Source organism: Chromobacterium sinusclupearum, assembly GCF_002902845.1.
Classification (GTDB): Bacteria; Pseudomonadota; Gammaproteobacteria; order Burkholderiales; family Chromobacteriaceae; genus Chromobacterium; species Chromobacterium sinusclupearum.
Genome location: NZ_PPTF01000002.1, coordinates 1 through 57,671 on the forward strand (window position 1 = coordinate 1; position 57,671 = coordinate 57,671).

General features: G+C 59.7%; 50 protein-coding genes and 2 pseudogenes (1 of these 52 running past the window's edge). 16 read left to right on the top strand and 36 right to left on the bottom strand.

Annotated features, from left to right (window positions below):
- Positions 1-2,319, bottom strand: a 2,319-nt coding sequence (locus tag C2134_RS00400; RefSeq protein WP_103316596.1) for an ABC transporter permease, incomplete at its 3' end; no start/stop codon positions are given.
- Positions 2,316-3,014 carry an ABC transporter ATP-binding protein gene (locus tag C2134_RS00405; protein WP_071109130.1) on the bottom strand — a complete coding sequence of 233 codons (699 nt, stop codon included), beginning with the start codon at positions 3,012-3,014 and terminating at the stop codon, positions 2,316-2,318. The genes C2134_RS00405 and C2134_RS00400, both read right to left, overlap by 4 nt.
- Between C2134_RS00405 and C2134_RS00410 the strand changes: the two genes are divergently transcribed.
- Together C2134_RS00410 and C2134_RS00415 are read left to right on the top strand one after the other, a co-directional pair.
- Complete coding sequence (locus C2134_RS00410) at positions 3,013-3,609, top strand: arylesterase (RefSeq protein ID WP_103316598.1); 597 nt, start codon at positions 3,013-3,015, stop codon at positions 3,607-3,609. The genes C2134_RS00405 and C2134_RS00410 overlap by 2 nt on opposite strands.
- Before the next feature lie 107 nt (positions 3,610-3,716).
- Positions 3,717-4,964, top strand: coding sequence for an MFS transporter (locus C2134_RS00415; RefSeq protein WP_103316600.1), 1,248 nt, complete (start codon positions 3,717-3,719; stop codon positions 4,962-4,964).
- Between the two features lie 83 nt (positions 4,965-5,047).
- On the opposite strand, the gene C2134_RS00420 is transcribed toward C2134_RS00415, so the two are convergent.
- The 5 genes from C2134_RS00420 to C2134_RS00440 form a co-directional block, all read right to left on the bottom strand.
- Positions 5,048-5,662 carry a peroxiredoxin gene (locus C2134_RS00420; protein ID WP_103316601.1) on the bottom strand — a complete coding sequence of 205 codons (615 nt, stop codon included), beginning with the start codon at positions 5,660-5,662 and terminating at the stop codon, positions 5,048-5,050.
- 211 nt (positions 5,663-5,873) lie between these two features.
- On the bottom strand, positions 5,874-6,143 hold the full coding sequence (locus C2134_RS00425; protein WP_103316603.1) for a hypothetical protein: 270 nt from the start codon (positions 6,141-6,143) through the stop codon (positions 5,874-5,876).
- A 191-nt stretch (positions 6,144-6,334) separates the two neighbouring features.
- On the bottom strand, positions 6,335-8,128 hold the full coding sequence (gene aspS / locus C2134_RS00430; RefSeq protein WP_103316605.1) for an aspartate--tRNA ligase: 1,794 nt from the start codon (positions 8,126-8,128) through the stop codon (positions 6,335-6,337).
- A 77-nt stretch (positions 8,129-8,205) separates the two neighbouring features.
- Positions 8,206-8,883 carry a DUF502 domain-containing protein gene (locus C2134_RS00435; protein ID WP_103316607.1) on the bottom strand — a complete coding sequence of 226 codons (678 nt, stop codon included), beginning with the start codon at positions 8,881-8,883 and terminating at the stop codon, positions 8,206-8,208.
- Positions 8,883-9,137 (bottom strand): FmdB family zinc ribbon protein, encoded by a 255-nt coding sequence (locus C2134_RS00440; protein WP_103316608.1) that lies wholly within the window; start codon positions 9,135-9,137, stop codon positions 8,883-8,885. Before C2134_RS00440 ends, C2134_RS00435 begins: the two co-directional genes overlap by 1 nt.
- A 225-nt stretch (positions 9,138-9,362) precedes the next feature.
- On the opposite strand from C2134_RS00440, the gene fabI reads away from it, so the two are divergent.
- The 3 genes from fabI to C2134_RS00455 are packed head-to-tail and all read left to right on the top strand — an operon-like array spanning position 9,363 to position 12,251.
- Positions 9,363-10,160, top strand: coding sequence for an enoyl-ACP reductase FabI (gene fabI / locus C2134_RS00445; protein WP_223253553.1), 798 nt, complete (start codon positions 9,363-9,365; stop codon positions 10,158-10,160).
- 10 nt (positions 10,161-10,170) lie between these two features.
- Entirely contained in the window at positions 10,171-11,103 is a 933-nt protein-coding gene (locus tag C2134_RS00450; RefSeq protein WP_103316610.1) for a phosphate acetyltransferase, read from the top strand.
- The gene (locus tag C2134_RS00455) at positions 11,100-12,251 is read left to right on the top strand and encodes an acetate/propionate family kinase (RefSeq protein WP_103316611.1); all 1,152 of its coding nucleotides are present in this window, start codon (positions 11,100-11,102) and stop codon (positions 12,249-12,251) included. Before C2134_RS00450 ends, C2134_RS00455 begins: the two co-directional genes overlap by 4 nt.
- Before the next feature lie 128 nt (positions 12,252-12,379).
- Here the strand turns inward: C2134_RS00455 and C2134_RS00460 are convergent, their stop codons facing one another.
- Both C2134_RS00460 and rpsT read right to left on the bottom strand, forming a co-directional pair.
- Positions 12,380-12,793 (bottom strand): tetratricopeptide repeat protein, encoded by a 414-nt coding sequence (locus C2134_RS00460; protein WP_103316613.1) that lies wholly within the window; start codon positions 12,791-12,793, stop codon positions 12,380-12,382.
- Between the two features lie 168 nt (positions 12,794-12,961).
- A complete protein-coding gene (gene rpsT / locus C2134_RS00465; RefSeq protein WP_043627589.1) occupies positions 12,962-13,225 on the bottom strand; it encodes a 30S ribosomal protein S20 in 264 nt (87 codons plus the stop codon).
- A 131-nt stretch (positions 13,226-13,356) separates the two neighbouring features.
- On the opposite strand from rpsT, the gene murJ reads away from it, so the two are divergent.
- The 3 genes from murJ to C2134_RS00480 all read left to right on the top strand — a co-directional run bounded on the left by murJ (position 13,357) and on the right by C2134_RS00480 (position 16,588).
- Positions 13,357-14,892 (top strand): murein biosynthesis integral membrane protein MurJ, encoded by a 1,536-nt coding sequence (gene murJ, locus C2134_RS00470; RefSeq protein WP_103316614.1) that lies wholly within the window; start codon positions 13,357-13,359, stop codon positions 14,890-14,892.
- A 130-nt stretch (positions 14,893-15,022) separates the two neighbouring features.
- On the top strand, positions 15,023-15,856 hold the full coding sequence (queF, locus tag C2134_RS00475; RefSeq protein WP_103316616.1) for an NADPH-dependent 7-cyano-7-deazaguanine reductase QueF: 834 nt from the start codon (positions 15,023-15,025) through the stop codon (positions 15,854-15,856).
- A 204-nt stretch (positions 15,857-16,060) separates the two neighbouring features.
- Positions 16,061-16,588 (top strand): DUF2165 family protein, encoded by a 528-nt coding sequence (locus C2134_RS00480; RefSeq protein WP_103316618.1) that lies wholly within the window; start codon positions 16,061-16,063, stop codon positions 16,586-16,588.
- A 48-nt stretch (positions 16,589-16,636) separates the two neighbouring features.
- Here the strand turns inward: C2134_RS00480 and C2134_RS00485 are convergent, their stop codons facing one another.
- Positions 16,637-17,314, bottom strand: a complete 678-nt coding sequence (locus C2134_RS00485) for a pseudouridine synthase (protein WP_103316620.1) — start codon at positions 17,312-17,314, stop codon at positions 16,637-16,639.
- Positions 17,315-17,466: 152 nt separating this feature from the next.
- Between C2134_RS00485 and C2134_RS00490 the strand changes: the two genes are divergently transcribed.
- Entirely contained in the window at positions 17,467-18,174 is a 708-nt protein-coding gene (locus tag C2134_RS00490) for an alanyl-tRNA editing protein (RefSeq protein WP_103316621.1), read from the top strand.
- Between the two features lie 48 nt (positions 18,175-18,222).
- On the opposite strand, the gene dtpA is transcribed toward C2134_RS00490, so the two are convergent.
- Together dtpA and C2134_RS00500 are read right to left on the bottom strand one after the other, a co-directional pair.
- The gene (gene dtpA / locus C2134_RS00495) at positions 18,223-19,710 is read right to left on the bottom strand and encodes a dipeptide/tripeptide permease DtpA (protein ID WP_103316623.1); all 1,488 of its coding nucleotides are present in this window, start codon (positions 19,708-19,710) and stop codon (positions 18,223-18,225) included.
- A 447-nt stretch (positions 19,711-20,157) separates the two neighbouring features.
- Positions 20,158-21,078, bottom strand: a complete 921-nt coding sequence (locus tag C2134_RS00500) for a LysR family transcriptional regulator (protein ID WP_103316723.1) — start codon at positions 21,076-21,078, stop codon at positions 20,158-20,160.
- Between the two features lie 118 nt (positions 21,079-21,196).
- Here C2134_RS00500 and lysA point away from each other — a divergent pair, with 118 nt between their 5' ends.
- Entirely contained in the window at positions 21,197-22,429 is a 1,233-nt protein-coding gene (gene lysA / locus C2134_RS00505) for a diaminopimelate decarboxylase (protein WP_103316625.1), read from the top strand.
- Positions 22,430-22,495: 66 nt separating this feature from the next.
- Here lysA and C2134_RS00510 read toward each other — a convergent pair whose 3' ends face one another.
- Complete coding sequence (locus tag C2134_RS00510) at positions 22,496-22,813, bottom strand: BON domain-containing protein (protein ID WP_103316626.1); 318 nt, start codon at positions 22,811-22,813, stop codon at positions 22,496-22,498.
- A gap of 212 nt (positions 22,814-23,025) precedes the next feature.
- Here C2134_RS00510 and mltA point away from each other — a divergent pair, with 212 nt between their 5' ends.
- Positions 23,026-24,276: a murein transglycosylase A gene (gene mltA / locus C2134_RS00515; RefSeq protein ID WP_199179835.1), complete on the top strand. Its 1,251-nt coding sequence runs from the start codon at positions 23,026-23,028 to the stop codon at positions 24,274-24,276.
- Between the two features lie 29 nt (positions 24,277-24,305).
- On the opposite strand, the gene C2134_RS00520 is transcribed toward mltA, so the two are convergent.
- Positions 24,306-25,220 carry a DUF3667 domain-containing protein gene (locus C2134_RS00520; RefSeq protein ID WP_103316628.1) on the bottom strand — a complete coding sequence of 305 codons (915 nt, stop codon included), beginning with the start codon at positions 25,218-25,220 and terminating at the stop codon, positions 24,306-24,308.
- A 213-nt stretch (positions 25,221-25,433) separates the two neighbouring features.
- Positions 25,434-26,093: a DUF1223 domain-containing protein gene (locus C2134_RS00525; protein WP_103316630.1), complete on the bottom strand. Its 660-nt coding sequence runs from the start codon at positions 26,091-26,093 to the stop codon at positions 25,434-25,436.
- Between the two features lie 331 nt (positions 26,094-26,424).
- Between C2134_RS00525 and C2134_RS00535 the strand changes: the two are divergent.
- From C2134_RS00535 to C2134_RS00555, 5 genes and pseudogenes are all read left to right on the top strand, one after another.
- Positions 26,425-26,868 (top strand): annotated as a pseudogene (locus C2134_RS00535) (contractile injection system protein, VgrG/Pvc8 family); the annotation flags it as partial.
- Between the two features lie 33 nt (positions 26,869-26,901).
- Positions 26,902-27,739, top strand: a pseudogene (locus C2134_RS21790) (IS5 family transposase); the annotation flags it as partial.
- A gap of 240 nt (positions 27,740-27,979) precedes the next feature.
- Positions 27,980-34,132 (top strand): hypothetical protein, encoded by a 6,153-nt coding sequence (locus C2134_RS00550; protein WP_103316637.1) that lies wholly within the window; start codon positions 27,980-27,982, stop codon positions 34,130-34,132.
- A 203-nt stretch (positions 34,133-34,335) separates the two neighbouring features.
- Positions 34,336-34,845 (top strand): hypothetical protein, encoded by a 510-nt coding sequence (locus C2134_RS21025; RefSeq protein WP_146042037.1) that lies wholly within the window; start codon positions 34,336-34,338, stop codon positions 34,843-34,845.
- 94 nt (positions 34,846-34,939) lie between these two features.
- Positions 34,940-36,100 carry an SGNH/GDSL hydrolase family protein gene (locus tag C2134_RS00555; protein WP_103316640.1) on the top strand — a complete coding sequence of 387 codons (1,161 nt, stop codon included), beginning with the start codon at positions 34,940-34,942 and terminating at the stop codon, positions 36,098-36,100.
- Positions 36,101-36,737: 637 nt separating this feature from the next.
- Here the strand turns inward: C2134_RS00555 and C2134_RS00560 are convergent.
- From C2134_RS00560 to C2134_RS00660, 21 genes are all read right to left on the bottom strand, one after another.
- Positions 36,738-37,136, bottom strand: coding sequence for a hypothetical protein (locus tag C2134_RS00560; RefSeq protein ID WP_103316642.1), 399 nt, complete (start codon positions 37,134-37,136; stop codon positions 36,738-36,740).
- Positions 37,137-37,480: 344 nt separating this feature from the next.
- Positions 37,481-39,886: a hypothetical protein gene (locus C2134_RS00570; protein ID WP_103316645.1), complete on the bottom strand. Its 2,406-nt coding sequence runs from the start codon at positions 39,884-39,886 to the stop codon at positions 37,481-37,483.
- Between the two features lie 13 nt (positions 39,887-39,899).
- Positions 39,900-40,658: a hypothetical protein gene (locus C2134_RS00575; protein WP_103316647.1), complete on the bottom strand. Its 759-nt coding sequence runs from the start codon at positions 40,656-40,658 to the stop codon at positions 39,900-39,902.
- Positions 40,659-40,796: 138 nt separating this feature from the next.
- Entirely contained in the window at positions 40,797-41,804 is a 1,008-nt protein-coding gene (locus C2134_RS00580) for a Rho GTPase-activating protein (RefSeq protein WP_103316649.1), read from the bottom strand.
- Between the two features lie 104 nt (positions 41,805-41,908).
- Positions 41,909-42,172 carry a hypothetical protein gene (locus tag C2134_RS00585; protein WP_146042038.1) on the bottom strand — a complete coding sequence of 88 codons (264 nt, stop codon included), beginning with the start codon at positions 42,170-42,172 and terminating at the stop codon, positions 41,909-41,911.
- 103 nt (positions 42,173-42,275) lie between these two features.
- Positions 42,276-43,208 carry a hypothetical protein gene (locus C2134_RS21030; RefSeq protein ID WP_146042039.1) on the bottom strand — a complete coding sequence of 311 codons (933 nt, stop codon included), beginning with the start codon at positions 43,206-43,208 and terminating at the stop codon, positions 42,276-42,278.
- A 60-nt stretch (positions 43,209-43,268) separates the two neighbouring features.
- Positions 43,269-44,600 carry a type III secretion system effector BopA family protein gene (locus tag C2134_RS00590; protein ID WP_158248651.1) on the bottom strand — a complete coding sequence of 444 codons (1,332 nt, stop codon included), beginning with the start codon at positions 44,598-44,600 and terminating at the stop codon, positions 43,269-43,271.
- Positions 44,600-45,001: a chaperone SicP gene (gene sicP, locus C2134_RS00595; protein WP_158248652.1), complete on the bottom strand. Its 402-nt coding sequence runs from the start codon at positions 44,999-45,001 to the stop codon at positions 44,600-44,602. The genes C2134_RS00590 and sicP overlap by 1 nt, the downstream gene beginning before the upstream one ends.
- Positions 45,002-45,110: 109 nt before the next feature.
- Positions 45,111-45,488 (bottom strand): hypothetical protein, encoded by a 378-nt coding sequence (locus tag C2134_RS00600; protein ID WP_146042040.1) that lies wholly within the window; start codon positions 45,486-45,488, stop codon positions 45,111-45,113.
- Positions 45,489-45,623: 135 nt separating this feature from the next.
- Positions 45,624-45,893: an acyl carrier protein gene (locus C2134_RS00605; RefSeq protein ID WP_158248653.1), complete on the bottom strand. Its 270-nt coding sequence runs from the start codon at positions 45,891-45,893 to the stop codon at positions 45,624-45,626.
- Positions 45,877-48,798, bottom strand: coding sequence for a hypothetical protein (locus C2134_RS00610; protein ID WP_103316662.1), 2,922 nt, complete (start codon positions 48,796-48,798; stop codon positions 45,877-45,879). The genes C2134_RS00605 and C2134_RS00610 overlap by 17 nt, the downstream gene beginning before the upstream one ends.
- A gap of 15 nt (positions 48,799-48,813) precedes the next feature.
- Positions 48,814-49,818, bottom strand: coding sequence for a type III secretion system needle tip protein SctA (sctA, locus tag C2134_RS00615; protein ID WP_158248654.1), 1,005 nt, complete (start codon positions 49,816-49,818; stop codon positions 48,814-48,816).
- A gap of 145 nt (positions 49,819-49,963) precedes the next feature.
- Positions 49,964-51,403 (bottom strand): IpaC/SipC family type III secretion system effector, encoded by a 1,440-nt coding sequence (locus tag C2134_RS00620; protein ID WP_103316665.1) that lies wholly within the window; start codon positions 51,401-51,403, stop codon positions 49,964-49,966.
- 17 nt (positions 51,404-51,420) lie between these two features.
- Positions 51,421-53,193 carry a type III secretion system needle tip complex protein gene (locus C2134_RS00625; RefSeq protein ID WP_103316667.1) on the bottom strand — a complete coding sequence of 591 codons (1,773 nt, stop codon included), beginning with the start codon at positions 53,191-53,193 and terminating at the stop codon, positions 51,421-51,423.
- Positions 53,190-53,693, bottom strand: a complete 504-nt coding sequence (gene sicA / locus C2134_RS00630) for a type III secretion system translocator chaperone SicA (RefSeq protein ID WP_103316668.1) — start codon at positions 53,691-53,693, stop codon at positions 53,190-53,192. Before sicA ends, C2134_RS00625 begins: the two co-directional genes overlap by 4 nt.
- A 110-nt stretch (positions 53,694-53,803) precedes the next feature.
- Positions 53,804-54,901 (bottom strand): EscU/YscU/HrcU family type III secretion system export apparatus switch protein, encoded by a 1,098-nt coding sequence (locus tag C2134_RS00635; RefSeq protein WP_103316670.1) that lies wholly within the window; start codon positions 54,899-54,901, stop codon positions 53,804-53,806.
- Position 54,902: 1 nt separating this feature from the next.
- A complete protein-coding gene (sctT, locus tag C2134_RS00640) occupies positions 54,903-55,679 on the bottom strand; it encodes a type III secretion system export apparatus subunit SctT (RefSeq protein WP_103316672.1) in 777 nt (258 codons plus the stop codon).
- A gap of 6 nt (positions 55,680-55,685) precedes the next feature.
- Complete coding sequence (locus tag C2134_RS00645; protein WP_103316674.1) at positions 55,686-55,946, bottom strand: EscS/YscS/HrcS family type III secretion system export apparatus protein; 261 nt, start codon at positions 55,944-55,946, stop codon at positions 55,686-55,688.
- 19 nt (positions 55,947-55,965) lie between these two features.
- Positions 55,966-56,613: an EscR/YscR/HrcR family type III secretion system export apparatus protein gene (locus C2134_RS00650; protein ID WP_304491794.1), complete on the bottom strand. Its 648-nt coding sequence runs from the start codon at positions 56,611-56,613 to the stop codon at positions 55,966-55,968.
- A 7-nt stretch (positions 56,614-56,620) separates the two neighbouring features.
- The gene (locus C2134_RS00655; RefSeq protein ID WP_103316678.1) at positions 56,621-57,511 is read right to left on the bottom strand and encodes a YscQ/HrcQ family type III secretion apparatus protein; all 891 of its coding nucleotides are present in this window, start codon (positions 57,509-57,511) and stop codon (positions 56,621-56,623) included.
- On the bottom strand, positions 57,505-57,671 hold the 3' portion of the coding sequence (locus C2134_RS00660; RefSeq protein ID WP_103316680.1) for a SpaN/EivJ family type III secretion system needle length determinant. 907 nt of this gene lie beyond the right edge of the window; the window shows 167 of its 1,074 coding nt (coding positions 908-1,074); its start codon lies off the right edge, out of view; its stop codon occupies positions 57,505-57,507. Before C2134_RS00660 ends, C2134_RS00655 begins: the two co-directional genes overlap by 7 nt.

A 57,671-nucleotide genomic window follows, 5' to 3' on the forward strand; every position in this document is an offset into this window, starting at 1 on the left:
CGCGCCCAGCGCCGCCAGCAGGCCGGACACCGCGCCCAGCCAGATCAATTCGGCCAGCACCACGCGTCGCACCTGCGCGCGCGACGCGCCAAGAGCCCGCATCAGGCCGATGTCGGCCAGCCGCTCGTCGCGGGTCGCGGTCAAGGAGGCCCACAGCACCAGCACGCCGGCCGCCAGCGCCAACAGGAACATCGCCTCGATGGCCCGCGTCAGCTTGTCCACCATCGCCCGGACTTCGGCCAGGATGCTGCCGACGTCGATCACCGTCAAATTGGGGAAACGCTGCACCAGCCGGTCGGCAAAGGCCTCGTCGGCGGGGGCCAGCCGGAAGCTGGTGATCCAGCTGGCCGGCTGCTGGCGGAACTGCCCCGGCGTGCCGATCACGAAGAAATTGACGCGGAAGCTGTCCCAAGGCACTTCGCGCAGGCTGGTCACCTTGGCGCGGTAGGTAGTGCCGGCCAGATCGAAGGCCAGCGTGTCGCCCAGCCGGATGCCCAGGGTATTGGCCAAGCCGCGCTCCACTGAGAACTGCGGCTTCACCCGCTTGCCGTCTTCCCACCATTTGCCGGACACCACCTGGTTGCCCGGCGGCAGCTCGGCGCGCCAGGACAGATTGAACTCGCGCTCGGCCAGACGGCGCGCCTGCTCGCTATCATACGCGGCCGGCCGCACCGGCTGCTCATTGATGGCGATCAGCCGCGCGCGCACCATGGGCGACAGCTCCGGCTGCGGCCGGCCTTCCACGGCAAAGGCGTCGCGCACGGCATCCAGCTGATTGCCCTGAATATTGATGACAAACTTGTTGGGCGCGTCCGCCGGCACGCTGCGCTGCCAGGCGCCGATCAGGTCATCGCGCACCACGGTCAGCGTCAACAAGGCCATCAGCCCCACCGATAGCGAGGCGATTTGCAGCACCGCCAGCCAGCGCCGCCGCGCCATATTGGCGATGCCGAAGCGCCAGCCTATCTGCCCGCCGCGCGGCAGCCGGCGCATCAGCAGCACCAGCCCCATCGCCAGCCCGCCGGACACGGCGAGGAAACCCAGCATCGCCAACAGCAGCCAGGCGGCCAGCGTCCATTCGCCCACCTGCCACGACGCCAGCCCCAGCAGCGTGGCCAGCGCCAACACCGGCGCCACCACGCCTTGCCGCGTCGGCGGCAACTCATTGCGCAGCACGGCGGCCGGGGAAACATCGCGTATGCCCATCAGAGGCGGCAGCGCCAGGCCTGCCAGCAACAGCAGCGAGGCCAGCGGACCGATCAGCCATGGCAGCCAGCCCGGGTCCGGCAACACCTCGCCGACATAGCCGCTGAACAGCCGCATCAGGCCCAGCTGCACGGCAAAGCCCGCCAGCGTGCCCAGCAGGCCGGCCAGCGCGCCCAGCAGCAAGAACAGGCTGACGAACAGCCCCCACACCTCTCCAGAGCCCAGGCCCAGACAGCGCAGCACCGCCACCTGCTGCCAGTGCCGCTGCAGATAGCGGCGCACCACCAGGGCGACCGCCGCCGCGGCCAGCGCCACCGTCAGCATGGCGGTCAGGCCCAGGAAACGGCGCGCGCGCTCCAGGCCAGTGCGGATTTCCGGCCGCATTTCTTCCACATTCTCCAGCCGCGTGCCCTTGGGCTTGTGCTGGCGCAGCCAGCCGCGGAAATCGGCGATCTGGCGATCCTCGCCGGCAAACAGCAGGCGCCAGCGGATGCGGCTGCCTTCCTGCACCAGCCCAGTGGCAGGCAGATCCGCGCTGTTGAACATCAGCCGGGGAATGAAGTTGTAGATATCCATGCTGCCGTCCGGCTCGCGCACGATGACGCCAGACAGCTTGAGCCGGGCATTGCCGACGCCGATCTCATCGCCGAGCTTCAGCTTGAGCCGCCCGATCAGCCGCGCGTCGGCCCAGGCGCTGCCGGGCGCCGGCTGCAGCTGGCCGCTCTGTTCGCTGCCGTCCGCCAGCCTCACGGTGGTCTCGCCGCGCAAGGGGTAGCCGGCGCTGACTGCCTTGTACTGCGCCAGCGTGGCCTGGCCGCCGGCGAAGGCCATGGACGGGAAGGTGATGTTGTCGGCCGTCTGCAGGCCGCGCCGCCGCGCTTCGGCGCGTATCGCGTCCGACGCCGGCTGATTGCCGCTGAGCACCAGGTCGGCCGCCAACAGCTGGGTAGCCTGTGTGGTCAGCGCTTTCTCCACCCGGTCGGAGAAAAAGGCGACGCTGCTCATCGCCGCCACCGCCACCAGCAGGGCCAGGCCGAGTATCGTCAGCTCGCCGGCCGCCAGCTCGCGGCGGATGAAGCGGGTCACCAGGCGGAAACGTCCGAGCAGGGTCATGCCGCGCGCGCTCCGTTCAGCTTGCCGTCCACCAGCCGGTAGATGGCGTCGCAGCGGCTGGCCAGCTCGTTGTCATGGGTGACCAGCACCAGCGCGGTGCCCTGCTCGGCATTCAACTGGAACAGCAGGTCTATGATCTGGCGGCCGGTTTGAGGATCGAGGTTGCCGGTGGGTTCGTCGGCGAACAGCAGTCCGGGATGGATGACGAAGGCGCGCGCGAGCGCCACGCGCTGCTGCTCGCCGCCGGACAGATGGCGCGGATAGTGGCCCAGCCGCGCCGCCAGCCCCACCCGCTCCAGCATCTGCCGCGCAGCCTCGCGCGCGTCGTTGCGCCCGGCCAGCTCCAGTGGCAGCATGACGTTTTCCAGCGCCGTCAGTTGCGGCATCAGCTGGAAGTTCTGGAACACGAAGCCGACTTTGTCGCGCCGCAGCAGCGCGCGAGCATCCTCGCTGAGCCGCGACAACGGCTTGCCGAACAGCGCCACCTCGCCATCGCTGGGATGATCCAGCCCGGCCAGCAAGGACAGCAGCGTGGACTTGCCGGAACCGGAAGTGCCGACGATGGCCACGCTCTCGCCGGGATACAATGTCAGCGTCGCGCTGCGCAGGATGTGCAGCACATCGCCGCGAAAGTGGACTTGCTTGGCCAAACCATTGGCGGCCAGCACCGCCGTCTTTTTCACTGGATCGTTCATGCGTTCAATCGTCTGCAAGATGCTTTTCCCCTTGTTGCTGCTATGGCAGCTGCCCGCCCTCGCCGCCACCGTACTGGTATTCGGCGACAGCCTGTCGGCCGGCTACGGCCTGGCGCCGAATCAAGGCTGGGTCACGCTGCTGTCGCGCGAGCTGGCGCCGCGCCATCAGGTGGTCAACGCCAGCATCTCCGGTGAAACCAGCGCCGGCGGCCTGTCCCGGCTGCCTGATGCGCTGTCCCGCCACAAACCCGACGTGCTGGTGCTGGAGCTGGGCGCCAACGACGGCCTGCGCGGCCTGCCGATGGCCGAGATGCGACGCAACCTGCAGCGGATGATAGACCTGGCGCGCGCGCGCAAGATCCAGGTGCTATTGGTGGGCATGGCGCTGCCACCCAACTATGGCCCCCGTTACGGCGCCGAGTTCCGCGCGGTATATGACGATCTGGCCAAAAGCAACCGCCTGGCCTACGTACCGCTGCTGGTCGCCGGTTTCGCCGGCGATTTGTCCGCCTTCCAACCCGACGGCTTGCATCCGCGCGCCGAGATGCAGGCCACCATGATGCGCACGGTGAAGGCAAAACTGCCAGTGAAATAATTCAGCAAACCGGTTGACTGGATATTGTTTTAAATGAAATATAATTCTTTAGCATAATTAAATCGCCCTCCACGTCCCGCCCCGCCGGACGCGCGGCCCCATTCGCCATGCCCACCACCTTAAGCCGCATGTTGCGCCCCTACCGCGGCCTGCCCGCCAGCGTCTACGTCCAAATCGTCTGCAGCTTCGTCAACAACGTCGGCGGCATGTCCAAGCTGTTTCTGCCGCTGTACCTGCGCGAAAACTACCAGTTGCCGTACAGCCAGATCGGCCTCTTGATGGCCTTCTACGGCATGGGCATGCTGGCCGGCTCGTTCAAGGGCGGCAGCCTGACCGACCGCTTCGACAGCCGCAAGCTGGCCGTCATGGCGCTGACCCTATCCGGCCTGTGCATGCTGCTGCTGGCGCTGCAGCTGCCTGTATGGCTGTTCATGCCCTTGCTGGTCCTATCCGGCATGGCAGACGGGGGTTTCAAGCCGATCAACCAACGCCTGGCCCTGGAGCCTTGCACGCCGCAGCAGCGCCCGGTGGCGCAAGGCATGCTGCGCGTGGCCTACAACCTGGGCGTGGCCATCGCCGGCATCGTCGCCGGCTTCATCGCGGCCTGGGGTTACCAATGGGTCTACGTCGCCAATGCGGCCTGCACGCTGCTGGGTGCGCTCTGGATGGCGTGGTCTTACCGGCGGCTCGGCGAGCAGACGCGTCCGCGCGCGGCGCAGCGAGCCGAAGAGGATGCCGATCTTCCCGGCCCCTGGAACGACAGGATGTTTCTGCGCGTCATCGCCTCGCTGATTCTGGTTACGCTGGTCTTCGATCAGATGTATGTGACGTTGGGCCTGTTCCTGCGTGAGCACTACCAGCTTGGCCCGCAATGGATAGGCTATCTGTTCACCATCAACGGCCTGATGGTGGTGGGGCTGCAAATTCCGATCAGCCGCCGCATCCTGCGCTGGGGCGTGGCGCGTTGCATCCAGCTGGGCGCGCTGCTGACCGGCTTCGCCTTCCTGTGGCTGAACGCGGGGCAAGGCCCCATCTGGGCCATCCTGATGACGATCACCCTGACCCTGGGCGAATTGCTGCTCTCGCCCACCTATTCCCAGCTGGTGATGCACCGTTCGGAAGGCCGGCTGCGCGGCAGCTATCTGGGCCTTTACAACGCGGCCTGGAGCGGGCGCTCGCTGATCGCGCCGGCGCTGGGCACCTTTCTATACGGCCACGTCGGCGGCCCTGCGCTGTGGTGGCTGTGCGCGCTGGCCGTTTGTTGCAGCGCGGCCCTCCAGCACGCGCCGCTGCGGCGCATGCTGCGGCCGTCGGAATGCGGAGCAAGCGGACAGCAGGCCTTGAAAAGCGGCTGAGCCGAGCAGAAGCAGGCTTAGAATGACAAACCCCGCCGGCTTGCGCGGGCGGGGTTCTGGACAGATCCGGCGTTACACGCGGATTACAGGTCCTTGGCGTTCTCGGCCAGGTAGGAAGCCACGCCTTCGGCGGACGGCTTCATGCCCTTCTTGCCCTTGTTCCAGCCAGCCGGGCACACTTCGCCGTGCTCTTCGGTGAATTGCAGCGCGTCAACCATGCGCAGCATTTCATCGACGTTGCGGCCCAGCGGCAGGTTGTTGACAACCTGGTGCTGCACCACGCCGGAGCGGTCGATCAGGAAGGAGCCGCGGAAAGCCACGCCGCCATCGGCTTCAACATCGTAAGCCTTGCACAGGTCGTGCTGGATATCGGCCACCAGGGTGTAGCCAACTTGGCCGATGCCGCCCTTGTCGACCGGGGTGTTGCGCCATGCGGCGTGGGTGAATTGGCTGTCGATGGACACGCCGATCACTTCCACATTGCGCTTTTTGAACTCTTCCAGACGGTGGTCGAAAGCGATCAGCTCGGACGGGCACACGAAGGTGAAGTCCAGCGGGTAGAAGAACACCACGGCGTACTTGCCGGCGGTAGCTTGCTTGAAGGAGTAGTTGTCAACGATCTCGCCATTGCCCAGCACGGCGGAAAAAGTCTTTTCACCTGCGAAGAACGGGGCTTGCTTGCCAACGAGTACGGCCATGTGGATCTCCTTAAAGGTCTTGGTATGACAGCGCATCCCGGAATCGGGCATCCGGAACGCGCGGCGGATTGCGAAGCTTTATAAAGCACCGCGCCCAGGCCCGGCAAATTGTAAATCGATATCGTGACGATAAAGTTTTGCAATGGGCGCAGGGCCAGCCAACTCTTGTCAGATGGGGCCTTTGCGCCGAAGTTTCAAGCTCGGCCCGTTTTTAGTTCTTCTCGCGCAGATGATGGCTGTGGCTGGCGTCCAGGTTTAGGCCATACACCTCTTTCAACTGGCGGATCTTGGCCAGCGACTCCTCGCCGAACGGCGTTTTTCCATCGAAGGCATGCAGCACGATGCCTTCCAGCAGGTCGCCCAGCGAAATGTCATGGTACTCCGCCATGCCCTTCAGCACCTTCAGGATGCGCTTCTCGATCTTGACCCCGGTTTGGGTCCGTTCCACCAGGATGTCTTTCACTTCGCTCTGTTGCGCCATTGCCCTCTCCAATCTTATCCATGTACATAAACACAAATTTATTTTACACATGTACATGGATAATTTAAAGGACAAAAAAACGGACAGCATGCTGTCCGTTCTCGATAAGGCATTTACCACCGGCCTGGCGTAGGACGGAAGCCGGCTCAGCCGGCGTTCCGCCATCTCGCCGCAGGCTCCCACCCGGTCAATCAGGCAGTCGGCTCGGCCTTCTGGCGCAGGCGCAGGTTCAGCTCGCGCAGCTGCTTGTCGTCCACCGCGTTCGGCGCGTTGGTCAGCAGGCACTGGGCGCGCTGGGTCTTGGGGAAGGCGATCACGTCGCGGATCGATTCCGCGCCGCACATCAGCGTCACCAGACGGTCCAGGCCGAAAGCCAGGCCGCCGTGCGGCGGCGCGCCGAACTTCAGGTTGTCCAAGAGGAAGCCGAACTTGTTCTGCTGCTCTTCCGGGCTGATCTTCAGCGCGCCGAAGACCTTTTCCTGGATGTCGGCGCGGTGGATACGGATGGAGCCGCCGCCGATTTCCCAGCCGTTCAGCACCATGTCGTAGGCGCGGGCCAAGCACTTGCCCGGATCGGTGGCCATCAAGTCCTCGTGGCCCGGCTTCGGGCTGGTGAACGGATGGTGGCAGGCGGTCCAGCGGTCTTCTTCCTCATCGTGCTCGAACATCGGGAAGTCCACCACCCACAGCGGGCGCCATTCCTTGACGAAGTAGCCGTTTTCCAAGCCGTGCTCGTGGCCGATCTTGATGCGCAGCGCGCCGATCGCCTCGTTCACCACCTTGGCCTTGTCCGCACCGAAGAAGATGATGTCGCCGTTTTGCGCGCCGGTGCGCTCGATGATTTCCTTCAGGCCATTGGCCGACAGGAATTTCACGATCGGGGACTGCAGGCCTTCTTCGTTCAGCTTGGTGACGTCGTTGACCTTGATGTAGGCCAGGCCCTTGGCGCCGTAGATGGCGACGAACTGGGTGTAGTCGTCGATTTCCTTGCGGCTGAAGGACGCGCCGTTCGGCACGCGCAGGGCCACCACGCGGCCGTTCGCCATGTCGGCGGCGCCGCGGAACACCTTGAACTCTTCCGACTTCATCACGTCGGTCAGTTCGGTGAATTTCAAGCTGACGCGCATGTCCGGCTTGTCGGAGCCGTAGTAGAACATCGCGTCGGCGTAGGTCATGCGCGGGAATTGCGGCAGCGTCACGCCCAGCACGTCCTGGAAGATTTCCTTGGTCATGCCTTCGGTGATGTCCATGATCTCGTCCTCGTTCAGGAACGAGGTTTCGATATCGATCTGGGTGAATTCAGGCTGACGGTCGGCGCGCAGGTCTTCGTCGCGGAAACACTTGGTGATCTGGTAGTAGCGGTCGAAGCCGGCCACCATCAACAGCTGCTTGAACAGCTGCGGCGATTGCGGCAGCGCGAAGAATTCGCCCGGATGCACGCGGGACGGCACCAGGTAGTCGCGCGCGCCTTCCGGCGTGGAGCGGGTCAGCATCGGGGTTTCGATGTCGATGAAGCCCTGCTTGTCCAGGTGGTTGCGCACGCCCATCGCCACCTTGTAGCGCAGGCGCAGGTTCTTCTGCATCGCCGGGCGGCGCAGGTCGATCACGCGGTTGGTCAGGCGGACGTTTTCCGACAGGTTCTCGTCATCGATCTGGAACGGCGGCGTGGCCGCGGCGTTCAGGATTTCTATTTCCTTGGCCAGGATTTCGATCTCGCCGGAGATCATCTTGCTGTTGGCGGTGCCGGCCGGACGCTCGCGCACGATGCCGGTGATGGACAGCACATACTCGCCGCGGCTGCTGTCAGCCAGCTTGAACGCTTCCGGGGTGTCCGGATCGATCACCACCTGCACCAGGCCCTCGCGATCGCGCAGGTCGATGAAGATCACGCCGCCGTGGTCGCGGCGACGATGCGCCCAGCCTTTGACGGTCACGGTTTGACCGAGGTATTTCTTGTCGATAAGTCCGCAGTAATCGGTACGCATTGGGTAAACCTTTTTATTGAATCCTTGAAGCTCCCCTGGGGGAGACGGCGTGATTAGGGGCTAGACAGGGTGACGGCCTAGCCCTGCCGATTATGTTCGTCGTTGAGGCGCGGACGCTGAGCCTGCGGCGGCGGGTTCGGCACCACCACGCCCATCGAGATGACGTACTTGAGCGCCTCGTCGACGCTCATGTTCAGGTCGCGGGTGTCGCTGCGCGGCACCACGATGAAGTAGCCGGAAGTCGGGTTAGGCGTGGTCGGCACATAGACGCTGACCAGCTCCTCGCCGTCTTCGGCGCACTGCAGGATTTCCTGGGCCGGCGTGCCGGTCTGGAAGGCCACGCTCCAGGCGTTCTGGTGCGGCCAGCGCACCAGCAGCGCGTTCTTGAAAGCGTTGCCGGAATCCGACAACAGCGTGTCGCTGACCTGCTTGACGCTGTTGTAGATCGAGCTGACCACCGGCGTGCGCGACAGCAAGCCATGCCAGAAACCCACCAGGCGGCGGCCCAGCACATTGGCGGCCAGCATGCCGGTGCCCATCACCACCAGCACGGCGAACACCACGCCCAGGCCGGGTATGTGCATGCCGAACACCGCCTCCGGCCGCCACTCTTGCGGCAGCAGGGTCAGCGTCTGGTCCAGCGATCCGATGATCAGGTTCAGCACCCAAAGGGTGATCGCCAGCGGCAGCCAGATCAGCAGGCCGGCGATCAGGTAACCCTTCAGGGTCATCTTGATTTGAGGAGAGACCGACATCAGTCGCAACCGCAGCCGGCGCCGCAGCTATGGCCGCCGGCGCTGGGCGCGCTGTCGGAAGCGCTGGACGAGCCGCCCTTGAAGTCGGTGGCATACCAGCCGGAACCCTTCAGCTGGAAGCCGGCTGCGGACAGCTGCTTGTGATAGTCCGCGCTGCCGCACTCCGGACAGGCCGCTACCGGCGCATCGCTGAGTTTCTGCAGATGTTCCTTGGCGACGCCGCAGGCGCCGCAACGATATTCATAGATCGGCATAGCTTTACTTTCCCGCCAATTGACCACAATGGCATAATACGCATTATTGCTGCACCGCACCACATCCGGAACTAAACTCCAGACAGGGGTGACACAGGTACAGATGCGGTCCGCCGCCCGAAACTTCAAGCGCGCCGCAAACCCATGATTATATCCAACTGAAACGGCAATACAAAAAACACTTTCACATCATCCTGCTGCTGCAACGCTCTCCCGGAGGTCTACATGGTTTACCAAGAAGGTCAGATGGACAGCATCCGCAACATTCTCGCCGGCAAGAAAGGCCTGATCGTCGGCATCGCCAACGAAAACAGCATCGCCTACGGCTGCGCCAATGTGCTACACCAGCTCGGCGCCCAATGCGCCGTCACCTACCTGAACGACAAGGCCGAGAAGTACGTGCGGCCGCTGGCTGAAGGCTTGCAATCGCCGCTGATCCTGCCGCTGGATGTCGAGCAGCCGGGCCAGTTGCAGAAAGTGTTTGCCGAAATCGAGCGCACATGGGGCTCGCTGGATTTCATCATCCATTCCATCGCTTACTGCCCGGCCGAAGACCTGCACGGCCGCGTCACCGACTGCTCGCTGGAGGGCTTCCAGCAGGCGATGCGCGTGTCCTGCTATTCGTTCATCGAAATGGCCCGGCTGGCCGAACCCCTGATGAAGAACGGCGGCAGCCTGATCACCATGAGTTACTACGGCGCCGACAAGGTGGTGGAGCACTACAACATCATGGGACCGGTCAAATCCGCGCTGGAGAGCGTCAGCCGCTACCTGGCCAACGAGCTCGGCCCCAAGCGCATCCGCGTGCACGCGGTGTCGCCCGGCCCGCTGAAAACGCGCGCCGCCTCCGGCATCGCCCATTTCGACCAACTGATCGAGGACGCCATTTCCCGCGCGCCGCAAAACCGGCTGGTGGAAATCGAAGAAGTCGGCATGACTTGCGCCTTCCTGATCTCCAACGCCGCCAGCGGCCTCACCGGCCAGACCATCTACGTCGACGGCGGACAACACATCAAGGCTTGAGGAGAGCGGCATGATTCACGATACCCACGCATTTGACGACATCGTACAACAGGCGCGCGCCTTCGGCCCGCTGCCGATGGCCGTGGCCCATCCCTGCAGCCGCGAGGCGCTGCTGGGCGCGGTGGAAGCCGCCGACAACCAGATCGCCACCCCCATCCTGGTGGCGCCGCTGGCCAAGCTGAAGAAGCTGGCAGACGAGTTGGAAGTGGACCTCCGGCGCTTTGAATGCATAGACGTCGAACACAGCCACGCCGCCGCCGAGCGCGCGGTGCAGCTGACACGCGAAGGCTACGCCGACATTCTGATGAAGGGCAGCCTGCACACCGATGAATTCATGAGCGCCGCGCTGGCGCGCAACACCGGCATCCGCACCGACCGCCGCATCAGCCATGTCTGGGTCATGAAGGTGGAAAGCTATCCGCGCTACCTGTTCATCACCGATGCGGCCGTCAACATCGAGCCGGACCTGATGACCAAGCGCGACATCTGCCAGAACGCCATCGACCTGACCCACGCCCTGGGCATCGCCCTCCCCAAGGTGGCCATCCTGGCCGCGGTGGAAACCATCAACCCGGACATGCAAGCCACGCTGGACGCCGCCGCGCTGTGCAAGATGGCCGACCGCGGCCAGATCACCGGCGCCATCCTCGACGGCCCACTAGCCTTCGACAACGCCATCTCCAAGGAAGCGGCGGACAGCAAGGGCATCGTGTCTCCCGTGGCCGGCGACCCGGACATCCTGCTGGTGCCCAATCTGGAAGCCGGCAATATGCTGGGCAAACAGCTGACCTATCTGGCGCAGGCCGCCTCCGCCGGCATCGTGATGGGCGCGCGCGTCCCCATGGTGCTAACCAGCCGCGCCGACGACGCCAGCGGCCGACTGGCCTCCAGCGCCATCGCCAGCCTGCTGGCCCACAACCGCCGACAGGGAGGACGCTCATGAACCGATGCCTGCTGGCCATCAACGCCGGTTCGGCCACGCTGAAGTTCCGCGCCTTTTCTTCCGATGGGCAGACCCTGCTGGCGCGCGGCATGGTGGATCGTTTCGGCAGCAAGGAAGCCCGGCTCGCGCTGGCCGACGCCAATGGCCAGCCGCTGGCCGAACGCGGCTTGGCCGACGACGGGCACGTCTCCGCGCTGGCCGCGGTGCTGAACAGCCTGGCCGACCAAGGCCTGGAAGCGCGCGCGGTGGCCCATCGCGTGGTGCACGGCGGCAGCCGTTTCCGCCAGCCGGTTCGCGTCGATGCAGAAGTACGAGCGGCGCTGGACGACTACATCGCGCTGGCGCCGCTGCACCAGCCGGTGAGCCTGGAAGTGATAGACGCATTCAGCCAGCTGGATGCGCGCTTGCCGCAAATCGCCTGCTTTGACACCGCCTTCCACGTCACCCAGCCGGTGGTGGCCACCCGCTTCGGCATCGCCCGCCACTGGCACGACGAGGGCATCCGCCGTTACGGTTTCCACGGCCTGTCCTATGCCGCCATCGCGCGGCGGCTGCCGGATGTGGGCCTGGCCCATGGCAAGGTGGTGGTCTGCCATCTGGGCAGCGGCGCCAGCGCCTGCGCCATCGAGTCCGGCAAGAGCGTGGCCGCCAGCACCGGATTCTCCGCCGTGGACGGCTTGATGATGGGCACCCGCCCCGGCTACATCGATCCGGAAGTGATCCTGTACTGGCAGGAGCATGAAGGCATGGGGGTGAAGGATGTGCGCCGCGAGCTGTACAAGAACTCCGGCCTGCTAGGGGTCTCCGGCCTCTCCGCCGACATGCGCGAGCTGGTGGCCAGCGAGCTGCCGGCCGCGCGCGAGGCGGTGGAGCTGTTCTGCTACCGCACCGCGCGCGAAGTCGCCAGTCTGGCCGGCGCGCTGCGCGGCCTGGATGGGCTGATCTTCACCGCCGGCATAGGCGAACACTCGGCCGAAGTGCGCGCCCGCGTCCTGCAGCAGCTGTCCTGGCTGGGCTTCGAGCTGGACCACGCCGCCAACCTGGCGCACGCGCGCCGACTCACCACCGCCGGCAGCCCCCTGCCAGCCTATGTGCTGCCCACCGACGAAGAAGGCGAAATGGCCCGCCAGGCCGCTCCGCTGCTATAAATCCCGCGCGTCCCCTCTCGGCATGCCGCTAGCCGGCATGCCGCCTTTGCCCAATGACTCTTTGCGCCGGCCCGAAGCAAGCATCCCAGGCCGGGCCAAGCGGCCGCCCATGACTGGCGGCGATGCCGTCAGCGGCTCAGTTCGGCGCGGTACTTGTCTTCCTCATCCTCGAATACCTCGTCGCCGCCCAGCAAGAACGCTTGCTTGAGCAGCTCGCGCGCGGCGTCGGGGCGGCCCAGTTCCAGCTCGCACTGGCCCAGGCGCAACAGGATGAAGGGATTTTCCGCGCCCTGCGGGCACTGCCGGGCCTGCTCCAGCGCCTGCCGGCCATTTTGCCATTCGCCCATCTGGAAATAGGTGTCGCCGATGGCGGTCAGCAGCCAGGTCGCCGCCTCCCACCGCTCCACTTGCGGCGGCAGCAGCTCAAAAGCCTGCAGGTAACGGTCTAGCGCAGCATCGAATGTGCCCTGGTCGAACAACGCGTCGCCTTCGTCAAGCAGGGCCTGGATGGGTTCGTGCAGTATGGAAGGCAAGGCGGTCATCTCGAGTATCCCGAATCAACAATGAAAAGAGGCCGGTCCATGGCGGCGGCCTTGGCTGCCACCATCATATCGCAGCCCGGCCAGGCGCGCGATTTTAGCCGCGCCAGAAACACAAAAGGCCCCGCGTTGCGGAGCCTTTGCGTATTCTTTATCAGCCTGGGCTGAAGATCAGGCCATAGCCTTGATCTGAGCGGACAGACGGCTCTTGTGACGAGCAGCCTTGTTCTTGTGGAACACGCCCTTGTCAGCAATGCGGTCGATCACTTTTTCGGAAGCGTGGAATACTACCTTAGCGGCAGCCTTGTCACCGGCTTCGATTGCCTTGAGCACTTTCTTAACTGCGGTACGGAACGCAGTACGCAGGCTGGCGTTGTGCGCGCGCTGCTTAAGGGCTGTGCGTGCACGCTTGCGAGCTTGTGCGCTGTTAGCCATGAATCTTTCTCCTGATAGCGGAATCTGAAACCCGCGATTCTAAGCCCTAAACACAGGTTTTGCAACAAGAATCCGGCCGGCGTAAACTAGCGGGCTTGCTCAATCCGCCTCTCGTTGTACGACAGAACAAAATGAACCTGCTCAAGGCCCTGGCTGCAGTCAGCAGCATGACCATGGTGTCGCGTGTGCTCGGCCTGGTGCGCGACACGCTCGTCGCGCGCATCTTCGGCGCCGGCATGTCCGCCGACGCCTTCAACGCCGCTTTCAAGATTCCCAATATGCTGCGGCGCCTATTCGCGGAGGGCGCTTTTTCGCAGGCTTTCGTGCCTATTCTGGGCGAATACAAGCAAAACAAGACGCATGAGGAAACGCGCGAGTTCGTCGCCAAAGTCACCGGCGTGCTGGGCTCGGTGCTGTTGCTGGTCACCGCCATCGGCATGCTGGCGGCGCCAGCCATCATGTGGATCTCGGCGCCGGGCTTCTACCGCGAGCCGGCCAAGGCCGCCTTGTTCGCCGACATCCTGCGCGTCTCTTTCCCGTATATTTTCTTCATCTCGCTGTCGTCTATGACCGGCAGCGTGCTCAATAGCTGGGGAAAATTTTCCATCCCGGCCTTCACACCCACCTTCCTGAACCTCAGCTTCATCGTGTTCGCGCTGGCCTTCACCCACTACTTCCACCCGCCCATCATGGCGCTGGCCTGGGCGGTGTTCGTCGGCGGCCTGATCCAACTGGTGTGGCAGCTGCCCTTTCTGAAGCAGATCGGCATGCTGGCCAGGCCGATCTTCGATTTCCGCGACCCGGCGGTATGGCGGGTGATCCGGCAGATGGGCCCGGCCATCTTCGGCGTGTCGGTGGCGCAGATTTCCTTGCTGATCAACTCCACCTTCGCCTCCTTCCTGCCCACCGGCAGCGTATCGTGGATGTATTACGCCGACCGGCTGATGGAGTTTCCGTCCGGCGTGCTGGGCGTGGCGCTGGGCACCATCCTGCTGCCCTCGCTGTCCAAACACGCCGCCAGCAAATCCGACGCCGAATTCAGCGTGCTGCTGGACTGGGGCATCCGCCTGTCGCTGCTGCTGGCGGTGCCGGCCACGGTGGGCCTGGGCCTGCTGTCCGGCCCGCTGCTCTACACCATGTTCATGTACGGCAAATTCACCGCGCACGATGCCTGGATGTCGCAGCAGGCGGTGATCGCCTACTCCTTCGGCCTGCTGGGCCTGATTCTGGTCAAGGTGCTGGCGCCGGGCTTCTACGCGCGCCAGGACATCAAGACGCCGGTGCGCATCGCGGTGAAGACGCTGATCGCCACCCAGATCATGAACCTGGCCTTCGTCTTCCCGCTGAAGCACGCCGGCCTCGCGCTGTCCATCGGCCTGGCCTCCTGCATCAACGCCGGCCTGTTGATGTACACCTTGCGCCAGCGCGGCATCTACCGGCCGGAACCGGGCTGGCGCAGCTTCCTGCTCAAGCTGGCCACCGCCATCCTGGCGATGGCGGCGGCGCTGCTGGCCTGCCAGTGGTGGCTGCCGATAGATTGGCACGGCCACGCCTGGCTGCGGGCGCTGTGGCTGCTGCTGCTGGTCGGCGTCGGCGCGATGGTTTATTTCGCCACGCTGTTCGCGCTGGGCTTCCGCCCGCGCCATTTCATGCGGCGCGAGATGTAACATGCTTTTGCCACGAGCAGCGTCCCTCATATTGGAAGCGGCCACGTTGCGGACAAGGCGTCAGCGTCATGTCCTTTTCGTGCCCGTTCGTGGGTTTCGTGGCGAAAACCGTTTTTAGAAGGCGTATACGATGCAAAACCTCACCCCCGAACACTCGCCGCTGGGCAAGACCGTCAGCTACCAGGACCAGTACGATCCTTCCCTGCTGTTTCCGATCGCGCGCCAGACCAAGCGCGAGGAGATAGGCGTGGAGGAAGCCGCGCTGCCGTTTGCCGGCATCGATATCTGGACCGGCTTCGAATTGTCCTGGCTGAATCCGCGCGGCAAGCCGCAGGTCGGCATCGCCACTTTCCGCATCCCGGCCGCCAGCCCGCGGCTGATCGAGTCCAAATCGTTCAAGCTGTATCTGAACAGCTACAACCAGACGCGGATGGACAGCGTGAACGCGCTCGCCGCCCAACTGGCGCGCGACCTGTCCGAAGCCGCCGGCGCCGAGGTGGACGTCAGCATCGCGCTGCCGCCGGCCTTTGCCGCAGAGCAAGTGTGCGAACTGGCCGGCGAGTGCCTCGACGATCTGGACATCGCGGTGGACAACTACGCGCCCTGCCCCGAAGTCTTGAAGGCCGACGCGACGGAGATCGTCAGCGAAACCCTGTGCAGCAATCTGTTGAAGTCCAACTGCCTGGTCACCGGCCAGCCGGACTGGGGCAGCGTGTCCATCCGCTACACCGGGCCCAAGATAGACCGCGAGGCGCTGCTGCGGTATTTGATCGGCTTCCGCCAGCACAACGAGTTCCATGAGCAATGCGTGGAGCGCATCTTCGTCGACGTGCTGCGCGCCTGCGCGCCGACGCAGCTGACCGTCTATGCCCGCTATACCCGCCGCGGCGGCCTGGACATCAATCCCTGGCGCAGCAATTTCGAAGCCGCGCCGCAGGACAACGTCCGCACCGCGCGCCAATAAGAACCGCTCACAAAACCTCGTTAGATAACCTGAGCTAAGGCACGCCGACGCAGACCGTACTTGAGTACGGCATGGAGGCGCAACGCAGGATCAGGGGTTTGGTTAGCGGGTCTAAACGCAAGCGGGGCCCTGCTATCCCGCTTGCTTTATTTCCTCATCATTGATATCCATGCCAATCCAAACCTTGGACATAAAAGGATAGCAATGAAAACCACCCCGCACCTGTTCGCCCAACGCCTGAGCAAGGCGCTGCTCGCGCTGTCCATCGGCCTGTTCGGGCTGATGGTGGCCAGCGGCAACCTGCTCGACTACGACTCCAATTGGCAGTTTGTCCGCCATGTGCTGAGCATGGACACCATGCAGCCGTGGTTCCACGGCGACGCGCTGCGCGGCCGCGCCATCCACAGCGAAGCCATTCAACGCCTGGCCTACGCCGCCATCATCGCCGGCGAACTGGCCGTCGGCCTGCTGTGCGCCGCCGGCGGCGCCATGCTGCTGCTTGCGCTGCGTCCCACGGGCCGCATCTGGCTGCCGCGCGGCAAAGCCTGCTTCACGCTGGGCGCTACGCTGGCCATCCTGGTCTGGCACACCGGCTTCGCGGTCATAGGCGGCGAATACTTCGCGATGTGGGCCAACCAGTTCAACGGCCAATTCAGCGCCTACGCCTTCACCGGCATTGCGCTGCTGGCGCTGATCTATGTGAATCAGCCTGAATCGTCGGCCGATGAATAGAAAAAGCCGCATCCTTCACAGATGCGGCTTTGCCGATTGATCTTTTCGTCAGAACGGCGGCGGCGCCTCGAACTCCATCTCTTCAAATGTCACCGGGTGGCGCAATACCAGCCTGGATGCGTGCAGCAGCAGCCGGTCGGCCTTGGCCAGCGCCTCCGGCGGGGCGTAGATGTCGTCGCCGAGAATCGGATGGCCGGATTCCAGATGCAGCATGTGCATGCGCAGCTGGTGAGCGCGGCCGGTCAGCGGATCCAGCTCCATGCGGCTGACGTTGCGCGAGGTGTCACGCAAGATCACCCGGTAACGGGTGATGGCTTCCTTGCCCTCGTTGAAGTCCACCTTCTGCCGCGGCCGGTTCGGCCAATCTATGATCAAGGGCAGGTCTATGGTGCCGCTATTGCTCTCGACAATGCCGTCCACCACCGCGATGTAGCGTTTCTTGACCTTGCGATCCATGAAGGCGATGGACAGCGCGCGCTGCATTTCCGGACCGCGGCCCATCACTACCAGGCCGGAAGTGTCCATATCCAGCCGGTGCACCGTCAGCGCGTCGGGGTATGCTTTCTGCGCGCGGCTGATCAGGCAGTCAGCCTTGTCTTCGCCGCGCCCGGGCACCGACAGCAGCCCGCTGGGCTTGTCCAGCACCAGCATGCAGTCGTCGACGTAGACAACGTTGAGGCCGGTATCCGGCGGCGGATTGTAGTGTTCCAGATTATGTCTTTGCATCGTAAAGCGGCTTTAAAAATCGATTGGCGGCGATTATCGGCGTTAAATCCTTGCCCGACAAGCTGTTACCGTCGATTGCGCGCGACGCTGTCACTTGAAATCGCCCGGGTTCGCCATCAATCTGTCATGACAACAACAGACAAGGACGTATCATGCCGGAACAGTTCTACCAAGACCCGTACCAAACCCGCCTCGCCACCCGCGTGCTGCGCCACGACGACGCCGGCCTGGTGCTGGAGGATACCCTGTGCTACCCGCTGGGCGGCGGCCAGCCGGGCGACAGCGCCACGCTGACGCTAGCGGACGGCGCGACGCTGCGCATCGCCGACACCCGGCGCGACCGCGAAACCCGCGCCATCCTGCATCAGACCGAAGGCGACGTCCGCCTCGTCCCCGGAACCGAAGTCACGCTGGACCTGGATTGGGACCGCCGCTACCGCCATATGCGCATCCACACTTGCATGCACCTGCTGGGCGTGGTGATCAAGGCCGGCGTCACCGGCGGCAACATGACGGCCGAGTCTGGCCGGCTGGACTTCTCGCTGCCCGAGGGCATGGAGCTGGACAAGGACCATATCGAGGCCGAAGTGAACCGGCTGGTGGCGGCCGATCTGCCGGTGACGGTGAAGATGACCAGCGGCGAAGCGCTGCAGGCGCAGCCGGAGCTGATCCGCACCATGTCGGTAACGCCGCCCTTGCATCTGCCGGAAATCCGCCTGATCGAGATCGAGGGCGTGGACTTGCAGCCCTGTGGCGGCACTCACCTGGCGCGCACCGGCGAAGTGGGCCGTGTCAGGGTGAAGAAGATCGAGAACAAGGGCGCGCGCAACAAACGCGTGGTGCTGGAGCTGGTGGATTAAACAAAAACGGGGACCGCATGGTCCCCGTTGATTTACTGGTACGTTGGCTTAGCGCGCGTCCAGCGCCATTTCGTGCTCCGGATGCGCCGGTTTCTCGTCCAGCGTCATGCGATGCAGCCACGGCGCGATGAAGATGGTCAGCACGGCGATCACGCCGGTCACCACCCCGATTTGGGTGAACACGCGGCTATAGATTTCCAGGGTAACCAGCGGGTCGGTCACATTGTCCGGCGCGGCGGTCAGGCTGGCTACCTTGCCGGCGATCACCGACGACGCGGCCGAAGTCAGGAACCAGGCGCCCATGATGAAGCCCATCAGGCGCTGCGGCACCAGTTGCGCCACCATGGCCAAGCCCAGGCCGGAAATCAGCAATTCGCCGATACTTTGCAACAGATAGCTCAGCACCATCCAGTTGGACGACACCATGCCCTGGGCGTTGGCGTACTTGGCACCCAGCGGCAGCACCAAGAAGGCGCAAGCGCACAGCACCATGCCGATGGCGAACTTGTGCGGCATGGGCAGGCGGTTGCCCAGCTTGTTGTAGCAGATGGCGAGCAGCGGACTGGCCAGCATGATCCAGAACGGGTTCAGCGACTGGAACTGCTCCGGCTGCACCGGAATGCCAAACAGCGTGTGCTCGGTATTGTGGATGGCGAAGAAGTTCAGCGACAGCGGCATCTGGTTGTACAGCACGAAGAACACCGTCGCCTGCAGCATCAGGATGGCGGCCACGATCATCTTCTTGCGGTCCGCGCCCTTCAGCAGCAGGGTCTCCTTGACGAACAGCCCCACCACGCCGATGGACAGCACCGCCAGCACCACATTGGCGATGATCTCGTGCTTCAACAACAGCGCGGCCAACAGGCAGGCCACCACCACGCCGGCCAGCACCGCCAGCCAGGTGCTCAGTTTCGGCGTGCGGAAATCGGCCTCGGAACCGTATTCCTTGACCCAGCCGCGCAGCAGCAGGAAGTTGGCCACGGTGATCAGCATGCCGACCACCGACAAGGCGAAGGCGTGAGCGTAGCCAAACTGGTCGGCCAGCCACGGCGTGGCCAGCATGGACAACAGCGAGCCGACGTTGATCGCCATGTAATACATGGTGAAGGCGCCGTCCAGCCGCGGATCGTTCTCCTCATAGCATTTGGACAGCAGCGACGAAGGATTGGCCTTGAACAAGCCATTGCCGACGGCAATGGTGCCCATGCCCAGATACAGCAGGCTGATCTGGTCGGCCGACGCGGTCACCATGGCGTAGCCGGCGGTCAGCACCAGCGCGCCCAGCAGGATGGTGCGGCGGGTGCCCAGCACCTTGTCGCCCAGCCAGCCGCCAACCGACACCAGGCCGTACACCATGGCGATGAAGGCGGAGAACAGCGTGAAGGACTCGACCTCGCGCAGGCCAAGCTCCTTAACCAGATAAACAGCCAGAATGCCTTGCAGGCCGTAAAAGCCGAAACGTTCCCAAAACTCGATCGAAAAGATCAGATAAAACGGCTTGGGTTGCCGCAAGGGGTTGAGCGCGCTTTGCGTCATGACGGGTTCCTTGTGAAATCAGAACTGCTGCGGACCCAGGAAATTCCTGATGGCGAGACGGCGGATGGACAGCGCGGCACGCGCCAGCCAAAGCCAGTCGCGCGGGGTGAGACAGACAGTGGTCACTACTGGAAATGAGGCTAATTTGCAGTTATCACGCCGCAAGTCCATGCAAATTCATGACCTTGCCGCAACATTGATAGCATTCAGAAACTATTGATGAAGCAAGTTCGGCTTGCTGTCAAATCACTTGACGCAATACAGCCCCATTCATGACAAGGGCAAAGCACAGAATATGAAGAAAATCTTACATACAGACAACAATCACGAAGATATCTGCATATGAAATATTTAAATGCTAACAATTAAAATATTTTGCAATTTAATTGCAAATACAACCCCAAAAGGAATGTGCTTCGATTGCGCCGGCCATCAGCCGGCGCAAGCTCACCGCGCCAGCACGGCCTCCAAGCGTCGCCCCACTTCCGCCACCTCCCGGCGCAGGCAATCGATGAACAGCCCCGGCAACGCCGAAGCGGGGCGGAACTGCGGCAACACCAGCCGCAGCGCAAACGGAATCGACGCCTCCAGCGGCCTGGCCACCAGCCCCGTCCCGGCTTCGGCCAGCGCAGTCAGCGGATTGACGATGGCCACGCCCAGCCCCTGCCGCACCAGGGCGCACACCGCCGCCGCGCTATGGGTGGACAGCTGCAGCCGGCGGCGCACCCCGGCCTCGGCGAACCAGGCGTCGACCTGCTGGCGGTAAGGATCGCTGGGCGCCAGGCTGACGAAGGGCAAATCGGCGAAGTCCTGCGCCGTCAGCCGCCGCTTGGCCGCCAGCGGATGCCCGGCCGGCATCACGCACAGCTCGTCTCCCTGCCACAGCGGCAAAATCTGGCAACCGGCCGGCGCCTGGTCCTGCTCGATCAGACCCAGATCGAAACGCTGCGCCGCCAGCCACTCCTCCAGCCACGGCGACTCCTGCGGACTGATGTCCACCCCCACCTCCGGCAGGCGCTGCAGAAAGCGCCCGCAAGCCGCCGGCAACAAAGTCTGGGCGAACACCGGCAGACAGGCGATGGCCAGCTGCCCCCCGGAAAACTGGCGGATGGCCGCGGCGCTGCTGACGATGCGCTCCAGTCCGACAAAACTCCGCTCTACCTCGGCGAACAGCTGCAAAGCCTGCTGGGTGGGCCGCAGGCGGCCGTGGCCACGCTCGAACAGGGTCAGCTCCAATAGCTGCTCGCAGCGCGCCAGCTCCCGGCTGACCGTGGGCTGCGAGGTATGCAGCAGCCGCGCGGCGCCGCTGACGCTGCCGGACGTCATCACGGCTCGAAACACCTCGATGTGGCGCAGATTGATCGCCATCTCTTCCTCCATGCGAAGTCATGGCCATATCAAAAATGAAAGCCATATCGACATAATTCTATTTTATTTTTGTACGAATTAGCCGGATCATGGTCTGACATCCACAGGAAAGCCCTGCATGCGCCCCTTCGACAACCGCCAACTCGCCGCCATCGCCCAACAGTACGGCTCGCCGCTATGGGTCTACCACGCCGACACCATCCGCAGCCGCATCGCCGAGCTGAAGGCCTTCGACACCATACGCTATGCGCAGAAGGCCAACTCCAACACCCACATCCTGCAGCTGATGCGCGCGGAAGGCGTGAAGGTGGATGCGGTATCGCTGGGGGAGATCGAGCGCGCGCTGGCCGCCGGCTACCGCGCCGGCGGCGATGAGCCGTCCGACATCGTCTTCACCGCCGACGTACTGGACCGCGCCACCCTGGACAAGGTGGTCGAGACCGGCATTCCGGTGAACGCCGGCTCCATCGACATGCTGCGCCAGCTGGGCGAGCGCTCGCCGGGCCATCCGGTCTGGCTGCGCATCAACCCCGGCTTCGGCCATGGCCACAGCCAGAAGACCAATACCGGCGGCGAAAACAGCAAACACGGCATCTGGCATGAAGACTTGCAGCAGGCGCTGCAAGCGGTGCAGGCGCATGGCCTGAAATTGATCGGCGTCCACATGCACATCGGCTCCGGCGTCGATTACGGCCATCTGCGACAGGTGTGCGGCGCGATGGTGGACCTGGTGGCGCGACTCGGCTGCGATATCGAGGCCATCTCCGCCGGCGGCGGCCTGTCCATCCCCTACCGCGACGGCGACGCCCGCATCGATACCGCCCATTACTTCCAGTTGTGGGATGCCGCCCGGCAACGCATCGCCGAACAGCTGGGCCATCCCGTGCGGCTGGAAATCGAGCCGGGCCGCTTCCTGGTGGCGGAATCCGGCGCGCTGCTGGCCGAGGTGCGCGCCGTGAAAAACATGGGCAGCCGCCATTTCGTGCTGGTGGACGCCGGCTTCAACGACCTGATGCGGCCGTCGCTATACGGCAGCTACCACCATATCAGCGTGCTGGACGCGCGCGGGATGGAGAAAAGCGGCCGCATCGACACCGTGGTGGCCGGCCCGCTGTGCGAATCCGGCGACGTCTTCACCCAACAGGAAGGCGGCACCGTGGAAACCCGGCCGCTGCCGCCGGCGCAAGTCGGCGACCTGATGGTGTTCCACGACGCCGGCGCCTACGGCGCGACCATGTCGTCCAACTACAACAGCCGCCCGCTGTTGGCCGAGGTGCTGGTCGATGGCGGCGCAGCGCGGTTGATCCGCCGCCGCCAGACCATGGCGGAACTGCTGGCGCTGGAAGCCTGAACGCTCAATGCAAAGAAGCCGGGCATCGCCCGGCTTCTTCGCACATTCCCTCGCCCAACAGCAGGATCAGCTCTTCTGTTCCATCTTGTTGATGACGAACTTCACTCCCGGCACCTTTTCAGCGATCTGGCCAGCCTTGAACATCTGCTGGTCATCGGTCATCGGGCCCTCGATGGTCACCTCTGCCTTGCTGCTGCTCACCTTCAGATCCAAGGCTTTCAGTTCCTGATCCGCATCCAGAGCCTGCTTCACGGAGACCGCCAATTCCGCATCGGTCGGCGCAGCCACGGCGGCGGCGGCATCTGCATAGGCAGCCTGCACGGCGAAAGTGCCAGACACGGCCAGGGCAGCCAGCAGCAGGGTACGGCTTGCAAGGTGTTTCATCATTTTCTCCAATTTCTCGCGACAAATGTCCAAGGCCACGACCCGCCATGCCAGCGGATCACACGGAATACCGCCATGTTAACGGGGAAACTTTTCAGTTTTGTTGCGACTCAATGACATCACACTAAACACGATGCCGGCGCGACACGCTCCCCGACGCGCGGGTTACAATCAACCGAACCACCCAATGACAGGGCCCAGAGCCTCGAAGCATGAAGCAGAAACCGTTCTTGAAAAGCTGGCCATTGTGGCTGATGCTGCTGACACTGGCCGGCTGCGGCACCACCCCGCCGCGCACCGGCACCACGACATCCCCGTCCACCGCCTCCAGCGCCAGTCCGGCCGCGCTGCCCAACTGGAACAGCCAAGCCCTGGGCGATACCCTGCAGGGCCTGCAGCAAAGCTGCCGCACCCTGCAGAAAAAACCGTCCTGGAGCGGCGTTTGCCGCGAAGCCGGCACGCTGCCGGCCAGCGATGCCGACGCGGTGCGCCGTTTCTTCGAAAACCGTTTCACCGCCTGGAAATTGCAGGACGGCGGCCGCGACAGCGGCCTGATCACCGGCTATTACGAACCGCTGCTCAACGGCAGCCGCACCCGCTCCGAGCGCACGCCCTGGCCGGTTTACGGCGTGCCGCGCGACCTGGTCAGCGTGGACGTGCCGATGAGCCAGCGCAATCGCGGCACGCTGCGCGCCAAGCAGGCCGGTCCCAACCGGCTGACGCTGGCCGCCAATGGCAATATCGAGATCAATCCGGCCGACTTCGCCGCCGATCCGCGCGGCATCCGCCTGAAGGGGCGCTTGTCCGGCTCGCGGCTGGTGCCGTACTTCACCCGCGGCCAGATCAACCAGGGCAGCATCGCCGGCAGCGCGCCGGTGATCGCCTGGGTGGAAGACCCGGTGGAGCTGTTCTTCCTGCAGGTGCAAGGTTCCGGCCGCATCCAGCTGGACGACGGCAGCTTCCTGCACGTGGGCTTTGCCGACCAGAACGGCTACCCCTATCAGTCGATAGGAAAATGGCTGGTGGACAAGGGCGAGATGACGCTGTCCGACGCCTCGATGCAGGGCATCAAGGATTGGCTCGCGCGCAATCCGCAGCGCCGCGACGAGCTGCTATCGGTCAACCAGAGCTACATCTTCTTCAAGCCGCTGTCCGGCGACGACGGCGGCCCGGTCGGCGCATTGGGCGTGCCGCTGACCGGCGGTTACAGCATCGCCGTCGATCCGCGCTACATCCCGCTGGGCGCGCCGATCTACCTCGCCACCACCTGGCCGCACTCCACCGAACCGCTGGTGCGGCTGGTGCACGCCCAGGACACCGGCAGCGCTATCAAGGGCGCGCTGCGCGCCGACCTGTTCTGGGGCTATGGCACCGAGGCCGGCATGTACGCCGGCCGCATGAAGCAGCAAGGCAGCATGTGGCTGCTGCTGCCCAAGGGGCTGACCCCCACGTCCGCGCTATGATCAAACGGGGCCTCGGCCCCGTTTTCTGCCTAAAGCGACACCAGCACCAGCACCGCCATCCCCAGACACACCAGCACGGTGTAGATCAACAGCAAACCCAGCGTCCGCAAAGCCACCGCGAACTTGCCGCCGCCGTAGACCCGCCGCTGCGCCAGCCACAGATATACCGGCGTCCCGGCAAAAAACAGCCCGGCGGAAACCGTGGGCAAGACCAAGCCCAGACACAGCACCAGGAACAGCCAGGCGTGGAAATGCAGGGTAAACACCAGATGCATGCCATACACCCGGTGCCGGCCGAAATACGCCAACAGCAGCAATAAAGCGAACAGCGGCATCAGGCCGAACAACACGTATGGCGCGTGGCCACGCAGCGAATGCATCAACTCGGCGTTGGCCTCTTCCGGCTGCTCGCGGAATCTCTTGAAATCCTTGCCCAGATGATCGCCCCAGCGCTTCAGCCAGAGGTCGGACAGCTTGTTGCCGGTGTGCACGGTTACCGAGCCGTTGCCCGCATCGGCCAACAGCAGATCGCCTAATACTGCCCGCGCCTCTGGATCGCTTGCCGCGGCTTTGGACAAGGCAGGCTTCGGAAGCGATGGATCAGAATTGTCAAAATGCACCATCGTTCCGCCCGCCAATCCAATCAGCACGAAAAAGATGAAACTGACGGTCAGATAGAGCTGGAACGGCTTGACGTAACGCTGGCGCCGCCCCAACAGATATTCCTCGGTCAAACGGCCCGGCTGCGCCAGCAGCAGCCACAAGCTGCGCGTCAACGCGCCTTCCAGGCTGACATAGTGATGCAGATATTCATGAATGAACTCCCACAAAGTGGGAATTTCGATATGGGTCTTCTGGCCACACTCCGGGCAGAAACGGCCGCAGACCGGATGATGGCAATTGGCGCAATGCTCCGGTTTGCTCACATGGCGATACTTGTTCATCGGTGGATGAGGAAAAGGGGAAACCCCGATCTTAGCCAGCCGCGCCAATCATGCCAATAACATTTTTCATCAGAACTATCTTGCCGTATCCGCGCGGTGCCAATCGGGCACCAGGCAGACAATATTCCTGCGTACTGATTGACGCCGAGACGGTTGACCTTTATTGAACGGGCGCATTTTTCGACGAATCGAGCCACACTGCGCGCCGCATCGTCACCCTGCCGCGCACGGCGCCGCCACCGCTTGAATCGTCCTGCCAGCCTTATCCTCGAGCCAGGCCGCCGCCCCACTGAACGCCGCCCGCTGCCCCGGCGCGAACGCCAGATGCCGATGGATGCGGACCGTCTTGCCCGACAGCGGCAGCGGCCCATCCAGCACCCGCACCACCGCGTCGTGCCGCAGCAAGCGCCCCGCGTTTTCGCCTGCCGCCACCTGGCTTTGCAGATGGTTCTCATACAGCGCGAGCATCAGTTGCGGCGACGCGGGCGCGCCAGGCTGCAACGAAACCTCTATATCGACATCAACCCCCTCTCCCGCGGGCGTCAGCGCCAGCCGCAAGGAGGCCTGCGCGACGCCGGGCGACAACTGGCCGCGCAGATTGCCGTAGCTGCCAGCCGACCAGTCCTGGCCGTTCAAGCGCAACTGAGGGGTATAGATCAAGTCACTGCCGGCCCGCGCCGCCAACTCGCGCTGCCGCCGCGAATATGCCGTATTGGCGAAACGGTCGCGCCAACCCAAGCCATCCCAGTAATCGACATGAAACGCCAACGGCACCAACTGCCGCAAGCCGATGCCCGCCGCTCCCAGCCCGGACAACCAAGCGTCGGCAGGAGGACAACTGCTGCAGCCCTCAGAGGTGTACAGCTCCAGCAGCGAGACCTAGCTTGCCGTCGCCGACTCGCTCTGCCCGCGGCAAGACTGCGCGGCGTCAACCTGGGCCATCGCCCCCAGCCACCCCAACAAACCCGCAACCACATAGCAAAATTGTCGCATCGCCACTCCCTTTCCGACCGCATCGATGTCCATTAGTCGAACGGTAAGCTTGTTGCTGACGGACAAATACAAAAAAGCCGCCATGCATGCGCATGACGGCTTTTGAATTCTGGAGGCCCCGATCTTCCTCCAGTATTGATTAGCACGCGTCTGTAGACGCCCGAATAGCACTTCGTACCCTCTTTGGAGGGTATTTTTATTTGGGAATCGGATGGATTTGAACGCACTGCTGGCCAGTTTCGCCTACGCTTTTGGCCAAGATCGACGGGTATTGACTTTGCGGCTGGGCACCGGGCAGATCGTCGCCGAGCAGTTGCTGCCGCTGAGCCTGCAGGCAGAAGAGTGTCTGTCCCAACCTTACCGCTACACGCTGACCTGTTTGTCGCCGGATACCCATGTCGAACTGAAGTCGCCGCTGGGCCAGCAGGCGCGCATCGAGGATGCGGCGGGCGGCGAGTCTATCCGCAGCGGCGTGGTGAGCGAGGCCCGGCTGGCCGGTGCCGATGGCGGCTTCGCCAAGTACGAACTGACCATCGAGCCGCCGTTCGCGCTGCTGCGTCACCGTCGCACTTCGCGCGTGTTCCAGGATCTGACGGTGCCGGGCATCATCCAGCAGATCCTGTCCGAACATCAGCAGAGCAACCCGGCCTTCGCCCGGGTGCAGACGCTGTCCATCCAGGTACAGCCGGCCCAGCTGCGCGTCTACTGCCTGCAGCAGTGGTACAGCCTGTCCGATCCGGCCATGGAGGAAAGCCTGTACGAGATCGCCTCCATGCGTCAGTTCGCTGGCCTCTCCCTGGATACCATCCCGGACGAAACCACCCTGCTGAACTTCCGCCATCTGCTGGAAAAGCACCAACTGACCCACGCCCTGTTTGCCGCCATCGACTAGCATCTCTGCGACAAAGGGCTGATGTTGAAGCAAGGCACCATCGTCGATGCCACCCTGATCCACGCACCCAGCTCCACCAAAAACGCCCAGGGCGAGCGCGATCCGGACATGCATCAAACCAGGAAGGGCAATCAGTGGTACTTCGGCATGAAGGCCCATGTCGGCGTCGATGCCCAGTCCGGCTTGGTGCATCACGTGGCCGGCACCGCCGGCAATGTGGCGGATGTCACGATGGTCGATCAGTTGCTGCGGCGAGGAAGTCGATGTGTTTGGCGACGCCGCCTTTACTGGCGTGCACAAGCGAGCCGAACACCAATCGCGAGCGGTGCGCTGGTGGATTGCGATGAGGCCCGGCCAGCGCAAAGTGCTGACCGACTCAGCCGATGACCGGCAGATCCAGCTGGTCGAAACGGTCAAAGCCAAGATTCGGGCCAAAGTGGAGCATCCGTTTCGGGTCATCAAGCAGCAGTTTGGCTACCTGAAAACACGCTACCGCGGCTTGAAGAAGAACACCGCACAACTGATGACGCTGTTTGGGCTGGCCAACATCTGGCTGGCGCGAAAGGCCTTGTTGGCGGGGATCGGAAAGGGGGGATGGCCGGGAATCGGGTCATCCTGGTGGTTGCCAGTCTGAAATCGGTGGATCTATTGCAGCCGAAACACCTGCGAGAAATTGCATTTCTGTTTGCGCGGCAGGTTGTTCAGACCTTCCCTAGTCGAACGGCAAGCCTGTTGATGATGGACGAAAACGAAAATGTCTAGAAAAGCCGCAGCAATTCAATGTGACAAATGAGCGAAATATGAAACTTTAGAGTTATTGCCGAATATACACTCTTTACGCTCTTCATCCAACTCAATAATCCACTTGAATATCATGATAAAACCCACCCACTCCCCCGCGTCCCGCTCCCTACCAAATAAACGCGATGAACCGCAAAAAAAAATAGAAGAACCACGCAATCCAAGGATCGACAAACCAACATTTTATCCACCAGGCATTCCAGAACAAATTGAAAATATCAGGGAATTATCCGGATGGGATGAAAATACAACAGCCTTACTGAAAATAATCGCCTCGAAACTACATCTCTCCGGAAAAATAGGCGACCATTTGCTTGAAGAGTTGATGCAATTCGATGGCAACAAACAACATAAAAAATCATTAACAGAAGATTTGAAATGCGCTTTACGGGACATTGCGGCAGAGTTGGAGAACAACCCTGATGAATATTATGAGGCTCTGTTCTATCAGTCAGTGGCCAAGATCAGCCCACAACCGCTGGTGCAGAACAACCACGCCGTTAAGGCGAGTCAGGACAACCACGCCGTCACGACGAGAATATTATCGGATATGGCTGATGGGGTGCTAAAAAACGTTGTATACAAACTGGTGATCGAATCGCTTCCCATCAAGGATCTGCACCAACTGAAAATAAACTATGACGAGTTGTGCAAAATTTACAACGATAATTATACGTCACAAGACAGACTGGAACGCCTGCACACCGCATTGGAACATCTGGATACTAATATTGCGAACCTTTGGGGGAAAAATCCTGCATTAGCACCCGCTCTGAAACCATTGCAAAGTTGCCTCGAAGCAATAATGCCTTGGCTGAAGAGTGTGAGCCATCAATGGCAGACCTTGGAGTACGGCATTCAGGAATACCAAAATCATTCGTCAGTATTTGATAAGTATGGCGATTTATTGGCAATGACCAACACCATACTATCTGATCAGAAGTTACAAGATGTTATCGGGAAAACGAGTCTGGACAGCATCAGACAGCATGTGAGTGCATTGGAACAGACCTTTGCGCAATTCAAACTTTTGCAAAATCTGCCTGACGATTCAGACTTACTCGATTATGTGAACATTCTGATTGCCAGCCCGCTGGCCCGACAGGCGCTGGACACCTCCCTGCTGCAACTTGCGCAGGCACTGGCATCGGTGAGAAGGGGCTACCCCAGCGAGGGTTCGCTGGGCGAAAAAATAACATGGCTTACCAGCACTCTGGCCGAACCCGGGATTCTTTCGCATCTGGAAAGGTGGCTGGCGAACAAGCCCCAAGCGAACCAAATCATCCCTCTCCTCCAGTTTGCCGGCCAACTGCGCCACTTTCCCATGGATGGCTCATTGTGCAGTCAGGCGCTGTGGCTGCTGCAGCAAGCGAGCGGTCACGCCCCGGCGCTGGCATGGACTCAGTCTTTTCAGGCTGAGTTGGGGACATCAACGGCATCCCTCGCGTTATTGAACCGTCTGTTAGCGATCAACCAAAACGCCGGATCCTGGTCTGGCCTAATGTTCGATTTTGCCAAGGAACTGGCCCCTTCCGCCTTGTGGCTGGCGGCTCGCAGCGCCGCCAACACCTTACTGCCGCAGGAAGCCGTGAGGAAACTGGAAAAGTTTTATCAGGAAAGTACCGCCAATGAAAGCTGGTATGACTGGAGCAAGCGCCTTGCGAGCAGCACCGCAAGTCTCGTCATACCCTCCGCCTTTGCTGCGCTGACACAGGATCCGCTAGCTGCCGCCACCATGCGCTACGCGCAAGCCATCGCGGATCACCGCTGCTTTGATGACACGTTGCGTTGGTTTGTCGCCAACGACCCAAGCGATGACAAACAGTTGCAGTTCGTATACGGCCAATACTTGAACGCCATGTTGATGTGGGAGGCTTACCAAGCCTTCAACAGCAGCACCCCTGAAGCAGCCGATAATGCCCTGTGCCAATTAGCTGCAAAGCTTAAGGAGTACGGCGTCGTCAAGCATTATCCGCAGCTGGAGACGTTGATTGATCTGATCCCGCTGCTGCCAGCACTCCGGGAGGCGCAGCGGGAGGTCGGTGCACTACGCCCTGCCGACACTTGGCTTGCATGGGCCAGTCAATGGCTGGACGCGCTTGCCGGCAGCCAAAACAAGAACATGCAGGAACTGAGGGAGAAACTGTCAAGGAAGGTTGAGAACTGGCTGGCGGACGCTGCGATGTCAGCTTGCGGGACCGTAATAGAAAAATCGCGTGAAGGACTCGGTTCGCTCTGGGCCGCCTTGCCCTCAGTGCGCGATCCTCTCACCTTCCCCACTGCGCTGGCGGATGATGGCGACAGGACTTCCTTCTCACCTGATCATGTTCAACAAGCTTTCACGCTGGGTGAATTTGGGCGAGCGGCAGACATACTTGAACAGATGACCTCTGAGAAACAGGCGGCATTCACCAGTCGCTACCCAGAAACGGCTGCGCTGCTCAAGGATAGAATGACGGGAACACACACCGGTGACGTCACGAGAAGCCTCGGCCCAATGCAGCTGGGTCTGAGCACCCCCCTCCCCAGGGAGGAGGGTGCGGCTGCCACGGTAGCCTCCCGCAGCAACGGGGCGAATTGGCAACTTGGAGCAGGCTTAGGACTGGAAGCCGTCGGCTTGGCGGCCATCGCTTATGGTCTGTGGCAGGCCAGACAAGCAGGACGGGTTGCCGCTCCTGCCACTGACGACATCGAGGCGACGTTGATAAATGATTCCAACGATCAGGGCAAGGATGTGGGAAGTTTGACCCAGTCCAGTCTTATCGCCAAGGCGGCTCCAACCGTTCCGCCTTCGCTGGGCAATCGATTGATGGAGCAGAAAATCCCCCTGCTGCTGGGGTTGGCTGCAGTGGCGACGGGGGCGGGCGTACTGGGGCATTACGCGTGGTCTCGTCGTGGCGTGGACGATCCCTCACCTGCAAGCGACAGCGACTATCAAAAAGCGTTGGCCATCTTCCAGGAAAATCCGGTTCCTGATCTGGACTTTCTTTTTTATGACGAGCTGGCGGATACGCCTCCCGGTGGTGGCGCTACCGCTACTACCACACGCACGAGCGAGACGGTGTCCGTCGAGACGCTCCTAAGCCGGCGCAAGAGGAACGCCGACACAGACAGCGCGTCAATCCAAACTCGTATCGATAGGCTGCTCCGCGAGGAGAGGCTGAGCGACTATGGGCCAATACGCGCACTATTCGATGGCGTGAATCAGAGTAGCGATGTGAGAAACCTCATTCAACATCGGCGGCCTCAGTCTGAGATAAATGTTATGAAATTGCTCAAGGCCATTGAGTTCTACGACATAATTCCTAAATATTTTGGTGACGAGATCATTCAGAAATGCCGTCCCATCATTGATGGCTTGTGGCAAATTGCAGACAATCTATCTGATGAATATGGCCGATCCAAAGTAGCGGAATACAAGAATGCCTTTTTAATTCAAAGCGCAAAACAAAAATCGGCTGCGGGGCAGGGCACCTCTTTGACTTCAACTCCGGAAGCCGCTGTGACGACTGAGGCGCCAAGGGTGTCGGCGCAGTTGCTCAGCGACTTCGAACGCTATGGCCGAAAAACTTTGGAGGACCTCGCCAAGGCGTACAGTCCCATTTTGAATCCATCTGATTTCATTGATAAATTTATCGAAGAAGGGATACGGCGCTTCGAGAAGAGCAAGGGTATTTCGCTTGGCGGATTGGGGCCAAACAGCGGAATCAACGTAAATGCTAGACACGTCATTAGTAATGTAGGAGGAGGCTCCATCCAGACCGATTATGTCTACACTCACTCGTTGAAAGATATTATTACCGGCCACTATTTGTATGAGTACAGATCAGGCCCGCTGAACGACTGGAGGCTCAATGTTGCCAATCCAATATACAAGGAGCTGATAGCATCGCTCAAAACGGATGATTTATCCTCCAAGATGGTGCAGGCGCTGTCAAATTATCGCAACAATCCAGATAATCGTTCTATATTAACGACGCATTATCAGAATATGCTTAGAGAACGATGCGAAAAGTATAAGGAAAGCCCAAATAAGATTCCCGCATATGAAGAAGCCGTGCAAAAATTTTTGAACGGGGAAATCCAGGCCACGGAAGTAACGTTTAATAAACATAAATTAAATGGCGTGTTCTTCATTCCCCTAGCCCCCCCCAACAGCCAACGCGGGGTACTTTTCAGCGTGGATGATCCAAATTTTTTCCATGTCAGTGACAAAAATATTGCCTATGATGGACTTTTTGGCAGAGCAACCGCTGTCGTACCATCGATGCCACTGACAACAGATTTCAAGGACTGGGTTCTTAGTAAACTACCGGTCTATTACGCCAGTGAATATAAACACAGTCCGCTTTCCATGTTCGAGAGCTCGGTCAAATACCACCATAACGATTTTGCTCCGGAGGTTCCTGAGGTGGTGAATCCCTTCGGATACACCGCAAGCCTTAATCGACCTGATCTGGCCAATAAGCTATTCGATGGATTCATGGAGCGCCTGGATTCAGATATCGATAAGTTGTTGTTCACCAGATCCGAGCAGATTACTGAAGAAACGCTGCAAATGGCCAAGGGGGTTCTGGCTGTTTTCGGTTCGGTATTAGCTTTCGTTCCCTGCACGGGCCCGCTGCTGAGCCGCGTCGCGCTATTTATGACTAACCTGGCTATTGATACAGCATATGTAACAGCTACAGCGATGCAGGCTCAGCAAGCCAATAGACCGGAAGATGCAGCCGCCTATCGCAACGAAGCCATCATTGCCGGCGTCGTGGGCGGCTTGGTGGCCGTGCCGTCAGGTGTTCAAACGACCCGGGAGGCCGCCCGCCAAGCGCGCATCCTACGACAACAGGTCAAGACGGCATCGGCTAGCGCAATCCCTTCGCTGTTGAAGCATATGAACTGGGAAAAACTCATAGACAGCCGCAAGATTGATCTCCTGGCCGATACCATGAAGAACAGCGAAACCGCCAAAGAACTGGCTCGCTTAACCAGCGCCGATGCAGTCGAACAATCGATACGGCGGAACTTGCAACTGGACGGCCTGGGCCAAGCCAAGTCCCGATTCACCTGGGGAAATTTGCCCGCTGAACAGGCACAGGTTCAGCGCAGGCTGAATTCCGACCTGACGCGCTTGCAAGACGCAACAAGACAACTTGACTGGATCCGCGAGCAGAAGCCGATCATCCCGCGCCGTACTTTGTCTGGAGGCCCGGAAGATGCTGCAGCTCGCTGGATCGTCAGCCGCAGCCGTACTGCCTCCACGGGTGTCGATACCGTGGCGCAGCCGCGCATACGGCAAGCGCTCATAGACTTTCGGCAGGCCGACTTGCTCGATTTTGATACCCTTGAGCGCATTCACAATGCCGTCTACATGCCTCCCCCGGGTCAACAGGCGCGCACATTCCGTTCCAGCAGCGATCCTACGTTCATGGGTTCTGACATCGCTCGTGCCGGCTTCAAGCGCGCGCTGGGCGATATTCGAATCAAGGTTCAGGCCGGGGAAATGGACTTGAGCGAGGCGCTTTATACGGTTATTACACGCTACCACCCCTATGGCGATGGCAACGGCCGTACGGCGCGGACCGCCTACGCGCTGGCGCAATTGCAAAATCAGCAACCGGGGACCGCCTTCAAGGCACTGACCGAATTTGCCGAAGAGGTACTCAATCCCCCTCTCGGTCAGTCCGTGAATACGGGAACCCTCCATGAACAATTACGGGTGCTTGTTAATCGGGAGCCAGAGGCTTTGCCGGAAGAAATGACGACTTACCTGTCAGAACTGCGGCAAATCCCCGAGATCAATGCCAAGATGCTGAGTCCACTGCAAAACTGCGAGGCCATCGTGGACGACGCCGTCAAATTCATGCGGAGCAAGGGTATGGATAACATCCGGTATCGTGGGATGTATCTCTGGGCCAATGGCAGCGACAACCTCCCCGGAAACCACTTTGTGGTTCTTGGCGATATAAACGGCGAAACTTTTGTATTCGACTTGACGGCAGCCCAGTTTTCCAATAAGGGCATGCCCTCGCTTGATCAACCGCTGATTCTGCGCGAAGCCGACTGGGCGAAGCGTTACGAAAGCGCGACCACCACCAAACTGATCAAATATAAAGACTTCGACCGTTTTAATGATGCTCGCCATGCCTTCAACTCGATAGACCAGCGACTACCAGATGAGCTGATCGATGGGGCCTACGTGTTGGCGAAACCCAGATGGTACAAGGCATAGTGTTTAGTCCCGTGTAATCACCCTATGGCTCGGTGTTATCTTCTGCAGACAACCCGAGCCATTTTTGATGAACACCAACAGGAAATTTATTGGGAGTGGGGCATCAATCTCAACTGAACCATGAAAATGAGCGAAATATTAAATTCTAGAATGGCTAAATTGATATCATTTAACCTCATTCCTAGATAAATTTAAAGTTTGCCATGCCAAATACAAAATTAACAATGGATGTTAAGTACAAGCTGGATTTGCTAATCAACTCCGTGCGCCAGACGCATGAAAAAAATAGTACAGAAAAAACCAAGGATGCAATTGGACAGGTCTTGAAAGCATGTTCGAATACATGCTTAGAAAAGGGGGTATCTGTAAAAGGCATGAAGAATATGCTTCACATGTCTAGTCTATGGGAGGTAAAGCATGCTTGCACATATGTCATGGAAAATCTTCCTGACCCATACGGATCTAATAATATATCTTTCGACACAAAGGAGCGAAACGATAAATTCAAATGTGAACTTAATTTCATGATCAAAGGCGTAGAAAATAGAATAAAATCTGAATGGGCTATTTTCAATGCTTGCGAACAAGAGTCAGCAGCTACAGGCAGAGTCAATTACAACTTCAGAAATCAATTAATGGAAAGACTAAGGGATCCAATTGATAGCAATGTGCGTGGATTTATCAAAAATGGTGTTTTAGAAACCAATTTATGACAAATAACCATGCAAATCTCATGCGCCATAAAGGCTATTCTATTGACTTCATTCAAAAATTGAATACTAAGTCATTTATACATAAGGATTCACCATGCCAATCATGCTAGGACCGCTATTTTCAACACGAACCAACAATAACGAGTTGGAGGCAAGAGGCCCAGCCCAAGAGCATTCTTGCAGACTTCAGCAGCTTAGACAGGTAAGCAATGATCCTGTAAAGATGGATGCTATCGATGGAGTTGGCACTGGAAAGAATAGTGATCTAGATGGAATGGGAGGAAACTTTCGACTCGCATTAAAAAATGCGGTAGTGGAAAAGGCATCTTCTAATCAAGTGCCGAATGAGGTGTTTCGGGATTTTTTGAGGGAGAGAGGAATTGATCGACTAGTTGTCATTGGCGATAGCCTTTCTGATTCAGATGGCCGGATGTGTAGCAAAACTCTGGGCTTACTTCCATCTTCGACAGCATATTACCAAGGTAAATTTACCAATGGCTTTACTTGGCCCGAATTTTTGGCATCACCAAGCTTTATGGGAACTGATCTTGTTAACAAAGCAGAGGGTGGAGCAGTTGCTGCGCGACACTCTATTAGCCCGGCATTTCTATTTGTTTCCAACATGAGCCGACAAATGAAGGACGTTACTTTTCAGGCGTCTGACGTAGTCATTCTGGCACTGGGCTCTAATGATTACATGACCTTTGGCAAAACTGATGTGGAAAAAGTTGTTTCAACCTATGAGAAAAACATCAAAAAACTAATATCATCTGGAGTCAAGCATATTATTATTGTTGGCGTGCCGGATCTTTCAAAGACAGTGTATGCCTATGATCAAAATAGAGATGAGAACTATAGAGCGAGAATGGGAGAAATATCCACTCACCACAATAGCCGGCTAAGGGAAAAGGTCTCACAGCTGCAACTTGATTATGCTTCTGAAAATGTTTTCATCCGGTTCTTTGACATGCAGGCAAAATTTGAAGAGTTAACTGATATGGCAGGCACGGTTGGATATAATACGACAAAAAATTACTGTGAAGGATATATCGATTTAAAAGACTGGATGGGACTGGGTAGGGAAAGCAAGCTAAATACTGCTCATAGATATATATTCCATGACCAAGTCCACCCTAGCCAGGAAGTTCATCAAATACTAGCCTCACGTATGTTAAATTTCATAAAAGACGAGTTACTTGGATTTTCACAGGACGAGGCTCACTGTGAATTTCCGGTGCCAAGCGTAACCGAATGAGCTGGAGAATAGGCTGCACAGCCGCTGCACTGCAATTCATAAAACGCAAGTAGCTTCTGTGTAGCCAGATTGATTGTGCGCACGGCAATGAAAGCACAGTTTCATTTATAGCTCTTCATCTCCCTCCCGCAGCCAAGCATGCCAATCATTCCTAATTGCAATTAATAATAAAAATACCAAACCAAGCAAAATTGACAAAGCTACCATTAGCAAAACCTTTAACATCTAGCCACCTTATATAAATTTACTACTACAAACTTGAGCAGACTAGCTGATGATGACTCAAATGAAATACTTGACATCAAGTCTATTAAATACTGCCATACATCAATATTCAATAGATAATAAGATTTGATTAAATATATGAATTGCAAAAACAGCTATTAAGATGATGGTATCTGAAAGATTTCCAGAAACCTTCACTAATGACAAGATGAAGAACCTTGTTGCATAAGTGCTCTGACGCCAAAGTCTGACGCAGTGCCTGAAAATGGCTAGTAGATGAAAGGACACATATCACCGTAGCGTAAATCTGCTAACTGGAGGGGAAATGACAAGTTGTAGCATGCAAAGCGAGAATCTGAAGAGAAAAACATCACTTGCCAGCCCCTTTGCAGCCACAAATAGGATGATAACGTTAATTGCTCACGATATGCTGAATTAAATTTCGACTTTTTCTGTCCCTGATTTTCATAAATTCTTCAATCAACTCTTTCAGTTTATTCACTGATTCAGCCTTGCTTGGCGCCTGATGTCTCAGATTAAACCAGAACTTTTCTGCAAGCCAGCCACCAAAAAGGTGGCACACCTCATACTGGAAGCTAGAGTAATTATCACAGCCATACTTACTCAAAAGCGGCATTAAATCCTCAAGCATTTCAGTGCAGAGGATCGCATAACACCCCACCTCCTTTGCAATATGCATATTTTCAAATTCAAAACGATCAAGAAGATGCATATAATCAACATCAGGATTGGTCATCAAGCCTTCCTGAATATATGCAGCACATATAGCTACAGTGATTTGGCCTATCATTCGAATCTCCCCCCGAAGCTACGATCATTCTCATATTGAAAAGTCAGATAGATTTGCCAGCATCAAAAAATTAACGAACAAGCGCAACTAAAAATAAGCTATAACGTCAATTTATACATCAAGCCCAGCTAGACAAACCCAAACATAAAGCTATTCATGTAAAGGTTATGATTGAATTTACGAAACTCTATTTTATTTAACGCTCCCGGCGACATCCTGATCGGCAGCCAGCGCCGGAGGCTCAAAGCCCAGATAGCACAGAAGCTCGCTAACGCGATGATGAAAAGTGGCTGGCATATGTTGAGATTCCTGCTTTTGATGGTCAACGAGCCCATGGCGCCACATCAGGGCAACGGCGTCTCAATCGCTTTCCATTGCTGCTCCATTTGCTTCCGCAATTGGTTCAGCTCGCTGCGCTCATCGAAGCGCTTGTAAATATTCCACCCCACCCAACCCAGCAAGGCGACTGGCAGGGTGACGGCTGCAGCAATGCCCAGAGGCACCGCCACAGCGGTCGGCAAGGCGGCGAGGGAAAACGCCAAGCCTCCGATCAAGGGTAGGCCGCCCAAAATGCGCGCCGGCGTCGGCTTGAATGCTCGAGCGAATGCAGATCTCAGCGTCTGGCCCACAGTCTTCGCTTTAGGCAGACGCTGGCGCAGCGCTGTCAATATCGGTGTCGTCGCCTTCTTGACCTCCTGCGGCAAAGCGTCGCCATCCAGCGACAGCCACTTGGGAAGACGCTCGCTACGGATTCGCTCCACATCAGCGGTCAGCTCGCCGGAGATGTTGGCAAGTTCCCGGACAAGTTTTAGTTCAGCGCTGAATTTGCCGGGACGGGCCGGTTTGATCTTGTCGATATCTGCGACGTAACGGTGCAATGCATCCTGATAGTTCAAGAGAAACTTGCTTCGCAGCACGGTAACCAGTTGCTTGAGCTGTTCTTGAAACGCCGCATCCAACTCCCCGCTCTCCACGTATCCAAGCGAAAGTTCCTGCAACACTTTCCGATTGGCAAGATGCTGTCGTTCCGCCACCAGATATAGTTCGCACAGGCCATCGTTGAGCTTGATCGCATTGCGCACCACCCGCTCCCTGCTCTTTCCCTTCAAAAATTCTGCGGCAGAGAATGAAGCAACAGCGCGATGCAGGATACGCATGAACCCATTTTCATATTGGCTCACGATGCCCTGAGTCACCTGCCGGTAGTTGCGATGGGCCTCCGCATCGATCTGCCCCGCTACCGGCGACGTCCGGTCCAACCGCTGCGGGTAGATATTCTTGCCTGCCGCGTGGCGGGCGTATCTTGCATGCGCCGCTTCCAGATGCTGATCCAGCGCAATCTTGGCCCGCTCTGCCACCTGCTCCGGCGCGTGGCGCTCCCGCACCCGAGCCAGTTCTTCAACCATTTTCTTGTGGAAATTGCCGGCAGCCATACCCACGCTGTCTTCAAACCGCTCCACGCGTTCCTCTGTCTTGATTCGGTGGAAGAAGCGCTGCAGCGCGTCGAACAGCCCATGGTCGTCCAGACTGGGCGCATGCTTGTTCTCCAACTGCCGTACTACCTGCAGCGCCCGAGCCTGGTCCTGCTCCACCCGGCCGTAGTGGGCAATCAGCGGCGCCAGTTCCGCGCCGGGCAGCGGCTGAGCATGACGCCGCGGGTCGCTGAAGTGTTGCAGCACATCCTGCATGACCTGGCGCTTCATCTCCACCACATCCGCCTTGCCTGGCCGGTGCGCCGCCGGGCGGGCCGCCTGGTGGACGATAGCGTCATGCGTGGCATCATCTAACAGGCGGTAACCCGCATCCACGAAGGCCACCTGGGCGAGCAAACGCGACAGGCTACCGCCAGCGGCGTGACAGGCCTGCAAGGCCTGCAGCAATTGCTGCAACTCGTCGCGTGTGCTTGGCTCAGTTCGCCACGTCACTGCCTCTTGCCCCTTATCGCCGCTTAATACAAGGTGGCGAGCAATCGCGGGGCTGGACTCGATGTTTTGACGCAACTTATCGACATGTCGGCCATTGACCTTTCCGAAGGAATAGCCATCTCGGGTATACAAATAGCGGTTGAGCAATTGCAGCAGCACGGCGGACAGGCCCGTCTCCGCTGCCTCCGCGACACAGGGCGCGGCGGAGACTTTTCCTACCTCGATAGCAAAGGGATTAAGCCATTCAGGATAGGCTGGCATTGCGTTTTGGGCGATATCATCACCGCGGTGGAGATGCGATGCGCTCACCGGCGCGGCATCCTGAATGCCAAATGGGTTTCCATCCTGAGCCGCAGGCTGCGTATCCGACGCCTGCGCTGCGGAGCCGGCCGGTTCCTCCAGAATCAGGGGCGCGGCCGACTGCCAAGCCTGACGCAACTGTCCGGGCAGGCGGCTGCCCAGGCCATGGCCGGCCTTTTTCAGCTCCGCCAGCAGCGTCTTGAACTGTAGCGGCGTCAGGCTCTCCGCCTTGAACGCCAAGCCACCGCCGTGTTTCTGCAGATACGCCCCCAGCGCCGGCCTCTGCGCCAGGTCGCGCAGCAATCGGCCAGGATGACCCTGGTGATACGAGGCAAGAACGTCCTGCAAAGGGGCAGCGCTGCGAGCAGGGGCAAGGCCCAGCGAGGCCGGCGCGGCAGCCGGCCGGCGCAAAGGCGCGCCGAACGCGCCGCGCAAAACGGCGCCCACCCCATGCGCCGCATGGCGCTCCGCGCAGGCAGGAATATTTGGCAAGCGGATTCCCGGGCTAATGGTAGCGGTGGGCATGGTGTTCATCTTCCTAGATCAAATGCGGCAACTGCTGTTCCCAACGCTTTCCAATCTCGGCCAGCTGGGCGACAAACTCATCCGGGGACAACATGCCACGCTCGGGGGCCTGCGGCGCGATTTCCTTCGCGATAGCCGCCTCTACATGTGCACGAAGGCGCGCCCCCTGGCCGGGCTGGTTCATGTAGGCGGTGAATTGTTTTTGCATGGAAGAAAGCACTGGCGTGACGAAGGGATTGGCTCCTGCTGCCTTTGGCGTATAAATGCCGTCCTTCTCCTCGCAGGCAATGCGGAGCGCATGGGCCGCCGCGCCAATCTCCTGCAAATACCCGTCGGGCACTCTCGCTCCGCGCTCGACACATAAGCGTCCGAAGGCATCCTTGGCTGCGCTGTACGTCGAGGCGTACACAGCATCGATGACTTGCTGCGCATATATCGGGTCTCGGCGCGCCGTCTCGCTAACGTTGAGTTCCGCGACGGCCTTCATCATGTGATGCTCTGGCCGGGAAACACCCGAGCGATTCATCAGCGGCTGGCGTGCCGGTATGTTGCGGCTAAAATATTTCTCCTGCTTGGCTCGCAGCGCTTGCTGCGCGCCTGGCAACTTTCCTTCTTTGCCCCGCCGCTCCGCCTGGGGCGGTTGCGCGGCGGTGTTGGCACAATGCGTGACGGCAGCCGCCAAACGGCGTGGCGTACCCAGCCCCTTGATCTGGGCAGCCTCAGTGGATGCCTCGTGACGGGTGTGTACTATAGGTGTGCTAGATACATGCATTCCGACTCCTCCATGGTTTGCGTGCCGGTTATACAAAAAATCATAGGTTGCGCTGAGGATGCTCACTTGCAAAAACTAGCCATTGCATGAAAAATTAAAAAAGCCCTGCAATATTTCAGGGCTTGTATACAGGCTCATTTACACAGAGCCACGGTTAGCAAAAACACTTTCCAATTGGGCGATGACATTACCAAATTCTGCTCCTTTCACAGGAGGAAATGCACCGTTTTCGGCAGTAGACAGCTTGGGTTTAGGCGCAACTGGAGGCCGGTTGGCGCTATCGGGCCAGTTTTCCAATATGGCGCCGGTTAGTTCTTGGCCCCGTGCTCTGAGCAATAAAGCGTCTTCGTCATGCTTAGAGTCGTTACTAGATTTAGAGTCAAACAATGCCGCGCTGAGAGAAATTGCATATTTGGAAAATTCTCCGGTTTCTGCCGCGCGGGAGTAACAGAACGCAATGGTGGAAACCGCCAGTTCCTTGCATCGCCTTTGCTCCTTATTCTCATGCGAATCACGGATTGCCTTCCCATAGCAAATGGAGATTTCTTTGCCCAGCTTATCCTTGACAAGGAAGTTCTTCACCTGCGAAATATCAACCATCATCTTTGAGCGCTTGATGATGCCGGCCAGGTCATCATTACTCATCTCTGAAAAATCTACCGCACCTCGCTCCATACCACGCATGGTTGCCTCCATCCGCGCTTTATTACCAGGCACTCGAAACAACCCAGACAAATCCCAGTCCTCCTGGCGCTCGACCCTATGCCTCAGCTCTGCGCAAAGCTGGGAAAAATTTTCAGCATAGATACGATTGCATTCTCGCCGCTCTTGCATAAAGGCGTCATGCTCCGGCTTACTCACTTTATTCAGCGCCGCCTCAATCGCCTGCGAACAATGGCCATAAAACGGCTTGAACAGGCGGGACAGCAAGCTAACGCCCTCCCAGTTGCGGCGAACCTGAATCTTACCGTCACCGTCCACACTAGCGCGGTATTCCTTTTCGTTCACAGTCAGAGAGAAAAAGGCCTGATTTTGGGCGCTGCTTTGGGCGATATTGCGACGTAATTCGGCAACCTGGGCATTGTCAATCGCCAACTGGCGGGTTTGCGCATTCCAGCTGATGCCAGATAATTGAGTAACTATCATATAAATACCTATCCAGTGATTGCTTTAATGATCAACGTATTGAATTTTCTTTACTTAACAAAATAATAATCCATTAAAAACAATGCACTATCAGGAATCGCTCATTACTGCGCCCGCCACCCTAACAGTTTCATTGCGCTGCCTAGCGTCTCAACCTCCAGGTCCGTCAAATAGATTGAGACCCCGTCCTCAGCCCCACGAGACAGAAACTCCTTGCCCAGCCGTTCGCACAGCAAAATGGCGCGTTGCCGTGCTTGCTGGGTGGCGTTGCAGGCCTGCCCCTGCATGCTGTTGTGCAACAAGCGCTCCATTTGCCACAACAACTGCAGACTAACAATTTTTCCACCGCTCCTGGTACGACTATTCATGGGAAAACCTATATCGACATATACGCTACGCAGGTACCACACTTCTAGGTATGAGACAGGCATCACTAGAGCGCCAAGGCTGGGTCAGTCGACACTTCTCATGTTAGGATCTAGAAGCATCGTACTCACTCCACTTTTCCATCATGGATGGATTGCGAACATCTTCCCAAGGCGGAGAAACTTGGATGCCATCTCGGTAAAAAATTACCCTACCGCTCAACTCATCCCAGTGACGATATAAATATCTCAATTCCGACGATGTTATACTTGCCCCACCTTCAGCAGCGTTCTTTCTGACAACGCCATTCATATTCATTCCATCTAAAATGAAATGCAGCTTTCTTGGGCTATCTCCCGGCTGATCAATCAACATGGCAATACCACTCTTGCTACCACGTTTCCACCACTCCCACTCATCCGCATGTTTGCTTGTAATGCGAAGCTTTTCGTGCTTGGTCGCAATCTCTTTATAAGAGTCGAAATCAAACCCTATCTCTTTAGTGCGACCTATCTTTGCCTTATCCACCGCGACATCAATATCTTTTTTGGAAACTAAATTCGCATGTCCACGCTGTATTTTGCTAAATTTTTCGGACAGTGCTGAACGCATCGGATCGTTGTAACTATTAATCACCATAGAGGCGCAAGACCTGACTTTTCTCGCCCATTTGTTATCATCCGCAGGATGGGATTTGTGAAACTCCTCTACACGCCGCAAATAGGGCTCGCGTCCTGCACTAGTGCCATACATCAAATCTCCCTTATGGAAATTTTTCACAATCGGATCTTTGGCCTGAGCCTCAGCACGTACCGGAGCCGCCACAGCTGACTTCTGGTTTAGCCCACAGAGCCTGCTCTCTACCACAGGCCCCCGCCCGCTCCGGCTTCCCTCCAAGGATATATTTCCCCCCTGACGTACCCCGGCTACAGCTTTGGCCAAAGTGGTTCTTGTGCCAGTACTGGCACGCGTCGCGGCAATGCTATCCGCGCGCGGGGTGATAGGCGTACTGCCGCCACGTATGGAGAGATTGGGCATAACAACTCCTAATCAGGGATGAAAAAACTCCCCGGCCGTTTGCCGGGGGAGATGAAGCGATCAGACATTGGCGTAGAGAAGCTCACTCCGCTCCAATACCTGTTTGCCGCAACGCAAGGCCAACTCGACCAGTTGCTCGCGCTGGCCTTTATCCTCCGCCATGCGGTGGTTACGCGTGGCGCGCTCGTCAGCGATGATTCGCTCCAGACTGGCCTTGGAGTCTGGTTTGACCAGTTCCATGGCTGCGATCAGCGTGCCAGTGCGGCCGACACCACCGCGGCAGTGGATCATGGGCAATGCCTCTGGAGCGGCGACGTTGGCGTAGATGGGCGCACGCAGCGCCTTGCCCTCCTTGTCCACTTCGCGCGCCAACTGAGCCAGCTTTTCCAACTGAGCAGCATCTTTTAACGTGCCGTGGTCCCGCCAATTCGTAACGTGCAAGGCAGGCAGAGTGAAAGGCTCGCAACCGTCCATGGTAATCGTCAGGTCGTAACGATGAGCATGCAGACCATCCAAATCGATCCTTCCTCCATTGGGGGTCTTACTGGCGACGGTAACACCGTCGTAGGTATGCCTTCCCTCCGTGAAATATGGCGGCAATTTGCCCTCGCCTTCGCCTACCTGGTCATGACCGGCTAGTACCATCAATGACGAGCACCCCTGCTCGACTAACATACGCAGGTGCGCGCCCAACGCTGCCCGGCTACCCTGCGGGTACTGGCCAGCCAAGGCGGCCGGACGGCCTTCGATGGCGATCCGATTCACCGCCAGTTGGCCCACCTGGGTAGCGCCAGCGGTGGGAACTGAAGACGGTGAGAAGCGAGCATGGGTGATCGAGTTGGGGGCCGCATACGCCGGCCGGTTTACGCTGCCCAGCGCTTTGTCCAATTCACTCAGCAGAGCCTGGGGATCGACCGGGACGGCCGGAGCCATCGGAGTGGACACAGCACGGCTTGGCACGGTCTGGCACGGCGGCGTGGCGTCCGGGATCCTTCCTTGCGCTTGCCGCTCGGCAAAACTGACGTGCACAGGCTCCGCCTGTTGCTGCCTCTCCACGGACTGCTCAACTTGTCGGATCAAGCGCATGGTCAAAGGCTTGGGATTATTCAGATCCAGCCCAGCATCGCGCAAAGCGCCATCGCGATATTGCGGGGACAAGGTCTGGATGAAAGTCTCCAGCGCGGCCTGGTTTTCCATCTTGATGGTTTGCACGTGCGCCCGCACCGCATCGAGATTGCGTAACAGCGGCAACTGTCCCAGCCAGCTGAGCACGCGGCCGCCCAATCCTTCGCGCGCGACGTGCACGCGGACTTGGTCTTGCACTTGATCAGTACGCAGGCGTTGATCCGGCCCGACAGCGCTTACATAGTTAGTGTTCAGTGTCAGAGCCATCATTTCCCCCGCAATTGTTCAGTGTCGCGGACCATTGCGCTGAGCTTTTCCTGGCGGTTGGTAAAGATCTCCAGTCGCTCAAAGACTGCGGCGGTGTCGCCCGGTTCTTCGATACGCTCCAAGTAGAGCAACGCCTGCGCTTCGGGCTCGTAAGCCAGCGCGCCCGCGCGCTGGGCGTGCAGCTCCAGGTTCATCATCAACAGCTCGCGCCAGAAAGCGGCGCCCCTATCCGGGCTCACCTTGCCCAGCAGGCCACGCAAGGTCCAGCCTTGATCGTCGGCTTGCAGCGCGAGCAGCAGCTGTTCATCCAGCATCAGCAGACATTGGCGGTTATCGTCAAAACTCAAGGGCAGGCCCAGGCGTTCACCCAGGAGAGCCAAGTATTCTTTGTGCATATCCATCGTATTCATCTCTATGGCGTTGTACGCCGCTTGTTATTGTTGAGGTCCAGCCGGGATGCATTGAGCGTAGGCAAAGTACTCAAAGAGATCCTGATGTAAAGCTGATGAATCAGGACTTCGCCCCACGTCCCTGCTGTGTGGCGATGACTCGCGGAAGGCGGCGAGCACGGCGACGACGAGGCGGCCGATAGCGATACCAGACTCCATGCAGCCAGTGCAAGCACATCAACAGCCACTCACCGCGCTGTGGCGGGCGCGGAGTTGTCGGCTGCGGGTGGCGCACGATGGCATCGTCGATATCGACGTCATCACAATCGTCGTTATCGAAATCCTGCTCGGCCAGCTGCAGGCACAGTCTCTTCAGCTCACTCGCCTGCAATACACTCGCCTGCGATAGCGCGGAGAGCGGGCGCATACCGACGCGGCTCAAACGCTTCTCCAGACGCGGCGGACGCAGCGGCTCTTCGCCGCTGTCCTCCAGCGTCAAGTCAGCTCCCCCCTCCACCGCGCGCAAGCGCTGTTGCAGCGGGCTGCCTGCCTCATCTGCCATGACTGGCAGCCCCGCCTTCCATTGCATGGGCCTTGTCGGCCCTATCTTTAACGGCAACAAATCCTCCTTATCTCAAGGTTGCCCTCCTTCGCGCTGGCCCGCGCCCGCCAAGCGGCGCTCAACCACCCGGCACACATCGGCCACCGTCTTGATGCTGACCAAGTCTTCGACACCCAGCTCGATATCGAAGGCGTCATTCAAGGTCAGCAGCAGGTCCATCAGGTCCAGCGAGTCTAGGTAGAGCTGATCCACCAATTGGGTTTCAGGCTGCAGCTGGGCGGGGTCCACCGACAGATGCTCGGTCATCAGCGCCAGCACGCTTTGTTCAATGCTTGGGTACATTGCGCAAGTTCCTCGCATCGAAATGCAGGCCATCGGTGCTCAAAGTAACCGGCTGCGGCTTAAGCGGATCGCCCTGCCTGGCCGGGCGCATCTGGGCTGCCCAGTCCTGCCACGACTCGTTGCTCTCCGGCTTCAACCACTCCATGACGGTCGCCACCACCGGAGGGGCGGATTTCACCTTGTCGTCGTTGGAGAACATGCCGTTCTGGCACACCATGTCGCCCACCAGGCGCTTCAGCGCCTCCTTGCGCGCTTTCAGCTGTTCAGCATTGGAGTCCAGCATGCTGCGCAGCTTTTGGGCATCGTCCTGACTCACCGCGCCGTGTTGGCCATTGACCATTTTGAAGCGCAGCTCTGCTAACTCAGCCCGTGCCGCTTGCGGCTGGTTAGGCTGCAACTCCACGCCATCCATGCAGGCTCGCAACAGTTCCTTCTCCGCGTTGAACAGACCAGCCTGCTGCTGACGCTGGCGCGATGCCGCCGTCGACAAGGTATACAGCGCCCGCGGTGTTTGCAGCTTCAGTCCGGCAAACGAATCTGCGTCTTTGCTGGCGTCTGCCGCAACGGTGGCGCTAACGGTCGGCTTCTGGGAGCGAATGGGTCCGGCCTCGCTCCGTGGCGATGATGTTTCCCGCGCGCCTTGATTCTGCGACAGGGTGTCGCGATCAGCAGCCGAATGCTCGGTAGTCCATTCCCGCCGTTCCTGCACCGGCGACAAGGCGGCGCCAGTCTTCATCGTGGTTTCAACGGCAGTATCGACAGTGGCGGTCTGCTCAGCATTATCCTGCGCCCTGAGCCCCGTCTTTGCGGCGTCATTCGGCATGGCAGCACCCGGCGACGTACCCGGAATCAAACGCGGCGCCTTCACCAACTTGGCCCCGCCAGCGCGGCGCAAATCAAGAGACGCCACCGAACGGAACTGCTGCGCCATCGTCACAGCGTCTTCCGCGCCATCTGTCATCGCCGCGGCGTCTGCCCGCGCTATCGGATCCGTGCCCACGCCATGCACCATCTGCCGCAGCGATGAAGCGCTAGACGAGGTGGTTGTGGCGCTGGCCTTGACCACGGCCAAGGCCGACAGGAAGGGGGTGAGCATCGGGTTGCCGCCGCCATTCAGCAGATTGGTGCTGCGCGCCAGGCGCTGCGCCTCGCTGCGCAGTTGTATAAACAGAGGATTCTTGGCCTGCAGCTGCTTGACAACTAGCTGGCTCAGTTGCGCGGTGTAATCCTTGAGCGTGTCGCTGGCCTCGCCTTGGGCAAACTGCTGCAATACATTGTCCTGCTCCTTCCCCCAGCCGGAGAGATCATTGGGCAGCACCGCGTTGCGCATCAAATCAAAGTCCCGGCGCAGCTGCATCGGCTGCGCCGGATGCGGCTCCAGAGCGTCGCGCAACATGCTCACAAACAGGCGCTCGGCCGGGAGGCGGTCGTCCTGAGAGTGGAACTGCCAGCTGCCCAAGTAGGCCGGACTCGGCAGGTTGCGCAGCGGTCCGTCGCGGAACTGCAGCGTGGAGAAGTCTTGACTGGGCCTTGTATCGCCCGCTGCGTTCGTCTGCTGCAACACGCTGCTGCCGGTAGCGGCCACGCCATCATCCTGGGTGGACGCGTGCGCAACGCTAGCGTTGGCCTGGGTGCTGGCGTCGGTGCGCGTGGCATTGTTGGTCAACTTGTCATCCCCGCCTGCTTGATCCCTGGCCAGAGTTGGGATAGAACCAGCCTGCGTCGACGTACGTTGCAGCGTTTGAGGCGGCGCTCCCCACATGAAATCCTCGACACGTTCTGTCGTCCTGCCCGTGCCCGCCTGCGCTGCGTGCGTGTCATTCTGCCGCTGGTTGACGCACTGTCTGACATTTACCGCCATTGGCGTCTGCCGTCCACGGCCGCCTTGCCGCGTGAAGCGGCGGCTGTTGTTGATATGGCGGCTGTTGTCGATGTGGATGTCACCGATATTGAAGGTGATTCCGCCCGGCGCCGGCTGCTGCGGCCCGGCGGCCGCGGGATCACCGGGGCCTGTCGGTTCGGCGGCGGGAGGCTTGGCCGCCGGCGGCACCGTATCCTTGGGCAGTCCGGCCAGAATGTTGCGCAGCAATAGCGGCAGCACGGCTACCGTGTCCAGGTCGCGCGCCAGTTTGCCGACGCCGTAGCCATTCCGCTCGATCAGCCCTTTCCGCGTCTCCCGCAGCGCGTCGAAAGCCTGCTTCGCAGCCTGGTCCACCACGCCGATGAGATTCTTGAGCGTCTCGTCGCCCAGTTGCTTCCCGCCCAGCTGTTCTTCCACATAGGCTCGAATGAAATGCATCACCTGCTGGACCATGAACTGATTGCCCAGCTGTAGGAAGTCGCCGCCGGTATGCTGCCTGGCAAAGTCAGCCAATTGGTGCTCCAACTTGCTGCGCTGCGTATATATCTGTTGGTCGGCCTTGGAGTCCCACGCGTCAAAGGCGGACCTGTCGCGGCCCAGCCCATCCCGGATGATTAGATCGGTGTACTGCTTCGCAAGCGCCTTGAGCTGCTCCTGTGCCTCCACACTCAGATCAGGCTTGGCCTGCAGCTGGCTATATACCTTGGCGAAGGCGTCGATTTCGCGCTGCGCATAGGCATTGCTCGAGGCGTCGAGTGTCTGCCGAAGCAACGCCTGTTTTCCCGGGGACGCCGCCGCGGCGAACAGCGCCTCGCGGGCCTGTTGCTTGAATAGCGTGGAAAACTGATTGGGATCCAGCTTGGCGCTGCGCTGTGCGGAGTCCACCGTGGCCGGCGTGACGCTGGGCGACAAGGAGGAGGCTGGACAATTTTGTGCCCGGGTCAGCACCTGTCCCAACGCACTGGCCGGGCGGTCGTTGGCGCGCCACGCGGACAAATCCGGACAAGAATGAGCACGCTGCAATACGGAGGATGCGATAGTCATGATTACTGTCTCCTATCAGCCTTGCAGAAAGGCTTTGCAAGTTTCCAGGCAAGAACTGATGGTGCTGCTGAGCACCTTGACCAGGTTGTCGAACAAGGAGTTGGCATTGCTGTACTTCTGCGTCAGGGTCTGCAGCGTATTCTTTAGGTTTTCTTCCTGCGACTTGAAACCGGACTGCCAAGCCTGGAACTTGGCGTTATCAAGCTCCAGTTTGCCGTCGCCACCCGGCGTGCCCAGCTTGCCCAGCTCGTCTATCATGGTGTTGACCGGTGCCATATCGATGACAACGACGTAGCTGCCGTCTGCCAGCCGCTTGACGCAGGAGCGCGGCAGACCCAGCTCGTCTGCCCATTCCTCGGCTTTTTCCTGTGTGGCACCAGTCACATTGCCGTTGCTGTCCGCTGCCGGAAACAGGATGGCCTCCTTGTTGGGCAAGGAGAACTTGTCCTTCAGCTGCTGCAGCGCGCTCTTCAGCGCGTTAACGTCGAGCTTGACCGTATTGCTACTGCCGCCTGGAGTGATCCAGCCGCCCATCTTGGCCAGGATCTCGCTGAAAGCTTGGTAGAACGCGGTGTACTGGCCAACAACATTCTCGTAGACGCCAAGATAGTCCTTGTTGATGTCGCCGATATACTTGGCGATCATTTCCCACAGCTTCGCATCGCTTTCGAATACCGTCTGGCTCACCGACGACGTCTGCTGACCAGACAAGGGCGCGAGCGCGGTCTGAACATCCTGGCGCTGCTTCGGCGTCAGCGGCACATCGCTAGCAGCCAGGCCGTTAAGCCCGGAGGCAAACTGCTGCGTCGTCAACGCTCGTTCATCGGCATCGCCGGATCGCAAGGCCTGGCGCAAGGCATCAGCCTTGGCCTGAGCGTTTTCCAACGCGCTCTGCTTGGCGCTGGGCGGGATCGGCGCCCGCGCTATGGCGACATCGCTATCTACCGATGGCGCTTTCTGTTGCGCAGAGGGATAAGCCGTCATCAGCGGCGGCGTGAAAGTAGTTTGAATGCTGGTCATGTGGTTCCCCTGGTCACCTGCGCCCGGAGCCATGCGGCAGAAAGCCGCACCGGCCAAGGTGGCGCGATGGCGGAAGCAATGTGGAGGAGGCCCCCGCCAGAAACGGCGGGGGAAGCAGGCGAAGAGACGCCTATGCTGAGCGGGATCAACTGGCCCGGGCGCTAGCAACCGCGCCCGAAGCGGCAGCAGTGTCCTGCATCATGCCCGCCAATGCGCGCTGCATCTCCTGGCGCATGCTGTCCAACTGGCGCTGTTCATCGCGCGACTCGTCGGCCCCCGTGTTCGCCACCCGGTTGTTGGCCTGCAGGATCTGCTGATCGGCGCGCTCCACTGTGGCGGCGTAATCGCCGCCGCCGCGGGTGATGGTGTTGGCCGCCTGAGCAGTCTGTCCCATCGCGCCGCCCTTGGCTTCCCAGCGCCTGCCGCGCAGGTTGTTGGTGTCGAAAGCGTTTTGCTGAGTCGCCAGGTCCGATTCGATGTCCTCGACTGGCCGGTGCAGCGCCCCCATCTGCTGCTGGTCCAGACGCTTGTTGCTGGGCTGCAGTTTCACCGCGTTGTCGGCCACGCCATCCACCGTATCGGTCACGCCGCGCGCGGCGTTGCCTGGCAGGCCGGCGCCTTGCTGCGCCGGGCCCGGCGCAGGTTTCGTCGTGATCTGGGTCACGCCGTCCACCTTGTCCGAGCCCAGCTTGATGCTACCCTGGCTGGCCAGGCTGCTCTTGGCGGCCTTCAGCTCGGTTGTCAGCGTGTCCACCTTGACCTTGTTCTGCTTGAGCGCATCGCCCTGAATCTTGCTGCCCTTGAGCGACATGCCCAGACTGCCGGCGGCCAGCGAGGTGGACACGATGGCGCCTGCGGTGCTGCCGCCCAGCACATTGCCCGCCTCACGGTACATGGAGTCTTTGTTCAGATTGGCCAGCTCGCTGCCCAGGATAGTGTTGCGCTGGCTGTTTTGGCTGGCGGCATAAGCCAAGGCCACCATCAACAGGCAGATAGCGTCGAAAAGCGCACTCGCCGGATGCCCCATGCCCTTGATGCTCGCCAACCCCTCGTCCAAGACCTTCTTGATCGACTCATCCTTCAGGTGGGTTTCCAGACTGTCCTTGGCGGCCTGCTCTTCCACTCCGTTGCTGGTGGGCACCAGACTCAGCAGCAGCGGAGCGATATCGTCAAAATGCTCGCTCGCCTGGCGGACCTTGCTTTGGATGTTCGTCAAATGCTCGCTCGTTGCCCTAGTGGCGGGCATCATGTGCAATAGCAGAGGGACGAGATCGTCGGACTGGGCGCCCACCTTGTTCTTGAGATGCTCCAGAACCTCGGAGGCAAACTTGTTGAACGATTCGTCCTGCAGGGTGTTTTCCAGCCATGCTTTGGCAGCCTGCTTTTCCACTTCGCCGGCGGTGGGCGGCGTCAGCTCGGGCACCGACGTTTCGAAGGCCAGCTTTTGGACTCCAGCTTGCTGCACCACGGTATCGACATTGCCGATATTGATCTGGTCGCCGCGTATCGGCGCCTTGGCCTCCGCCTCCTTGGCCTGGATGTGTGTGTTGACGCGGGCAGAAATATGGCTATTGGTCAGTAACATGAGAAATTCTCCTGAATTTAGGCATGGGTCTGGCGCAGCACGAAACGGCCAGCCTCAGCATTGTTCTGCAAGGCGATAGCCATGCTCTTGTGCAGTTCCTGCGTCATCTTCTGACTTTCGGAGAAGGCTTCCACCGCCTGCTTCAGCCATTGCTGGATCTGCTCGATAGAGGAGCGGGCTAGCGTGAAGTCCGCCATGAGCTCGATCGCATTCTTCAGGAACACGCCCTCCGCCACTTGGCCGCCAGCCTGGGTGGTAGTCTGGGCGAACTGCCCCCCGACAACCACGCGGTTGAGCGCATTGGCTACCATCTCCTTGCTCAGCGCGTCGGTACGCAAGCCAATCTTGCTGCCGGCGTCGCCCAGCGCGTTAGTCAGACGCTGCGTGCCTTGGCTCAGCAGTTTGCCGCCGTTCTTGGCGAACTCCTTTAGCACGTTGGGCACGATCTTCTTGATGGCATCGCCCAGAAGCTTGCTCATGGCGTTGCCCAGCTTGGCAGCCGCTCCCTTGCCGACGACGGCGACCACCACCATCACCGCCACCATGGCGACGGCGGCAAGCACCGCGCCGACGATGGAGCCCACCATGTCCGCGGTCTTCTTGTCGACCCCCATAGCTTCCAGCGCCTTGGAGATGGCTTTGCCGATCAGCTCCATCAAGGGTTTGAGCACGTGCTCCATCAGCGGCTTCAACGCCTCCTGGATGAAGGACACCCCGGTGGTGGCCTTGACGATCTCGTCCGCCACCATCAATGCCACGCCCACCGCGGCCAGCGCTAGGCTGGCGCCGCCGGTGAACGCAGCGGCCACGACGCTGACAATGGTCAGCAGCGCGCCAAGAATCTTGCCAATGCATCCCATGATGCGATTGAGCTCTTCCGCCTTGCGTACTTCTTCCTGGTACTCGGCAGATTTCTTTTCCATTTCCTTCTGGCGGCCTTCCTGCATGGCCTGGAACAGCGCGAGATCGCTCTTGAGACTCTCCTCACTATTCTTATTCACCAGTTCCATGAACATGGCCATCAGCATGGTCAGTTTGGCGGTATTGGACAGGTTATCCTCTTCACCCTTGCTGACCGCCGCATTGCGGGTGCCCAATCCCTGTGCCTGCGTCAGCAGATCGTTGGCGACCTTAGCCTTGTTCGTGGCCAGTTGATGCGCAGCCATGGCCTCCGCGTCTGCCTGGTCTACATTCTGCTGCGCCTGATTCGCCTCCATCTGCGCCTGGTCGCGCGCAGACAGCGCCTGGGCATAGCCAGGATCGCTCGGCGACAAGCCATCTAGCCGGGCCTGCGCCTGTGCCAGTTTCTGCTTGGCCGCGTCCAGCGCTGCCTTGGCGTTGTTCAGGTTGCCCAGCGCTGACCGATAGGCGTCAGTCGCCTGCTCCGCCTCTTCCAGCGCAGCCTGCATTTCCTGCGACAACTGCTCGCCCATAGCCTTCTGCGCGTCCATCATCGCACGCCAAGTGGCTAGGCGACCTTCCAACTGCGACAGCGACACGTCGCCCAATAGAGCAATCAATTGCCCCAGCAACAAGGCCAGCTTGCCCGAGCCGTTCAGTTCTTCCTGTCCCTTGACGGTGGGTGGCGTCAAAGCCGGCGCGGCCAGGTCTCGCTCACTCACTTGCGGCTTGCCATCGGCTTCGCCGGCCTTGGTAGCCAGCACCGCTTTCAGCGCCTTGTCGGCGGCATCGAGAAAATTGCCATCCTTGCGGACGCTTTCGAAAGCCGCTTCGGCAAGCTGAGGGTTTTGCAGATAGCTACTACGGCCGATTGCACTTGCGTCATTCATGCCTGTTCCTCTTCCTGCTGATGGGATGACCCGGCTTCCACTTCCTTCAAGCTCTCCAGATACACCTGGGCCTTGGCGCGAAGCGCCTCGTCGACGCTCTGTTCGCACACCAGTTCGAAACACTGCCTTGCCTTGGCCGCCTTGCGCATGAACAGCTGGCACTGACCGGTGAAAAACACCGGTCGGTAGTCATTCTTGCTCAGGGCAAAAGCCACCGCGTACAGGTCGCTGGCTTTCTGGAACTGCTTCTTAAGCTGGCACACGGCAGCCAGCCCCATGATGTAGTCAGAGTTGTAGAAGTCGTAAATGCAGAGGAAACGGAAAAAGGTTTCCGCCTCGTCGAGTCTTCCCTTGTTGTAAAAATCGTAAGCGTGGGCGTACAGGCCTTCCATCATGTCCTGCGGAATACCATGCACGTCCTTCAGGGTGGCCCCTGAGCTCACGGCATCCCAGACCATCTCTGCCAAACGCTCGTCGCTGACACTGTCTTCGGGTTTCATGGAACATCTCCTTCGTCGCAGTCACCAACCCGGCAGAGCTGGCTGTAGGGCGAAAACCACCCTTGCAGCCATTGAACTCCGGATGGCGGGGTAAAACATTCAGTAATCGCTCATTTATGCGTTGCGGCAGATGGCGCGGCCTCCTCGGCCTGCGGCGGCGCGAGAGGCACCGCTTCCTGCACGCCTGCGTTTTCCACCTGCTCCAGCCACACCAGAAGACGGAGGACGTCATCCACTTCTTCCAGGCTGACGTAGTCGTAGCGTTTATGGGTGGCGTAGATGCGTCGAGCCAGCTTCACATCGGTGATAACCGGGACGCCCATTTTCTCGGCGTGAGCACGAACGGCCAGCGCACGCTGATTGGCCTCGCGTACCGAAATCAGCGGAATGGGCAGCAGCTCTGGCTTGAAATAGATGCCTATAGCAAGGTGCGTCGGGTTGGCGATGATGAGGCGAGAGTTCTCCACGTCAGACTTCACCTGCTCGGACAGGATCTCCAGATGCGCTTCGCGGCGGCGCGACTTGATCTCAGGGTTGCCTTCCTGCTCCTTCATCTCGCGCTTGACCTCTTCCCTGTCCATCTTCATGTCTTTCATGAACAACAGGTACTCGGCGACCGCATCCAGAATCAGCACCACCACGATGCATCCCAGGCAAACCAGCACAAGCGACAACAGCAGCTCCCGCCACACCGCCGCCATGCCCATCGGGCTACCATTGAGTTGTGAAAACAACAAGCCCTTGTGCTGGTACCAGACCACGGTCACCGCTACCGCAAAGCTAGTCAGATAGAGCAGCGCCTTCGCCGCCTCCTTGATCGTGCGCAGGCTGAACAGCTTCTTGAAACCGTTGACCGGGTTGAGTACGGACAGATCGAACTTCAAGGCCTCGCTGGCCAACACGAAACCGCTCTGCAGCAAGGCAGGCAATGACGAGGCCACGATGCACAGCAGCAGGATGGGCAGCAGCAGCTTGAGTCCCAGCCAGAACACAGCCTGCGCATAGCCCTGCATATCCTGCTGAAAACCACCAGTCAGCACCTGGCGGAATGCCCCCATCAACTCAACCAGTGAGCCGAAAGACACCAGATAGGCTACGCCACACAGCGTGAGGCAAGCGACGATCAGATCGCGGCTCTTGAAGGATTGGCCTTTCTTGGCCGCGTCCCGCAGCCGCTTGCGGGTGGGTTGTTCCGTCTTGTTCGCCATCTCAGCGCCCCCCCCCTGTGAGCCAGGCAGGCAAGGCTGATGCGGGGAAGGCCAGTTGCGCCACCTTGTCCGGCAGCACCGGCCCAAAGTAGAACAGCAGCATCAGCAAAGCGATGAGGCTTTTCACCGTCAGCGACACAGAGAATGCGTTCATCTGCGGCGCAAAGCGCGACAGCAGGCCAAGCACCACCTCGGACAGCAGCAAGGCCGCCACCACCGGGCTGGCCAACACTACTGCCTGGCTCACCACTTTGTTGAGCAGGCCCAGCAATGGCGTCAGCTGCGGGGTACACAGTCCGAGCGGATCGCACAGCTGATAGCTTTGCTGGAATACGTCCAGCATCAACCCCACCCCGCCGCCCTGCAGATAAACCACGGCGGCGAACATATTGAATAGATTTGCCATCTCCGAGGTATCCACCCCGTTGGCCGGGTCTATGCTGCTGCTCAGCGTGGCGCCACGCTGGTTATCGATAACGCTGCCCAACGCGTGAAATACCCAGAAAGGCCAAGCCAGAAGACAAGCCAGGATCACACCTATCCCGGCCTCCCGTGCGATCAGCAACAGATAAGGCAGCGTCTGGAACGGCGGCAGCTCGCCCGCGGCGTACGGCCACAGCCCCAGCGCGACCAGCATGGTCACTGCGGTGCGCACCACGCCGTTGAGCACGTTACTGTTCAAAAAAGGCAGCACAAAGAAAACCGGCGCCACTCTGGCAAACCCGAGCGCCGCGGACGCCACCCAGCCGTGAATTTCGAAAAACAACCCAAACTGCATGGTGCGCTAACCTCGGCTCAGCGCAAGCCGCATCACCTCACGGCCAAAACCAAGCAAGGTTTCGCCGTACCAGCCGGATAGCAAGAACAGGCAAAGACTGACGCCGAATAGCTTGATGCCGAATGGCAGAGTCTGTTCCTGCAGCTGCGTCACCGTCTGAAACAGACCAATCAAGAGACCGATGACAGTGGCGACGATGACGGGCCAAGCCGACATCAGCAAAACCAAGTACAGCGCCTTGTTGCCGGCGAATACCAGATCATTCATGACAACTCCCTCGTCGGCATCACTTCGCCAGGTCCAGGTATTGCAACACCAGCCCCTTGGACAGCATGGTCCACCCGTCCAGCGCTACAAACAACACGAGTTTGATGGGTACAGAGATGGTCACCGGACTCATCATCATCATACCCAGCGCCAGCAGAATGCTGGAAATCACCAGATCCACCACTACAAAGGGCAGGTAGAGATAAAAGCCGATCTTGAAAGCGCTCTTGATCTCGCTAAGCGCGTATGCGGGCAGCAACGCAAAGATGGATGGCCGCTCATCGGCAGCGGCCGGCAGGGCAACGTTTTCGCGCTCAGCGCGCTCGGCCTGCGCCTTTTCGAAGAAGCGCACCAGTTCAGGATCAGAGTATTTGCGCAGATAGTCGCGGTAGCCATCCAGTCCGTTGTCAACGAAACCGCTGACAGCAGACACGCTGGTAAAGCTGACCTGCTCCTCTTGGTAATAGCTGTACCCCTGCTGCGCGATGGGCAGCATCACGAACATGGACAACATCAAGGCAATGCCGTTGAGCGTCATGTTGGACGGAACTTGCTGCAAGCCCAGTGCGTTGCGCACCATGACGAACACGATGGAAAACTTGATAAAACAGGTCCCCGAGGCAATCAGGAATGGCAGCAGCGTGGCGAACGCCAGCAGCGCTATCATCGAGATATCATTCGACATCGCCCGTTCCACCCATCCACTCGTTTACCTCCACCCCCAACTGGCCATCCAGCTGCACCAGCTCACCGCGACCGATCAACGCGCCGTTGGCGCGCACCTCCATCTGCCGTTCGGCCTCTACCGGCAGTGGCAACAGCTGCCCCTGACAAAGGGACTGCAGCTCCGCCAGCGTCAGATGGCTGCGATGCAATACGAACTCCAGCCTCACCGGCAGCTGCCCCATGCCCAACATGGGTTCAACCTCATCCTGAATTTCCTGTTGTTCCTGCCATTCCATGGTGATTCCCTCCTCAAGGATTTGATAAAAGCCCAGGGTCTTTTCGTAACAGCGCACCGCTGATGCCGGCTCGCGCACCAAAAGCACATCGCCACACGCCACGCGCTTGAGCAGCTCCAGGCTCACAGAACTGTCACCAACGACAAAGCGTAGCGGCCAGCCAAGGTTGTCCAACGCCGGGGTATCGGCCAACTCTGGTTCGGGAGCACTCTCCAGCCAAAGGGGGCCGCTGGCGCTCATGACCCGCAACAGCGGCCGCTGCGGCAGCGCAGTGCCGGCCACAGGCTCGCCCAGCCAGAGACGCTGGTAGGCCAGTTCAGGAATGGGCAGTTCTAGCGGCTGCTCAACGGCAGCCAGCCATGGCAGCACCTGCGCCTCGATACCTGCGGCGGAGGCCAGCCCGGCCAATTCCGGCGCCACATGCGCCAGCCAGCCACTTGGCTGCATCCAGCCTCGCCAGCGGTGGTCGGCGTCCGCCAAGGGCAACCAGACGCCGTGCCGTGGCGGCGTCTCCAGCGCCACATCCCAGCCCTGGCGACGCCAGACCGCCGCGACAAGTTCGAGCGCGTGCTGAGCCTTATCCATCCGTTTTAACTTCAGCATCCGCTTTCATCCTCTTCATCCTGCCGCGGCTGCTGCTGTCCACGCCCTTCGCCGCCATCCCGCGCCAACTGCCATTGCTGAGGATTTCCCGACTGCCACTGCTCGCCCAAGCGTTGCGCGACCAGCGCATCCGACGGCTGCAGCAGCAAGCTGCCGCTGA

Coding starts and splice junctions, on each gene's coding strand:
- C2134_RS00520 (WP_103316628.1), bottom strand. CDS start 25,220: ATGAACAAGTATCGCCATGTGAGCAAACCGGAGCATTGCGCCAATTGC.
- lysA (WP_103316625.1), top strand. CDS start 21,197: ATGCGCCCCTTCGACAACCGCCAACTCGCCGCCATCGCCCAACAGTAC.
- C2134_RS00415 (WP_103316600.1), top strand. CDS start 3,717: ATGCCCACCACCTTAAGCCGCATGTTGCGCCCCTACCGCGGCCTGCCC.
- C2134_RS00655 (WP_103316678.1), bottom strand. CDS start 57,511: ATGCTGAAGTTAAAACGGATGGATAAGGCTCAGCACGCGCTCGAACTT.
- C2134_RS00420 (WP_103316601.1), bottom strand. CDS start 5,662: ATGGCCGTACTCGTTGGCAAGCAAGCCCCGTTCTTCGCAGGTGAAAAG.
- C2134_RS00480 (WP_103316618.1), top strand. CDS start 16,061: ATGAAAACCACCCCGCACCTGTTCGCCCAACGCCTGAGCAAGGCGCTG.
- C2134_RS00440 (WP_103316608.1), bottom strand. CDS start 9,137: ATGCCGATCTATGAATATCGTTGCGGCGCCTGCGGCGTCGCCAAGGAA.
- C2134_RS00635 (WP_103316670.1), bottom strand. CDS start 54,901: ATGGCGAACAAGACGGAACAACCCACCCGCAAGCGGCTGCGGGACGCG.
- C2134_RS00570 (WP_103316645.1), bottom strand. CDS start 39,886: ATGCCCACCGCTACCATTAGCCCGGGAATCCGCTTGCCAAATATTCCT.
- C2134_RS00405 (WP_071109130.1), bottom strand. CDS start 3,014: ATGAACGATCCAGTGAAAAAGACGGCGGTGCTGGCCGCCAATGGTTTG.
- mltA (WP_199179835.1), top strand. CDS start 23,026: ATGAAGCAGAAACCGTTCTTGAAAAGCTGGCCATTGTGGCTGATGCTG.
- C2134_RS00485 (WP_103316620.1), bottom strand. CDS start 17,314: ATGCAAAGACATAATCTGGAACACTACAATCCGCCGCCGGATACCGGC.
- C2134_RS00455 (WP_103316611.1), top strand. CDS start 11,100: ATGAACCGATGCCTGCTGGCCATCAACGCCGGTTCGGCCACGCTGAAG.
- C2134_RS00550 (WP_103316637.1), top strand. CDS start 27,980: ATGATAAAACCCACCCACTCCCCCGCGTCCCGCTCCCTACCAAATAAA.
- C2134_RS00425 (WP_103316603.1), bottom strand. CDS start 6,143: ATGGCGCAACAGAGCGAAGTGAAAGACATCCTGGTGGAACGGACCCAA.
- C2134_RS00460 (WP_103316613.1), bottom strand. CDS start 12,793: ATGACCGCCTTGCCTTCCATACTGCACGAACCCATCCAGGCCCTGCTT.
- C2134_RS21025 (WP_146042037.1), top strand. CDS start 34,336: ATGCCAAATACAAAATTAACAATGGATGTTAAGTACAAGCTGGATTTG.
- C2134_RS00490 (WP_103316621.1), top strand. CDS start 17,467: ATGCCGGAACAGTTCTACCAAGACCCGTACCAAACCCGCCTCGCCACC.
- C2134_RS00450 (WP_103316610.1), top strand. CDS start 10,171: ATGATTCACGATACCCACGCATTTGACGACATCGTACAACAGGCGCGC.
- C2134_RS00650 (WP_304491794.1), bottom strand. CDS start 56,613: ATGATAGCGCTGCTGGCGTTCGCCACGCTGCTGCCATTCCTGATTGCC.
- C2134_RS00645 (WP_103316674.1), bottom strand. CDS start 55,946: ATGAATGATCTGGTATTCGCCGGCAACAAGGCGCTGTACTTGGTTTTG.
- C2134_RS00560 (WP_103316642.1), bottom strand. CDS start 37,136: ATGATAGGCCAAATCACTGTAGCTATATGTGCTGCATATATTCAGGAA.
- sicP (WP_158248652.1), bottom strand. CDS start 45,001: ATGGATATGCACAAAGAATACTTGGCTCTCCTGGGTGAACGCCTGGGC.
- murJ (WP_103316614.1), top strand. CDS start 13,357: ATGAACCTGCTCAAGGCCCTGGCTGCAGTCAGCAGCATGACCATGGTG.
- C2134_RS00410 (WP_103316598.1), top strand. CDS start 3,013: ATGCGTTCAATCGTCTGCAAGATGCTTTTCCCCTTGTTGCTGCTATGG.
- C2134_RS00555 (WP_103316640.1), top strand. CDS start 34,940: ATGCCAATCATGCTAGGACCGCTATTTTCAACACGAACCAACAATAAC.
- C2134_RS00610 (WP_103316662.1), bottom strand. CDS start 48,798: ATGACTATCGCATCCTCCGTATTGCAGCGTGCTCATTCTTGTCCGGAT.
- sctA (WP_158248654.1), bottom strand. CDS start 49,818: ATGACCAGCATTCAAACTACTTTCACGCCGCCGCTGATGACGGCTTAT.
- fabI (WP_223253553.1), top strand. CDS start 9,363: ATGGTTTACCAAGAAGGTCAGATGGACAGCATCCGCAACATTCTCGCC.
- queF (WP_103316616.1), top strand. CDS start 15,023: ATGCAAAACCTCACCCCCGAACACTCGCCGCTGGGCAAGACCGTCAGC.
- C2134_RS00620 (WP_103316665.1), bottom strand. CDS start 51,403: ATGTTACTGACCAATAGCCATATTTCTGCCCGCGTCAACACACACATC.
- aspS (WP_103316605.1), bottom strand. CDS start 8,128: ATGCGTACCGATTACTGCGGACTTATCGACAAGAAATACCTCGGTCAA.
- C2134_RS00500 (WP_103316723.1), bottom strand. CDS start 21,078: ATGGCGATCAATCTGCGCCACATCGAGGTGTTTCGAGCCGTGATGACG.
- C2134_RS21030 (WP_146042039.1), bottom strand. CDS start 43,208: ATGCCCAATCTCTCCATACGTGGCGGCAGTACGCCTATCACCCCGCGC.
- C2134_RS00605 (WP_158248653.1), bottom strand. CDS start 45,893: ATGTACCCAAGCATTGAACAAAGCGTGCTGGCGCTGATGACCGAGCAT.
- C2134_RS00435 (WP_103316607.1), bottom strand. CDS start 8,883: ATGTCGGTCTCTCCTCAAATCAAGATGACCCTGAAGGGTTACCTGATC.
- C2134_RS00580 (WP_103316649.1), bottom strand. CDS start 41,804: ATGATAGTTACTCAATTATCTGGCATCAGCTGGAATGCGCAAACCCGC.
- C2134_RS00575 (WP_103316647.1), bottom strand. CDS start 40,658: ATGCATGTATCTAGCACACCTATAGTACACACCCGTCACGAGGCATCC.
- sicA (WP_103316668.1), bottom strand. CDS start 53,693: ATGAAACCCGAAGACAGTGTCAGCGACGAGCGTTTGGCAGAGATGGTC.
- rpsT (WP_043627589.1), bottom strand. CDS start 13,225: ATGGCTAACAGCGCACAAGCTCGCAAGCGTGCACGCACAGCCCTTAAG.
- C2134_RS00585 (WP_146042038.1), bottom strand. CDS start 42,172: ATGAATAGTCGTACCAGGAGCGGTGGAAAAATTGTTAGTCTGCAGTTG.
- C2134_RS00625 (WP_103316667.1), bottom strand. CDS start 53,193: ATGAATGACGCAAGTGCAATCGGCCGTAGTAGCTATCTGCAAAACCCT.
- dtpA (WP_103316623.1), bottom strand. CDS start 19,710: ATGACGCAAAGCGCGCTCAACCCCTTGCGGCAACCCAAGCCGTTTTAT.
- C2134_RS00590 (WP_158248651.1), bottom strand. CDS start 44,600: ATGGCTCTGACACTGAACACTAACTATGTAAGCGCTGTCGGGCCGGAT.
- sctT (WP_103316672.1), bottom strand. CDS start 55,679: ATGCAGTTTGGGTTGTTTTTCGAAATTCACGGCTGGGTGGCGTCCGCG.
- C2134_RS00510 (WP_103316626.1), bottom strand. CDS start 22,813: ATGAAACACCTTGCAAGCCGTACCCTGCTGCTGGCTGCCCTGGCCGTG.